The following is a 57,671-nucleotide window of genomic DNA, read 5'->3' as shown; positions in this document are numbered from 1 at the left end:
GTCGTCGTCGGTGAGTTCGGCCTTGCCGTTGACCGATCCCGGTACGCCCGCGATCATCCGCGGCCGGTCCGCGAGCGGCCACACCATGGTCGTCGCGACCGGCGCGTTCGCTGCCGCCTGCACCGGCGCGGCGCCCTGACCCGAGGACGGCAGCCCGAGCACCGGCAGCAGGAAACGGGCGTCGTCGAGTCGGGCCTGATTGCCGTAGGCGGGTTCGCCGTTCACATTGAGCAGCAGCGGATATACGCCGGGTTGGGTGATGTCGAGGGACGGGCCGCCCGAACCGTCGGGGCGCAGCGGGATGGTGACGGTGAACTGTTTGCGCTGGCCGGGGCTGAGTCGTTCGGCGACGTCCTCGAAGGGGCCGGTGAGGTCGTAGTTCACCTGGTCCAGGCGCAGCGCGTAGCGCAGGTCGCCCGGTTCAACGACGGCCGCGGCGCGCTGGATGCGGATGCTGACGTCGTCGACGACGCGGTCGCCGATATTGGTGACCGTGCCGGCCACCGTCAGCCGGTTGTCGCCGGTCGTGGTCACGGTCGACGGGTTCACCGAGTCCAGCGAGAGTTTGAGGAATTTCGGGGTCGTCGAATTGCTCGAGCCGGTCGGTTGCGCCGTGGCGGCGCCGTCGAGCAGTCCGGGCAGCATTGTCACCGAGCCGAGCAGGATCAGGACCGCCACGATGATCCGGAACAGTCCACGCGTCATCGCTTGCCGGTCTCCATCCGGTCGATCAATCGATTCGCCATCTCGGCCAGCCGTCGCTCGTCGGCGTATGCCAGACGGGAATCCAATTCGCTCAACGGAACCCACGCGACCTGTGTGACCTCGACATCGGCGTCCGACAACTCGCCGCCGACCGAACGCATGAGGTAATGATGCACGGTCTTGTGTACCCGGCGACCCTCGGTGACGAACCAGTAATCGATGCTGCCCAGTTCGGCCACAACGACGCCGTTGATCCCGGTCTCCTCGGCGACCTCGCGGATCGCCGTCTGCTCCGCCGTCTCGCCCTCTTCGATATGGCCCTTCGGCAGCGACCACAGCAGCCTGCCGCGCCGGTCGGTGCGACCGATCAGTGCCGCGCTGCGCTGCTCGCCGGGACCGTCGAGTCCGGCGACGACCAGACCGCCCGCCGAGGTTTCCCGCACGGTGCGCATGCGCGGCTTGGCCGCGTTGGCCGCCGAACCGCGGCGCCGGGGCTGGCGGCGTCGACTGTTCGCGCGATCGGCCGGAGACACCTAGCAATCCTACTGTGCTCGTCGCGCACCCTTTCGGCGCGGCGTGTTCGCGCCCGTGACCGCTCGGTAAGCTGCCTTTTCGTGGTTTCGCCCAAGTCCAACGATGACCCCGAGTCCGCTGCCGCCGTGTCGGATCGACGCACCCGCTTGCTTGCCGCCGCCGCGGTAACCCTCGGCGGGTTGTCGGAGGTGCTGACACCGCTCGGGGCGTTGTTCGCGGCCCGAGGATACGAGTTGTACCTCGTCGGCGGCAGTGTTCGCGACGCCGTGCTCGGGCGGCTCGGCACCGATCTCGACTTCACCACCGACGCCCGCCCCGACGCGGTGCAGGACATGATGCGCGGCTGGGCCGACCACATCTGGGATACCGGTGGCCTGGCCTTCGGCACGGTCAGCGCGTCGAAGTCGGATCAGCAGCTCGAGATCACCACCTTCCGCAGCGACACTTACGACCGTGTCTCCCGCAATCCGGAGGTGACCTTCGGCGACACTCTCGCCGGTGACCTGGTCCGCCGCGATTTCACGGTCAACGCGATGGCGGTGCGGGTCGGCGCGGACGGCGCGCTGGAGTTCATCGACCCGCTCGGCGGTATGGACGCGCTGCTCGCGGGCGTCCTCGACACACCGGCCGCGCCGCGCGACTCCTTCGACGACGATCCGCTGCGGATGTTGCGCGCCGCGCGCTTCGTCTCCCAGCTCGGATTCGATCTCGCCCCCCGCGTGCGCGTGGCGATCGCGGAGATGGCCGAACAGATCGACCGGATCACCGCCGAACGGGTCAGGGTCGAACTGGACAAGTTGATCGGCGGCGCGCATCCGCTCGACGGAATCAATGTCATGTGCGAGACCGGGTTGGCGCAACAAGTGCTGCCCGAGGTTCCCGCGATGAAACTGGAGATCGATGAACACCATCAGCACAAGGACGTCTACTGGCATTCGCTGACGGTCTTGCGGCAGGCCGTCGAGTTGGAGGACGGTGACCCCGACCTGGTGTTGCGGTGGGCCGCGCTGCTGCACGACATCGGCAAGCCCGACACCAAACGCAACGAGGCGGGCGGCGGGGTCAGTTTCCACCACCACGAGGTGGTCGGCGCGAAGATGGTGCGCAAGCGGATGCGCGCGCTGAAATATCCCAAACAGTTCACCGAGGAGGTCGCACGGCTGGTCTTCCTGCACCTGCGGTTCCACGGGTACGGCAAGGGCCAGTGGACGGATTCCGCGGTGCGTCGCTATGTCACCGACGCCGACGACCTGCTGCCGCGCCTGCACAAACTGGTGCGCGCCGACTGCACCACCCGCAACAAGCGTCGCGCGGCCGCCCTGCGCGCCACCTACGACGAACTCGAGGAGCGGATCGAACGCCTGAAGGAGCAGGAGGACCTGGCCAAGGTCCGCCCCGATCTGGATGGCAACGCGATCATGGAGCTGCTGGATCTGCCGCCGGGGCCCGAGGTCGGCAAGGCGTGGAACCATTTGAAGGAGCTGCGCCTGGACCGGGGTCCGATGTCGCGGGAGGAGGCCGAGGCGGCGTTGATGGACTGGTGGAAGTCGCGGACGTGAGGCTTCGTCCGGTCGGTTGGACGGATCGGCGGCGGTGCCGATCGTGCGGCGGCGGTGCCGATGGATCGCGGAACCGGATCGAGTTCGGCCTCGCGAACGGCCCGCGTCGTGGCACAGTTGACTGAGGCGCCGAGCCGCGCCACACCCCCGGAGGAATGCGTATGCCGCTGGATCTGAACAGTGATCTCGGCGAGGGATTCGGCGCGTGGACGATGGGCGACGACGCCGCCATGCTCGACATCGTCACCAGCGCCAACATCGCCTGCGGGTTCCACGCGGGCGACCCGTCGATCATGCGGCGCACCTGCGAGGTCGCGGTGGCGAAGGGGGTGCGCATCGGCGCGCACATCGGCTACCGCGATCAGGCGGGCTTCGGCAGGCGCGCGATCGCCATGGACCCCGCCGACCTGCGCGACGAGATCCTCTACCAGATCGGCGGCCTCGACACCTTCGCGCGGATCGCGGGCGACCGCGTCCGGTACGTGAAACCGCATGGCGCGCTCTACCATTCGGCCGCCGCCGACCGCTCCGCCGCCGATGCCGTCGTGGGCGCGTTGGTCGAATTCGGCGCCGAACTGGCCCTGCTCGGGCCTGCGGACAGCCAACTCGAGCAGTCCGCGGCGGCCGCGGGCCTGCGCTTCGTCGGCGAGGGCTTCGCCGATCGCGCCTACACGCCACGCGGCACACTCGCGCCGCGCGGCACGGAAGGCGCGGTCCTGCACGCGAACGACGCGGTGGCGCAAGCGGTATCGATCGCGACATCGGGGCGGGCGCGCGGGGTCGATGGTCGAGAGGTGAAGGTGACGGCCAAGAGCATCTGCGTCCACGGCGACACCCCCGCCGCCGTGGAGATGGCACGACGGATCAGGGAATCCCTGCACGATGTCGGCGTGCCGCTCGAATCGTTCGCCTGAGCGAGGTCGCGGAATGCGAAGTCGGGCCATAGGCGGATCGGAACGGTGCGTATCCACGCGGCGGGGATTCGAGCGGCCGAGATCGGGTGCGACGCGATGACCGGCGCGGATGCCACCGATCGGAGTCCGGAGCGGGGAATTCGCCGTGCTGGTGATCGGGCGTTATTGGTCACCGCCCCGGTCGCGGAATTCGTCGCCGCTTTGCGCGAACATCGTCCGCCAGGTGTGCGGGATGTGCTGCCCGCGGCGGAAACGGTACTGGTAACGCTGGATTCGGTACGGGCGGGTGAGACGGTGCGTCGCGAACTGGAAGCGCTGCTCGGTGATCTCGACGCGGTCGCCGTCGCGGATGTGTGGTCGGGGATGGGCGAGCCGGTGCGTATCCCCGTGCGTTACGACGGCGCGGACCTGGTCGAGGTCGCGGGACTGCTCGGGATGGAGGTCGCCGAAGTGGTCGCCGCGCATACCGGCGTCGTATGGCGTTGCGCGTTCGTGGGATTCGCGCCCGGATTCGGCTATCTGGAATCTCCCGACGGGCGGTTGGCCGTGCCGCGTCGAGCGCAGGCGCGCACGGCGATCCCGGCGGGTGCGGTGGCGCTCGCGGGCGGATATTCGGCGGTGTACCCGCGCTCCTCCCCCGGCGGCTGGCAGCTGATCGGGCACACCGACGCGCCGATGTGGGATGCGGGCCGCGAGCAACCCGCGCTGGTCAGGGCGGGTGCGGCGGTGCGGTTCGAGGCGGTGGACCGATGATCGACGTGCGTGCGGTCGGTCCGCTCGCGACCATCCAGGATCTCGGGAGGCCGGGCTGGTTCGATTCCGGCGTCGGCCCGGCGGGCGCGGCCGATCGCGGTTCGTGCGCGCTGGCCAATCGGCTCGTCGGCAATCCGGAGAGCGCGGCCGTCATCGAGGTGCTGCTCGGCGGACTCGAACTGCGCGTGTCCCGGCACCACACGATGGCGGTGACCGGCGCCGCGGCGCAGGCCACTGTCGACGGCGTGCCGGTGGGCGCGGCGAGCGTGCTGGAACTCGAGGCAGGTCAGGTGCTGCGATTGGCCATGGCGCGCAGCGGTTTACGCAGCTATGTCGCGGTACGCGGCGGATTCGACGTCGAACCGGTGCTCGGCTCGCGCAGCCGCGACACCCTGTCCGGGATCGGCCCGCAACCGTTGCATCCCGGCGACCGGTTGCCGATCGGTCCGCCGCCGCGGACGATTCCGATCATCGACCTCGCCCCCGTCGCCGCTTTCGGGGCCGATCCGCTGGTGGTGCGTGCGCTGCCGGGTCCGCGCGCGGACTGGTTCAGCGAACCGGACGCGCTTTTCGCGGGCGACTGGACGGTGTCGGCCGATACCGATCGGATCGGCGCGCGGCTCGACCGCCGGACCGGGCCCGCGCTGCGCCGCCGGATCACCCGCGAATTACGCACCGAGGGTATGGCTTTGGGGTCGGTTCAGGTGCCGCCGAGCGGTCAGCCCGTTGTGTTCCTCGCTGACCACCCGATCACCGGCGGCTACCCGGTGATCGCCGTGGTCGTCGACGCCGACGTGGACGCGATCGCCCAAGCCAGGCCGGGCACCCGGCTACGGTTCACCAACGCCCCCGCGTGAATGTGACCTTCGCACCTATGTATTCGGCCCCGGACCGCAGTCGCCGCGCGTGAACTCGTTGTGGCCGCGCGGATCCGGTGGCGCCACGGCCCGGACTCACCCACGTGCGCGAACGGCGACAGTCGACATCCGCGAGCGGTCATGCGCCACAGGTTCACTTACGCGCGTGAACATTCTCTAGACATCGGCCTCGGTCCGTCCGTGGGCCAGGTGCACCCCGGTGCGGGTGAAGTTCAGCGCGGCTCACGCAGTTTCGCGCGCATCAGGTAGACGTTGTAGGTGTCCCATGCCGACACCGTGAAGTACAGATCCTTCGAGGTCGACCACGGGTGGATGAAGCCGCCGTACGCCTTCGGGTAGTCGGCGGTCTCCACCAGCGGCACCGCGTCGGTCCACAACCCTTGCGGCGTAGGCGCTTCCCGCAGCATGATCGCGCCGCGGACGGGGTCGAGGTAGACCATCTGCCAGCGATCCGATCCGGCGTCGTGGCGGACCGACAGTTCGCTGGCGATCCCGAAGAACAGTGGCGTCGCCCGACTTTCGGCGGCGGGCGCCCACCGCCCGTCCACCCAGTACTGGTACGCGGACTTGTTCAGCACGTCTTTGCCCGGCACCCGCGCCAACGCCGTGACGCCGACCCGGCCGTTGGGCGTGCCGAACATGTAGACGTGGTCGCCGTGCGGCACCATCGCGGTGACCTGGAAGCGTCCGGTCCCGAAGAAGTTGTCCCACTTGGCGTGCTGATCCTTGACCCAGGTATTGCCGCCGTCGTCCGACCAGGCGATGCCGCCGTAGTTGGTGGACCAGGTGCCCGGCACCCGCCCCCAGTGGTTGACCGACATGTAGCTCAGGTACTGGCGCTTGCCGATCGCGAACCCCGAGGTCGGGATCACGGTGGTCTCCCAGTTCTTGATCTTGCGGCTGGCCAGGAATTCCGCGGCGTGACAACGGCTGTCCTGGACCATGGTGTCGATGGTCAGCCCGTCCGACAGGTCGGCGTCGGAGCTGAACGCCAGCACATTGCTGCGCCAGTCGGGCCCGTCCGCTCCGCCGTATTCCCAGCCCGCGCCGAACGTGTCGCCGAACACCACCGCGACCTTGCCCGGTTCGGTCTCCCACATGAGTCCGAGGTCGGTTCCGTCCACCTGCCAACGCATATCGGTGCGGTTCTCCGAGCCGTGCCCGGTGATCTGCTTCACCAGCTCCACCGATTCGACATGCGGCCGCGTCACCGCCTCGGCCACGGGACCGGGTTCGGACGCGGGCGTCACGCGCGGCGGTGCGGGCTGCGGAGGATCGCCCGCCTCCCCCGGTATCGGTATCGGGATCGGCTCGATGTCGGGCCGGACGGTGATTTTCGGCAATGCGAACGTGCCCGATCCCGAATTCGACCCCGAGCCCGACCCGGAACTCGAGCCCGACCCCGAGCCCGACCCGGAACTCGAGCCCGACCCGGAACCCGATCCAGAACTCGAACCCGACCCTGATCCGGTATCCGGTGCGACCGCGGATTCGGTCTTGTCGGGCTTGTCGGGCTTCTGACTGTCCCGCACGTCCGGACACGGATTGTGACAGGGATCAATGGGCAGCGGCTCGGGCACGATCCGGGTGTTGTCCTGCGCCGGATCCGGCGGCACCGGCGTGATCTCCGGCCACGGAATGGGTATGTCGATCTGCGGCGGAATCTGGATCGGCGGCGGCAATGGAGCATTCGGATCGGGCTTGCGCACCAGCGGGTCGAACCCCACTTCTCCGCACACGTTCACCGGTGGAGGCGCCCACGGCGCGGGCCCCGCATGCGCGCTCGGCGCAGGCAGCGACAACGCCCCCAACAGGGCCACACCAACGAGCGCAGGCGATTCCAGGTTCCGCAGCAGCAGACCCATGTCCGTTGACCCCCTGTCGATTCGGACCACAGGAAGATCAACCTACCCCACTGTGTCTATTTTGCGTCGCCTGCGGCGCCGCGGGTTCGCGGCCCTTTATGTCTCGCGTCCGAGCGGTCGAGACTTGCGACTTCGTCGCGTGCGCTTCGACCGCTCGGACGCGAGACGGCCGCGAACCGGGCACCTTCGGTGCCCCCTCGGGCTCAGCCAGGGGAGCGCTGTGGTGGTTTCGGTTGTGGTCCGGCGTTTGGGAACCCCGGGCCGGGGGCGACGCCAAGAAACACAACACGGAACCGGTAGGCGGGTGGTTGCGTCCAAGTTCGTATGAGCGAGATCGAGTATGTGTTCGGCACCGGGGACGGCGAGATCACGGTGTGGTCGTCGGAAGCGGATCTGGATCTGGCCCGGACCGGCACATCCGACGCGGTACGGCTGGATTTCGACGGTGACGGTCTGGCCGATGACGCGCTGTGGGATCCCGACGGCTCGGGTGTCGCCGATATCGCCGCGCTCGATCTCGACGACGACGGCTTGCTGGACCATTTCTATACCGACCCTTCCGGGCTCGGCACTTGGGAGCACCGCATCACGGGTTCGCCGGAGGACGCCGAGCGGGAGCCGCTGGCGTGGATCGTGCGCACCGATCCTGTACCGGATGCAGGTCCGGAATCGAACAAACTGTTCATAAACGGGCTGACTGACGTGTTATCGGAGTATCCGGTCACTCGTCCCGAATCCGCGGTCCGTCCGTGGGATGCCGATGAGCTGATGGAACACACCGGCCCGCTCCCCGATCAGCGCGGTCGCCTGCTGGAGGGTTCCTTCGAGGCGGACGACCGCACCGGCTGAACCGGGTCGGCCTAGGGGCAGCCTGCGCGCGGCGGCGCCGACCGCCCGCGCCGCAATGTGGCCAGCACCGCCGCGATGCCACCGCCATAGACGGCGGCGCCGGTGAGGACGAGCGGCAGGGAGCGGCCGTCCGAGGGGATGACGCTCGCGGCAGCGGCGATGGCGAGTACGAACGCGATGTTGAAGACGGTGTCCTGGAGTGCGAAGACCTGTCCGCGTCTGGCGTCGTCGATCTCGATCTGCATGGTGGCGTCGCCTGCGAGTTTGATGGTCTGGCCCGCGAGGCCGAACAGGAACGCACCGACGAGCAGCAGTTCATGGGCGCGGTGGGCGGCGGGGCCAGGGTCGGCGACGGCGATGGGGGTGACTAGGGTCAGTTGGACGACGAGCGCGACGCCGAGTCCGGTGAGTACCGCTCCCGGTCTGCCGATGCGCGGGATCAGCAGCGGCGCGACGACGGCGGCGACGAGCATGCCCGCGGCGGTGGCGCCGATGGCGACGCCGAATCCGATCAGTCCGCCGTCGCCGCCGGAGCTCTGTCGCAGCACGAGCACCATGACGAGGGTGTTGGCGCCGAACACGACACGGTGCGCGCCGATGCCGATCATCGCGGTGGTGACCTGGGCGGATTGCCATACCGCTGTGGCGCCGGTGCGCAGTCCGGTGGCGATCGCCTTGACCGCGCTGTACGCGACCGCCGTTCCGGGTTCGGGTCCGAGGACGCGCGCGCCGAAGCGGGTGGCGACGGCGATGCTCACGAGTGACCCGCAGGCGCTGACGGCGACGGCGACGGCCGAGCCGCGGTCGCCCGCGCCGATCACACCGATGATCGCGACACCGGCGGCGGCTCCGACGCCCGCGCAGCCGGAGGCCACGGTCGCGAGCAGCGAGTTCATCGGCACCAGCCAGTTCGGCGCGAGCACCCGGGGTAGCGCCGCCGATACCCCGGACAGCACGAATCGGCTGACTCCGACGACGGCGAGAGCGAGCAGCAGCAGCGGTGTCTCGCCGATGCCCGCGAGCAGTCCGATGGCGGCGAGCGCGATCAGCGCGGCGCGCAGCGCGTTGGCGACGAGCAGCACGTTGCGGCGGTCCCACCGGTCGAGCAGTGCGCCCGCGTACGGTCCGATCAGCGAGTACGGCAGGAGCAGTACGGCGAATCCGGCGGCGATGGCCAGCGGGTCGGTTTCGCGTTCGGGGTTGAACAGAATGGCGCCGGACAGGGCGGCTTGGAACATGCCGTCGCCGAATTGTCCGGCGAAGCGCACTGCGGACAGGCGGGCGGCGGCCGGATGTTCGCGCAGTGCGGTCAGCCAGGCGGTCGCGCGCTCGCCTGCCGGTAGCGGGCTTGGTGGGTGACCGGTGGACACGTCGCCGATTCTGCCCGCTCGGGTGGCCTGTTCGCTCATCCGGGGCGGGTCGGATCGAGCGATTCGATCAGCGCGCCGATGATTTGCCGGGTGTCGGGCGCCATGGGCAGCCGGTCGAGGTCGTCGGCGCCGATCCAGGCGTGTGCGTCGTGTTCGCCCGGCGCGAGTTCGACCTGTCCGGCGTCGGCGTCGACGACGAAGCTGAATTTGCGCACCCTGGCCTTGCTCCTGGTGGCGTAGTCGATGGCGCCGAGGAATTCGGTGATTTCGCGCACACGCAGTCCGGTTTCCTCGAACAGTTCACGTGTCACGCATTCGGCGAAACTCTCCCCGGATTCGACGCCGCCGCCCGGCAGTTCGTACATGCCGCCGTAATAGTCGTCCGGAACTCGCCGGACCACCAGGAGTTTGCCGTCGCGGAATACGGCGACGCCGACCACGAAATCACCGATACCGTCGGTGTGCGCGGCGGCGCGGAGTTCGCGCTCGATGCCGCGGAGTTGCTCGGACCGCATCTGGCTGTCACCTCCGGTTACGTTGTGCCGCATCACGTTACGCATCTATGTTGGAGTATTCGGAATCGCTGTCGCGGTACCTTACGTCGCCGCGCTTCGATTCGACATACCGGTTGGTACTGCTCGCCTGCCGTTCACCCGCTGGTCGCTCGCGTAAAATGCCGAGTGCAGCACAATTTACTAGGAATTCGGAGTACCGCCCCGTACGTACTCCTACCCTGAAAGGTGATCGGTGCACGGTCCCGAGAGGAGGACCACGATGTCCACACTCACGACACCACACATCGATGTCCATCGCGGCGGCGACCGCATGAAGACCCGCGTCTCCTGGCTGGATTCGAAGCATTCGTTCTCCTTCGGGGAGCACTACGATCCCGACAACACCCATCACGGCCTGCTGCTGGTGAACAACGAGGACGTGGTGTCGCCCGGCAAGGGCTTCGACACCCACCCACACCGGGACATGGAGATCGTGACCTGGGTGCTCGACGGCAGTCTGGTCCATCAGGATTCGCTCGGGCACAGTGGTGTCATCTATCCGGGTCTCGCGCAGCGGATGAGCGCGGGCACCGGCATCATGCACTCGGAGAAGAACGACGCGTGGCGGGTCGACGGCTCGCCCGTCCACGCCGACCCGGTGCACTTCGTCCAGATGTGGGTGGTGCCCGACGAACCCGGCGTCGACCCCGGCTACCAGCAGCTCGAGATCGACGACGAGTTGGCGAGCGGCAAACTGGTGACGGTGGCCTCGGGGCTGCCGCGCTACCGCGATCGCACCGCCATCACGATCAACAGCAGTCATTCGGCGCTGCACGTCGCGCGGATGCCAGGCGATCCCGAACACGGCGTGGATCTGCCCGACGCGCCGTACACCCACGTGTTCGTGGCGTCGGGCGAGGTGGAGATGGAGAGTGTCGGCACCCTCTACGAAGGCGACGCGGTCCGGCTGACCAGGACCGGCGGTCAGCGCGTCATCGCGCGCGGACCCGCCGAGGTGCTGGTGTGGGAGATGCACGCCCGACTCGGCGGTTCCTGAGGCCGCGACCCGACCCGGCACGGCACTCGTACGCCGCGCGCGTCCGGGCGGCCGCATTAACATCGCGGCGAAGGGAATGCGATCAGTAGGCAGTATCCCGCGTGAGTGATTTCGCCCGCGGCACCGACTGAGAGGACGTCCATGTCGCAATATCCGCCGCCGGGCCAGTACCCACCGGGCCAGTACCCGCCGCCTCCGCCCGGCCAGTACCCGCCTCCGGGCGGCGGCCAGTACTGGCAGGAGTCGCCGAAGGGCAAGGGCATGGCGATCACCGCCCTGGTTCTCGGCATACTCGCCATCCTCGGCCTGCTCGTGGTGTTCGGCGGGTTCGTCTTCGGGCTCTTCGCGGTGATCTTCGGCATCATCGCCCTGGTCAAGTCCCGGCGCGGCACCGGAGCGGGCGCAGGCATGGCGGTCGCGGGCCTGATCCTCGGCATCATCGGGATCGTCGCCGCCTCCGTGATCGCCGTCCTCGGCTTCCGCTTCTTCGAGGAAATCGGCGGCACGGACTATGTCGACTGCCTCAGCAACGCGGGCGGCGATCAAGCGAAGATCGAGCAGTGCGAGCGGGATTTCCAGCAGAACATCGAGGACAAGTACAGCATCACGCTCACCCCGCGGCCGACCCCTTAGCCGCGGGCGTCGCGCAAGACCTGGTGGCGGCTATCACCTCGGCGAGGTCGGGGCGGTAGTCGCCCAGCGGCGGCGCGATCCAGTCGCGGTAGCCGGTGAGTTCGTCGGCGGGCGATGGCAACACGATCCGGCTGCCGGGCAGCGCGAGCGCGGCGCAGACCCGGAACAGGTCGGCGAACAGAGTCATATCCAGGTAGGAGTTGTCGGTCGGGCCGGTGAGGAAGGTCCATCGGTCCGAGCGCGGGTGGGTGATGATCGGTCCCGGTGACGGCCTGCCGTCGGCGCGCAGCGTCTCCCTGACCCGTGCGCCGAGCGCGGCGGGCACCACGACCGCGCCGACCGCGCCGATTTCGAGCATGATGCGCCCGAGCGCGGGTTCTACGACCGCGAAGAGTCCGTGGTCCTTGCGGTAGGCGCGACAACGGACGAAGGCGTCCTGGATCGCGGTGTATTCGCCCGCGGTGGGTGGTGCGGCGGAGGTCGGTCGGTCGGGTGTTGCGGTGCCGGATAGTCGTTCACTGCGTTCGATCATGACTGACCTCGTCTCGATTCGACGTGACGGGTGAATCTGCGGCTTCTCCGGAGCAGTGACCTTCAGCTACTCCGGAGCAGTGACTTCTCAGCTACTGCGGAGCGTAGCCCCGCGCAACTCGATTGACAATAGTCACACGCGGGTGAGTCGGCAGCGCGTAGCATCCTCCGCATGGCACCCGTCTCACCGACCGTCGCCCGTTGGGAACTGGTGCTCCGACTACGTGAGCTGCGTGAACAGTGCGGATTCGACTCCGCGACCTTCGCCAAACGGGTCGGGTTCACGCCCGCGAACTGGTCGCACGTGGAGAAGGGCCGTCGTGTTCTCACCGCGAACACCATCGGTCCCGTGCTCGAAATCCTCGAGGTCGACGCCGAGGATCGCGCCGAATTGCTGGCCCTGCTCAATTTCAGCAAACAGCGCGGCTGGTGGACGAAGTCCTCGGCGCTGATCGGTCCCGAACTCCAGCGGCTCTACGGCATGGAATACGGCGCGCAGAGCATCCGCAGCTACGACAGTCTCGTGGTGCCGGGTCTGTTGCAGACCGAACCCTACGCGCGGGCGCTGATCAGCGCCGATGTGATGATCCGGCCGGTGCAGGTGGAACAGCTGGTTTCGATCCGGCTGCGGCGGCAGGCGCGGCTGCGCGGCGCCCAGCGGGTCGAGCTGACCGCGGTGATCGGCGAGGGCACCCTGCTACAGCAGACCGGCGGCCCCGATATTCTGCGCGGACAACTCGAACATCTCGCCCGGCTGCTGGAAGAACTCGACAATATCGAGGTCAGGATCATTCCGTTCAGCGCGACCGCGGGTTCGATTCTGGGTGGTTCGAGTTTTCATCTCATCGATTTCTCCGGGGAGCGGTTGCCGACCTTCGGCTGGGTGGAGAGCGCGGTGTTCGGCGGCGCCGTCGATGATCCGGATCTGGTGCGTGACCTGGGCTTCGCTTATGTGCGCGCGCGTGATCAGTCGCTCAGTCGCGCCGATTCACTGGCCCTCATAAGAAATTATGCCGGGGTGTAAAATCCGGCCATGACCACCACCGCAACCCTCCGGTCGGTTTGTACCGGCTGGTTCACATCGACAAAGTCAAACAACGGCAATCAATGTGTCGAGGTTCGTTTCGTCGGTGACGCGGTGTTGATCCGTGACAGCAAATACCGCCGCGATCCGGCCAACCGCCCCGGCGACGAGCCGATCATCACCGTGACCGCGAACGAGTGGACCTTGTTCCTCGGCCTGCTCACGACCGGCCGACCGGCCGATCGCCTGATCGCCCGCACCGGCGCCGACGGTACGACCACCCTTCGTCACGGCCACACCACCCTCACCTACACCCCCGAAGAATGGGACGCCTTCGTCGCCGGCGTGCATGACGGCGAATTCGACCGGGCAACCCTGTCCGTCTGACCACCCTCCTTCCCCCGGCCGCGCTCGCGGCCGGGGCCAACCACCGACCCCGAATCCGCGGTTCTCGGCATACTGGAGATCGTGACTTCCGAGCTGATCAGTCCCTCCGGTATCGATCTGTCCCACCTCGACGACGCAATCCGGGTCCAGGACGACCTGTTCGCGCATGTCAACGGCAAATGGTTGACCGAACACGCGATCCCGGCCGACCGTGCCGTCGACGGCGCCTTCCGCATCCTGCACGACCAGGCCGAACTCGACGTGCAGCGGATCATCCTCGCCGCCGCCGATGCGCAGGCCGCACCGGGCAGTGACGCCCGCAAGATCGGTGACCTGTACGCCGCCTTCATGGACACCGACGCGATCGCCGCCGCCGGTCTCGGCCCGATCGCGGGAGAGCTGGCCGATATCGCCGCCGTCACCGATCGCGGCGCGTTCGCGGCACTGCTCGGACGGCTGCAGCGCACCGGCGTCGGCGGCGCGATCGCCTGCTACGTCGACACCGACGACAAGAACTCCAGCCGCTACCTGCTGCACGCCAGTCAGTCCGGCATCGGCCTGCCCGACGAGTCCTACTACCGCCAGGACGAGTTCGCCGAGATCCGCGCCAAGTACACCGCGCACATCGCTCGCGTCTTCGCCCTCGCCGCCGCCGACGCGCGGGTCGCCGACCTGTTGCCCGCCGATCCCGAGTCCGTCGCTGCCCGCGTGGTCGAACTCGAGCGCAAGCTCGCCGAAGGGCACTGGGATGTGGTGCGCCGCCGCGACGCCGAGCTGAGCTACAACCTCGTCACGTTCGAGTCGCTGGTCGCCGACCATCCCGAATTCGACTGGGTGGCCTGGTCGGACGCGCTGGCCGAGGGGATCGGCGCCTCGGGTCGTGAGATCCTGGCCGAACTCGTGGTCCGCCAGCCCGACTACCTGCGCGCGTTCGCGCGGATCTGGTCGGAGGCCTCGCTCGAGGACTGGCGGGCGTGGGCGGCGTGGCGGGTGCTGCGTGCGCGCGCCGCGCATCTCACCGACGCGATGGTCGAGGAGAGCTTCGACTTCTACGGTCGCACCCTCACCGGCGCGCAGGAGAACCGGGAGCGCTGGAAGCGCGGCGTCTCGCTGGTGCAGGAACTGCTCGGCGAAGCGGTCGGCAAACTCTATGTGGCCGAACACTTCCCGCCGCAGGCCAAGACGCGGATGATCGAGTTGGTCGCCAATCTCCAGGAGGCGTACCGGCGCAATATCGCCGACCTCGAATGGATGGGGCCCGAAACCCGCAAGGCGGCGCTGGCGAAGCTCGAGAAGTTCACGCCGAAGATCGGGTATCCGGACCGCTGGCGCGACTATTCCGCGGTCACCGTCGACCCGGCGGATCTGCTCGCCAGCTACCGCAGCGGGTACGCGGCCGAACACGATCGCGACCTGGCCAAGCTCGGCGGCCCGGTGGACCGCGACGAATGGTTCATGACCCCGCAGACTGTCAACGCCTACTACAACCCTGGCATGAACGAGATCGTCTTCCCCGCCGCGATCCTGCAGCCGCCGTTCTTCGACATGAACGCCGACGACGCCGCGAACTACGGCGGCATCGGCGCGGTCATCGGTCACGAGATCGGCCACGGATTCGACGATCAGGGCGCCAAGTACGACGGCGACGGCAATATGGTCGACTGGTGGACCGACGCGGACCGCACCGAATTCGGCAAGCGCACAAAGGCGCTCATCGCACAGTACGACGTGCTGTCCCCGCAGGACCTGCCCGACGAGCACACCGTCAACGGCGAGTTCACCATCGGGGAGAACATCGGTGACCTCGGCGGGCTCTCCATCGCCCTTGCCGCGTACCGGATTTCGCTCGGCGGCGCGGAGCCGCCGGTCATCGACGGGCTCACCGGTCTGCAGCGCGTGTTCTTCGGTTGGGCGCAGGTGTGGCGCACCAAGGCGCGCGCCGAGGAGGCCATTCGCAGGCTCACGGTCGATCCGCATTCCCCGCCGGAGTTCCGCTGCAACGCCGTGGTTCGCAATATCGACAGCTTCCACGAGGCGTTCGAGGTGCGACCGGGCGACGCGCTCTACCTGGAACCCGCTGAGCGCGTGAAGATCTGGTGATCCGGACGCGACGACGGCCGTAGCGCCGCTGAATAGCCGAAAAACCCGTAGGCCGTTCTGGCTTACGGGTTCTCGGTATCGACTATCGGTGTGGCGGAGTCGGTCTCAGTTCCAGTCGCCCTGGCCGTCGCCGGCGTTGAGCGTGCCGCCCGAGGTGTTCACCACGATGACCGGATCGCCCTTGCGGGTGTTCTCCATGAACCAGCGCGCGTTGTCGGTGCTCACGTTGAGGCAGCCGTGGCTGGCGTTCGACACGCCTTGCTGGGCCACCGACCACGGGGCGGCGTGCACGAAGATGCCGCTGTTGGACAGGCGGGTCGCGTACTCGACGTCGATCTTGTAGCCCTCGGGCGCGGTGACCGGCACGCCGTAGGTCGAGGAGTCCATCACCATCTTGCGCAGCTGTTCGCCCACGTAGTAGATGCCGTTGGGGGTCTCGTGCTTGGTCTTGCCCATCGAGGTGGGCATTTCCTTCACCACCTCGCCGTTGCGGGTGATGGTGATGGTGTGGGTGCTGTCGTCGGCGGTGGCGACCAGCGCGTCACCGATGTGGAAGGCGCTGGTCGTGCCGCCCGCCTCGACCTTCACGTCGGTGTTGTCCGGCCAGAAGTCGTTGGGCCGCCAGCGCACCTGCTTGTCGCCGCGCCAGGTGAAGTGTCCCGGGACCGACTTGGATGAGGTGATCTTGATGGCGCGCTCGGCGGCGGCCTGATCGGCGATCGGCTCCTTGAAGTTGATGATGATCGGCTGCGCGACGCCGACCGTCTCGCCGTCGGCGATATTGATGTTCGGCGGGGCGAAGTTGGCCTGCGGCGTCGGTTCGGTGGCCGCGCCCGCACCCGCGCCGGAGGCGGAGCCCGTGCCGAAGCCGGGCAGGATCGGTTCGGCATGGGCGGGAGCGACGATCATGGCGCCTGCCGCCGCGATCGCCGCCGACAATAGAACGGTCCGGCTGACCCGGCGACCGCGCCGCTTGGCGCGCGCGGGATTCGACGGCGTTCTGTTGGGGAAAGCGACATGCATAGGTTTCTCGTCCATTTCCTACCCCCGCGCACGCTCGTGACGCGCTCGGGATATCTCATTGGCGTGGAGCCTGCGAAAGCGCTCGTGGGTGCAGCGCGAGGTCCGCGCGCGGCGGCCTCGCGGGTTTATCGCCCCGACCCTCGTCTTTCCTACCGTCCGTCATGGCGGGAAGCCAGTGCCCCGCGAGATTGATGCGGTGTGACTATCGAGTGTGCTCTGTCACACATATCTCGTTGGAAGGGTGCGACTTTGGCGAAAAGCGCCGGTAGCGCAGGTGCGTCAGTGTCCGCCGAGCAACCTACGGTCCGTCCGGTTTCCGCCGCTCACAAACACTTTCGTGACTGAAATCACGCGACCACATCGAAGGGGATCGCGCGCAGCGGTCCCGTCGCGATGTTGTGCGGCACCGACAGCGGCATCGGCCCGCGCGCGTATCGCGGTGTCAACACGAGTCGGACCCGGTTCAGGATGGTGCCGAGCACGATCCGCAACTCGTAGTCGGCCAGCGTCGCGCCGACGCAGCGCCGGTGCCCGCCGCCGTACGGCGCGAACTCGAACGGGCCGTAGCGGCGCTCGAGGAACCGCTCGGGACGGAACAGGTGCGGGTCGGTCCATACCTCGGGATCGGAATGCAGCAACGGTACGGCGATCCCCACCGTGTCACCCGCGTCGAGTTCGACGCCACGCACCTCCAGCGGGCCGGTGAGCCCGCGCAGCACGATCGGCACCGGCGGATGCAGGCGCAAGGTCTCCTGACAGACCGCCTCCAGGTATGGCAGCGCCGCGAGGGTTGCCGGATCGTCGTCGCCCGCCGCGCGCACCTCGGCGCGCACCCGGTCCAGCACGGCGGGTTCGCGATGCAGGTGTAACAGCGCCCACACCAGACTCGTCGCCGTGGTCTCGTGACCCGCGACCACGAGCGTGCGGACCTGCTCGCACACCTCGTCATCCGATAGCGCACCGCCGTCCTCGTAGCGCGTCGCGAGCAGGGTGGCGAGGATGCCGTCCGCACCCGCAGCACCCGCCCTGTGGCGAGCGATATCAGCGCGGATGAGGTCGTCGAGGCGCTCCCGCGCGATACGGAACCGGTCCCACGGCGCGTGCCCGAAGGCTCCGACGCGCAGCGCGGGCACCAGCATCAGCGGGCCGGAGAAGGCGTCGAGGAATTCGGCGACAGCGGTCGCGTACCGGTCGCGGCGCACCGGATCGTCGTCGCCGAACAGCGCACCGAGAATGACGCGCAATGTGATGGCGCGCGCCGCCGTCCGCGAGTTCACCCTGGCGCCCGGGCGCCACGCCTGCTCGCGGCCGTCGAGCTCGGCCACCGCCGAATCCCGGATGATCCGCCCGTACCCGCGGATCCGCGTGCGATGGAACGCCGGGGCGAGCAGGGCGCGGTCGCGCCGATGCCGCGCACCCGAGGACAGGATCAGCGACGCGGTCCCGACCATCGGCTCGATCGGATTGGGTCGCGGCGGCTCCAACAGTTCGGTTGGCGCGCGGAAGACCTGCGCGACCCCTTCCGGAGTCCCGGTGAACAGCGCCGATCCGAGTCCGGGGAACCGGACGAAGAACGGATCGCCCTCCCGCGCGCGCCGCCACCGGAAGTACCGGGCGTAGTCGACGCCTGCCGCGAGTGCGTGCAGACCTGCCAGCCGCGGGGTCCGCGGCGCGGTGCGTAGAGCGCTGTCCATACCCATACCTACGGTCGAGCGGACGCCACGGTTCGAGTGTCCGACCGCGCACGTCCGACTCGGCGGTCGCTGTGGACTCGAACCGGGGGCAGGTGTCGGCGGTGCCCACGTCGAGACTCGGGCGGTGTCCGTTCAAAGGTCGCCACCATCGGTCCGGTGATCACGCGAGGTCAACCCGGCGTGGCGTCGGTGCACACCACGGTCACCGCGCGTTCGGCAGATCACCCCATGGCGAGTTCGACAGACCACCCCATCGCGAGTTCGACAGACCACCCCATCGCGAGTTCGACTCGACGCCCGCGTTAACGATGGTGTATGCATTGCTGGATATTGGAAGCAACAGTAGATCAACTTCGGATTCTTACGGGGGTGTATGAGTTCGGAGCGTTACAGCTCGGGAGGACTGTTTCGTGTCTCGTCACATGCTCATAGGTCGTATCACCCTCGGCGTCGGCGCCGTGGCGGCGGCGCTCGCCCTCGTGGTCGGATGTAGCTCCACCATCGATGGCACCGCGCAACCCGCCATCGACAACGGCACCATCGACGCGGTCAACACGAGCACTCCGAAGACCTCGTCGCCGCGCTCGTCGAGCAGGCCGACCTCGTCGAGCAGGCCGACCACCAGTTCGCGCGGCGGCAATACCGATTTCCAGGCGGGCGTCGGCGACTGCGTGACCCTCGGCGGCACCATGAGCAACGCCACCATTACCAAGGCGTCCTGCGGCAGCCGCGCTTCGAACTACAAGATCATCGGCAAGGCCACGACGAGTTCCGGCTGCGTCGGCGACCGCGACAACTACTACGCCGAAACCCTCAACGGCGTCGAACAGGGCGCGTACTGCCTCGACATCGACTGGGTGGTCGGCGGCTGCATGGATGTCGGCGGCGACGACCCCAAGCGCATCGACTGCTCCGAGCGCGGCTCCCAGCCGATCCGGGTGGTGAACATCCAGCAGGGCTCCTCCGATCCGGGCTCGTGCGGCAGCGGCACCGGATTCACCTACAAGGAACGCAAGTTCGTCGTCTGCGTCGAGGAACTCTGACCGCTTCCCGCGCCGGGGACTAGTTTGGAGCGGTGAGCAGCACCGCGCAGCTCCCCCGGCTCGGGTCCGCCTCGGGTCGCTGGATCCTGCTCGCCACGATCCTCGGATCCTCGGTCGCCGCGCTGGACGCGACCGTGGTCAATATCGCGCTGCCGCGGATCGGTGAATCCCTCGACACCGACGTGGCAGGTCTGCAATGGACCCTCAACGGCTACACCCTCACGCTGGCCTCGTTCATCCTGCTCGGCGGATCGCTCGGCGACCGGCTCGGCAGGCGCAAGGTCTTCGTGTACGGGGCGATCGGTTTCGCGCTGACCTCGGTGCTGTGCGGTGCGGCCGTGAACATCGAGATGCTCGTGGCGGCCCGCCTCCTGCAGGGTGTGGCGGGCGCCATGCTCACGCCGGGCAGTCTCGCGCTGATCTCCGCCTCGATCGATGATCGCGACCGCGGCGCGGCGATCGGGTTGTGGTCCGGCTTCGGCGGTGTCGCGGGCGCGCTCGGCCCGTTCGTCGGCGGCTGGTTGATCGGCGTCGCGGGCTGGCAGGCCGTGTTCTTCATCAATGTGCCGTTGGTCATGGTTGTGGTCGCGGTGGCGCTGCGGCACGTGCCGGAGAGCCGCGATCCCGACGCCGCGCCGCGCTCCGACATTCCCGGCGCGGTCGTGGTCGCGCTCGCGCTCGGCGCGCTCACCTTCGGGCTGATCGACGGGAATCCCGCGCTGGTCGCGCTCGGCGTGCTGCTGCTCGCGGCCTTCGTGGTGGTCGAGGTGCGCAGCGACCATCCCCTGGTGCCGCCCGCGCTGTTCGCGGGCCCGGGCGGTCGGGTGTTCACGGCCGCCAACCTGGTCACCCTCGCGGTGTACGCGGCGCTCGGCGGCGTGTTCTTCTTGCTGGTCCTGGAATTGCAGCTGGTCGCGGGCTATTCGCCATTGCTGTCCGGGGTGGCGACGCTGCCGATCACGTTCATCATGTTGGCCTTGTCGGCGCCCGCGGGTCGCTGGGCGCAGGCGCACGGCCCGCGACTGCCGATGACGGTCGGTCCGCTGGTGGCCGCGGCCGGACTGGTGCTGCTCACCCGCATCGGCGCCGACACCTCGTACTGGCGCGACGTGCTGCCCGGCGTGCTCGTCTTCGGCCTCGGACTGTCGGTGTTGGTCGCGCCGTTGACCGGTGCGGTGCTCGGCGCCGTGCCCGCGAGCGAGGCCGGTATCGCCTCGGGCGTCAACAACGCGGTGGCCAGGACGGCGCAACTGCTCGCGGTCGCCGCGCTTCCGGGCCTGGCCGGTTTGTCGGGCGCTTTGTCCGACCCGTCCGAGTTCGACGCCGGATTCGAGGTCGCTATGTGGATCTGCGTCGGCCTGCTCGCGGCGGGTGCCGCGCTGGCTGCGGGACTGCTGCGGCCGCCCCGGCGCGCACCGGAACCTGATCGCGTCGACTGCCTGCCGCAGTGCGCGGTCGTCGGCCCCGCGCTCGCACCCGCTCGCTCGCTCGGTTCCGATTCGTCGACATGAGACATGCGGTTCAGCGTGTGGCTCGAGCTGAGAATGTGATGTCGTTCATGCGGACATCCGGCCCTGTGCCCAGTACGGGCGTGGTCCTCGGTCCAGGCCCGATCGGCGGCTCTCGTGCCATGAACGCGAATGAGCGGGCGCGTTCGGCGCCCGCTCATTTCGGAGTGCTGTCGAGTGACTCGACGGATATCGCGTCTAGATGGGCCGGAACCCGGCGCCGACACCGCCGCGCGCGTTGATGTCACCGATGATCGTGCTCATGTTCGTGCCGACCTCGGGCCCGAAGCAGGCCACCGCCAGGTAGGCGTTCACCATGCCGACCAGCGTCGACCCGACGACAACCGGCGCGCCGGAGTCGCCCTCGACCACGCACATCTGGCTCCAGGTCTCGATATTGGTGCCGAAGACGTCGCCCCAGGCGATGCCGCAGGTGTTGCCCGTGGTGCGGCCTTCCTTGCAGACGATCATGGGGAACTGGGCGGGCCCGCCGAGGCCGGTGATGGTGACGTTGCCGACCCGGTTGACCGGCGCGATGGCGGCCGGGTCGAACTGGATGACCGCGTAGTCGAGATCGTGGTTGGAGTAGACGAATCGCCCGATCTGTCCGGCGTTGCGATCGGATTCCGCGTACACCTGGGATCCGGGGTCGCCGCAGTGTCCGGCGGTGAGTCCGACCAGCCTGCCCGCTCCGTCGTATCCGACCGTGGTAACCGTGCATTCGTAGAGGTTGTCGATGATGATGCCGGAACCACCGCCGATCACCGGCGGACCCGCGGCGTCCGCGGTGCCGGCACCGAGCAGTGCCGCGCCGAGGGCTACGGCGAAGACGGCGTTCGCCGCCTTGGCGAGTTTGCTGAACATGTCCCTCCAGGTGTTGGAAGTCCGCACGATATCAATCTGTCGCATACATCGTGTCAGTATTCGGTCTCGGGCGCGTCTCGGTCCGGTACGTTCGAACCTGTCAGCTGGTCATAGCGAGGCACTATCGACATGACATCGAGCGCGCCGCGCTTTGTGTTTCGGAACCAAGTTCGTATCCCGTAATTGTGGCCGGAAAACAGACGTTATTTTGGATGAATAAAGTCCGTGCAATTGTATTGGAAATGGCCGGTAAGGCATACTTCGCCCCCGGTCGGCTGTAACCCGCACTAGGATTCGACCCCCCGGATTTGGGGTTCGCCCCAAGGTCAGCGCACTATACGAGGGTGATTGCGACGGCGTGACAACTATCTATGACGGCAATCACACAGGGATGCTGTGTTCTGGCTTACTACGTAGTAAGGTGCCTCAAGCAAACAAGTCGTCGGGGCGGCCAACCGGCGTCGAGAGGGGTTAGCGAGTGCAATCGACCAAGAGTCCACCCGCGGGATCACGGTTAGGTGAAGCGGTCGATTGGACGCGGGCGTATTGGGCCGATCACCCCAAACGTTCGCTGGAGACCTTCGGCAGGCAGATCACCATGGGATTCGCTGCCGTCGCCGAGTTGTTCGTGGCCATCTTCCGCAGGCGTTTCCCATTCGACGAGTTCGTCCGGCAATGCGCGTTCATGGCCAGTGTCGCCGCCGCCCCGACGTTGCTGGTCGCCATTCCGATCGGCGTGATCGTCTCGATTCAGGTGGGCGCGGTCGCCGGTCAGGTCGGCGCGACCTCGTTCATCGGCGCGGCCAACGGACTCGGCATCATCCAGCAGGGGGCGCCGCTGGTCACCTCGCTCATGATCGCGGGCGCGGTCGGCTCCGCCATCTGCGCCGACCTCGGCTCGCGCACCATCCGCGAGGAGATCGACGCCATGAAGGTGATGGGCGTCGACCCCATGCGCAGGCTGGTCGCCCCGCGCCTGGGCGCGGCGATGCTGGTCAGCGTCCTGCTCTGCGGTTTCGTGGTCTTCGTCGGCTTCCTCACCGGCTACATCTTCAACATCTTCGCCCAGGGCGGCACGCCCGGTTCCTACGTCGGCACCTTCTCCTCGTTCGCCGTCACCCGCGACCTGCTCGTCGCACTCGTGAAGTCCCTGATCTTCGGTCTGCTCGCCGCCATCATCGCCTGCGACACCGGACTCAACACGCGCGGCGGACCGGGCGGCGTCGCCAACTCGGTGAACTCCGCGGTGGTCAGCTCGGCCATCATGTTGTTCGGCGTGAACCTGATCATCACCCAGATCTACAGCGCGATGTTCCCCCCGCAGGTGGTGTGAGCCGTGTCGTCGACTTACGTTCCGCCGCTGCTGCGGCCGATCAACATGCTCAAGCGCACCGTGAACGCGCCGGTGGACATGCTCACCAGGCTCGGCCACCAGGTCTTCTTCTTCCTGCGCTCGCTCGGCTCGATCCCGCTGGCGCTGCGGCAGTACCCGAAGGAAGTGTGGCGGCTGCTCTCCGACGTCACGTGGGGAAACGGCAACCTCATCGTCGGCGGTGGCACCATCGGCGTCGTCGTCATCCTGAGCGCGTTCGGCGGCATGACCGTCGGCATCCAGGGCCACACCTCGCTGAACCTGCTCGGCCTGAGTCCGATCACCGGCGCCATCTCCGCCTTCGCCACCACCCGCGAACTCGGCCCGCTGCTCGCGGCGCTGGCCTTCGCCGCGCAGGCGGGCTGTCGCTTCACCGCGCAACTGGGCGCCATGCGCATCTCCGAGGAGATCGACGCGCTCGAATCCATCGCCATCCGGCCGCTGCCGTACCTGGTCAGCACCAGGATCTTCGCGGCGGTCGTCGCCATCGTGCCGCTGTACTGCCTCGGCCTCGCGATGGCCTACATCTCCTGCTCGGTGACCGTGCAGTTGATCGGCGGCACCGCGTCGGGCACCTACCAGCACTACTTCTACCAATTCCTGGTGCCGACCGACGTGCTGTATTCGCTGCTCAAGGCGATCGTGTTCGTCGCGATCACCACGTTCATCCAGTGCTACTACGGCTTCTTCGCCTCGGGTGGCCCGGAGGGCGTCGGCGTCGCGGCCGGGCGGGCGATCAAGATGTGCATCATCCTGGTCGTTTTCGCCGATCTGTTCATGACGTTGGCGATCTGGGGCGTGAACCCCGGCATCAGGATCTCGGGGTGATGCGGCGATGACGGGGACGGCGACGAGGGGTGATGCGGCGATGACGGACCCGACGACGGAAACGCGGCGATGATTCTGGATCCGAGTGGGCGCGGACCCACCCAGCGGCAGTTGATGATCGCCGGTGTGAGCGGGCTCGTGGTGCTCGCGATCGTCTTCGGCTTCCTGTACGCGCGCTATCAGGGCTATTTCGTGCCGAAGGTCAGGGTGACCGCCAACCTCACCACCACCGGTGACGGACTGCCCTCCGATGCCGACGTCAAATTCCGCGGCGTGCTGGTCGGCACCGTCGACCAGGTCGAGGTCGCCGCGAAGGGTGAGCTCCAGAAGGTCGGCATCGAGCTGAAACCCGAGTTCGCGGGCGATATCCCGGCCAATGTCACCGCCCGGGTGGTGCCGAGCAACCTGTTCGCGGTCACCTCGGTGGAGTTGGTCTTCAACGGCGCCGCCGACCAGTATCTGCACGAGGGTTCGGTGATCGAGGAGGATCGCAGCCAGGGCACCATCGCGCTACAGGACACCTTGACCGCCGTGCAGAAGGTGTTCGACAAGATCGATCCGGTCCAGTTCGGCCGGGTGCTCGGCACCCTGTCGCAGGCGTTGGACGGCAGCGGCCGGATGCCGGGTTCGACCATCGAACGCCTGGACCGCTGGCTGCTCGCCGTCGACCAGTCCATTCCCGACCTCGGCGTACTGCTCGGCGATTTCTCGACCTCGCTGTACGCGCTCAACCGGTCGGCTCCCGAACTGATCGACGTGGTCGGCAGTTCGGTTGAGACCGCGAACACGATCGTCGACAAGCGCGCCCAGTTCGTGCAACTGCTGACCGGCGCGAGCAGCACGGTCGACACCGTCAACGACCTGTTCGCGCGCAATCCCGACGCGGGCAAGGAAGTCACCGCGGGGACGAACGCCACCATCGGCGCGATGGCCTCGGACCCGGCGTCGATCACGCAGTCGATCTTCAATCTCGGGGAGACCGCCGCCAAGCTGAACACAGTGTTCACCTGGGGTCCGAAAAGGCAGATGGTGTGGAACCTCGGCCTGACCCTCACCCCGTACAAGCCGAACACCGTCGCCGACTGCCCGCGCTACGGCGACCTGGCCGGTCCGAGTTGCTTCACCGCGCCCGCCGTCGCGGAGATCCCGCCGCTGCCGGAGAAGTTGCGCCCGCGCAAGCTCGATTCCGCGCAGGGGTTGCCGCCACTGGTTCCGATGGCGGGCCTGCCGATGCTGCCCGGTCTGACCACCACCGCGATCCCGGTGCCCGCCGAGTCCGACGCGCCGAAGCCGTTCGCGGGCACGCCGCTGGAAGGCATGTTCCCGCAGCTGCCGCCGCTCCTCGGCGGACCACAGCCCGCGGGCGGAACCCAACAACCCGCCGACGGAACCCAACCTGCGGGCGGACAGCAACCGGCGGGCGGACCGCAGCCCGCCGCGGGCGCGCAGACCAAACCCGCCGCCGCACCGATCTCCTACGCAGGTAAGGACGCGATGGCGCAACTGCTCGGCCGCAAACCGACCACCGCCGAATATCTGCTGCTGAGTTCGGTGCTGGCGAACGGCACCCTGCAAGTGACCGAAACCGGAGGCGGCCGATGAGCATTCGCAAACCGCTGATCGGTTTCAGCATCTTCGCGCTGGTCTCGGTCCTGGTCACCGTGCTGGTCTGGAATACATTGGCGCGCATCGTCGCCGGGGAGACCAAGACCTATTCGGCGACCTTCAGCGATGTGCTCGGCCTGCGTGAAGGCGACGACGTGCGCATGGCGGGCGTTCGCGTCGGCAAGGTCGAGAAGATCGAACTCGACACCCGCAACGACGCCAAGGTCACCTTCATCGTGCAGAGCGACCAGACCCTGTACGACGACACCAAGGCCCTGGTCCGCTATCAGAACCTGATCGGCCAGCGCTATGTCGCGTTGGCGCCGGGCAAGGCGGCCAGTTCCGCGCCGCTGAAGAACAACGCGTCGATCCCGCTCGAGCGCACCGAGCCGTCCTTCGACATCTCGGCACTGCTCAACGGATTCCAGCCGTTGTTCCAGGTGCTCCAGCCCGACCAGGTGAACCGCCTGTCGGAGACCTTCATCCAGGCATTGCAGGGTGACGGGGTCTCGTTGAGCGCGTTCATCACCCAGGCCGCGACGCTGGCGACGGACTTCCAGCGCCGCGACGCGATCCTGACCGATGTGATCACCAATCTGTCCGGCGTGATGGCCGGATTGGCGAAGCGAGGTGACGAGTTGGAGACGCTGATCACCCAGACCAGAGCGTTGATCGGCGGACTGTACGAGCAGGGCCAGTCCCTGCAGCAGTCGACCGAGCAGATCGCGACCGCGACCACGTCGCTGGTCGACATGGTCGGCAAGATCCAGCCCAAACTCAAGACCACCCAGGATTCGACGGCGGCGGCGCTCAGCCTGCTCATCGCCACCGGCCCGCAGCTCGATCAGGCCGCGGTCGACCTGCCCGCGATCCTGGCCGCGGCGGGCGAGTTCACCTCGCAGGGCAGTTGGGCCAACGCCTACGCGTGCAGCCTCGACATCTCGCTCTACGGCGTGCTCTTCCCGCGCGGCATCCTCACCCAGATCGGCGGCAACTCGCATTCGGCGGTGTGCCGCTGATGACGACACTCAAGCAGCGCTTCGAGAACAACAAGTACTTCTGGCTCGGCGTCGTCGGCGCGATCTTCATCGTGATCATGCTGGTGATCTCCAGCGTGTTCCGGATGCTCGGCATCGGCGACCAGACCGTGAAAGCGGAGTTCGTGCAGGCCGCGGGCATCAAGGTCGGCGACAAGGTCGATGTGTCTGGCGTGCCGGTCGGCACGGTGTCGGGCGCGAAGATCGAGGGCACGCACGTGCTGTTGACCCTCAATGTCGATCGGAACGTGAAGCTCGGCTCCGATGCCCGCGCGTCGATCAAGATGGCCACCCTGCTCGGCGCCCGCTACGTCGATCTGGAGCCGGGCGACGGGTCGGGGTTGAAGGACAACCGGATTCCGTTGGCCAACACCGCCGTTCCATACAACCTGGCCGACGTGGTGCAGATCGGCACCCCGAAGTTCGAGCAACTCGACACCGGCAAGCTGGCCGAATCGCTCAACCTGGTCAACCAGCAGCTCGGCGATTCCCCGCAGCTGGTCGCCCAGGCCCTCGACAGTGTCGGCGCGCTGGCCAAGGTCATCGACGCGCGCAAGGCCGACGTGGACTCGCTGCTCAAGGACATGAACAAGGTCACCCAGTTGCTCGCCGACAATCGCAACAGCGTGCTGCTGGTGATCACCCAGGGTGAAGCGATCGCCAACCGGGTGATGCAGCGGCAGGAGTTGCTGCGGCAACTGCTCGACGGCGTCGCCACCTTGACCAGGCAGTTGCAGGAGATCGGCGCCCAGAACGACGGCCAACTCGGCCCGACGCTCACCCAGCTCAACACGATCGGCGAGGGACTCCAGAAGAACAAGGAGAACCTCGACCGGCTGTACTCGATCCTGCCGCCGTCGGTCCGTTACCTGGCCAACACCTGGGGCAACGGCAACTACGCCGAGGCGGGTCTGCCGTGGCTTTTCCCGGACAACTGGTTGTGCTTCGCCGACGTCGCGCAGGGGTGCCAGAAATGAGCAGGAACATGAAGGCGTCATCGCTGCGCACACTGAGCACACTGCGCGTGCCGCGCACACTGCGCCGGGCGGTCATGGTCGGCGCGACCGCGCTCGCGGTGGCGAGCTGTTCGCTGCTGCCCGGTTCGGTGAACGACGCGCTGGGCAACACCACGCGCATCACCGCCGACTTCGAGAACATCGCGGGCATGTACGAGGGCAACCCGATCACCGTCCTCGGGCTCGAGGTCGGCAAGGTCGACAAGATCGTGCCCAAAGGCACCTTCATCGAGGTGCACATGTCGATCGACGGCGATGTGAAGATCCCCGCCGACGCCGTCGCCGCGATCGTCTCCCCCTCCATCGTGACCGACCGCCATATCGAGCTCACCCCCGTCTACAGCGAGGGCCCGACCCTCGCGGACGGCGAACACCTGCCGCTGCGGCGCACCAGGACCCCGGTCGAGCTCGACACCATGATCAAGACCATCGACCAGTTCGCGGCCGCCCTCAAACCCGAACCGGGACAGGAAGGTCTCGGGCCGCTGTCGGGCCGGGTGCTGTATCCGATGCTCGACGGCCAGGGCGCGAAGATGCGCGACACCCTCAACGCGCTCTCGGGTGCGTTGAAGGTCGGCATCGACAACAAGGACGCCATCTCCAACATCATCATCAAACTGAACGAGCTCACCACGATGCTGGCCGAGAACGACCAGTCCGTGCGCGATTTCAGCAACCGGGTGACCCAGATGACCGGTCTGCTCGCCGAGCAGGCGCCCGGTTTGCAGGCCACGCTGCAGCAGCTCAACGACTTCCTGAACAACACCAGTTCGGCGTTCGTCGAATACCAGGACCAACTGTCTGGCACCCTCACCGGCTTGACGAATGTGACGAACCAGTTGCGCGCCAATGCCTTCGGCCTCACCGAGGTCGTCGACGTCGCGCCGATGCTGTTGCAGAACATCGACCGCTCGATGAACTACGAGGGCGGGTTCCTGCGTCTGCACGCGGTCATCGGCACCGTGCTCAGCGGCGAACTGATCAGCCTGTTCTGCGAACGCATCCAGATGCGGTCCGACGGCTGCCGCACCGGCAACATGCAGGACTTCGGTCCCGACTACGGTCTGACCGCCGCACTGCTCGGACTGACGAAATGAGCCAACGGATGACGAAGGCGCGCAGGGCGTTACTCGCGGCGACCGCAGTCGCGACGGTCGCCGTCACTTCCGGATGCGGGTTGACCGTCGAATCGCTGCCGCTGCCCGCGCCGGGGCAGTCCGGCGAAACCTATACGCTGCACGCGGTTTTCGAGAACGCGCTGAACCTGCCCGACCAGGCCAAGGTCAAGATCGGCGGTTCCGATGTCGGCGTCGTCACCGGCATCACCACCAAGAACTTCCAGGCCGTCGTCGACATGTCCATCAGCCGCGACATCGAATTGCCCAAGGGCAGCACGGCGGAACTGCGGCAGGCGACCCCGCTCGGCGACGTCTTCGTGGCCATCTCCAAACCGAAGGCCGAATCCGGCACGGCCATGCTGACCGACGGCGACACCCTCACCCTCGACCAGACCTCGGCGGGCGCCACCGTCGAGGAACTGCTGGTCTCGGTGTCCATGCTGTTCAACGGCGGCGGTATCGCCAGCCTCAGCAGACTCGCCGCGGAACTGGATTCGATCGTCGGCGGCCGCGGCCCGCAACTCGCGCACCTCATCACCGAGATGACCGGCGTGGTCGGCAGCCTCAACGAGAACTCCGCCCGCATCGACAGCGTGCTCGGCAATTTCAGCACGCTGGCCAACACCATCGAAGCCAGGCGCGACGAACTCGGCCAGGTCGCCGACACGCTGCCGCAGATGATCGGCGTCATCGCGGAGAACAATCGCGCCATCGGCGACCTGCTGGCCAAGGTGTCGGTCACCAGCGCGGCGCTCGGCGACTACGCGAACACGTCCTCGGATCAGCTCGCGAGCCTGATGGACAACCTGCGCAAGCTCATGGACGCGCTGGCCGCGACCGGGGACGGATTCGCGCGGGCACTGGAGAACGTGCACCAGGTCAAACCGAGGGTGGACGAGACCTTCAAAGGCGGCAACCTCGCGATCGCGGTGATCCTGACCAATCTGGATGTGGGGCTGGTCACCGATCCGGCGAACAGCAAGTTCTTCGACACCAACGACCTGAACGACTTCGTCGGCAGCTTCCTCCAGGTGCTTCAGGTCATCCAGGGTCGCGTGCAGGGAGGCCACCGATGAGCCGGGCCGGGAAGTTGTTGCGCAGCAAGATCTTCTGGTCCAACGCGGGCCTGGTGCTGGTCCTCGTGGTCGGCGCGAGCTACCTGCTGGTCAATGTGATGCGGGTGAATCCGCTGCAGGACAACTACACGGTCACCGTGAACTTGGACCGCTCCGGCGGCCTGCAACCCGGCAACGACGTCACCTTGCGCGGCTTCCGGGTCGGCAAGGTCACCTCGATCACGCTCACCAACCGCGGCCAGTCCATCTCGGTCGCCGCGCGGATCGACTCCAAGTATTCGATTCCGGTCGACACCGCGATCTCGGTGCAGGCACTGTCCGGCGCGGGCGAGCAGTACATCGATTTCCGGCCCGCGAGCCAGGACGGCCCGTTCCTGAAGGACGGGGCGGTGATCGATTTCGACCCGGCCAAGATCAAGACCCCGACCCCGATCTGGTCGGTGCTCGACAACTCCAGCGCGCTGATCGCCCAGATCGATCCGGACAAGTTCCAGGTCATCCTGTCCGAACTCGATATCGCGCTGAGCGCGGGACCGGATCAGCTGCGCGGCCTCGTCAACGGCATCAGCCTGGCCGCGGCCGGACTCGACTCGCTGCTGCCGCAGACCACCAACCTGATCTCCAACCTGCGGGTCATCGCCGAGACCACCTCGCACGCGCAACCCGACCTTGCCACCCTCACCCGCAACTCGGGCGTGCTGTTCGACCAGTTCAACCAGGCCAACGCCGAATTGCAGGCGGTACTCGACAAAGCGCCCGGCCAGCTCGCCGACCTCGGCGCCGTGGTCGACCGCACCGCCGACCCGATCACCAGCCTGGTCACCAACTTCGTCGCCATCACCAAGGCCGCGCAACTGCGCACGCCCGCGCTGAGCGCGCTGTTCCCGTCGCTGGCGATCGGGTTGAAGGCGGTCGGCGTGCCCGCGCACGACAACGAGTTCCACACGATCGCCGATATCTGGCCGCGTCCGGTCTGCATCTACCAGACGCCGCCCGACCGCCCGGAGACCGTCAAGGACGGCAGCATGCCGAGGTGGAACTACTGCGTGAATCCGCCGCCCGGTCAGCAGATCCGCGGCGCCGCCAACGCGCCGCGCCCGGATGTGCCGAACAACGGCGCGCAGATGCCGCCGGGGGTGGATCCGAAGGAACGGACCCTGCCCCCGGTGCGGTGAGCATCACCCCGGTTCGACGGAGCTCCCGTCGGCCGGGGCATACTCGCTGGTAGTCCGCAGACGATCGGCCCGTGCAGGTCGGTCGGCCGAATATCGGCGCGTCCGCGCGCCGGGAAAGCGCAGGATTGTATAGATGTCCACCGACGACGCCGGTACCGCCAAGGACGCCGAGAACACCGAGGCCGGAGACGTTGCCGCGAACACGGGGGAATCGATAGCCGACGAGCAGGCCGCGCCGAGCCTGGAGAAGAAGGAAGGTTCGGGGGAATCCGCGCAGAAGGACGAAGCGGAGGCGACGGCGGTCGGGGCGGGGAAGCCCGATGCCGTGAAGTCCGAGAGCACGAAGTCCGAGGACGGAAAGTCCGAGCCTGCGAAGTCCGAGGCCGGAAAGGCCGAGGCGGAGCGGGCGGACGGTTCACGGCGGGCGGGGCTCACTCCGATTGTGGCCGCGTTCGTGGCGGGCGTCCTGTTGGTCGCCGCCGTCACGGCCGTCGTCGTCTTCTACCTCCAAGCCGACAAGCGCGGTGACGAACTCGCCGCGATCGAGGACTCCACCCACGCGGCATGCACGTTCAGCCGCAACGTCTCCTCCTACGACTACTCCCAGAACCTCGACGAATTCTTCACGACCGTGAAGGCGGGCTCGACCGGCGAATTCCTGAAGCAGTTCGCCGACGCCGCCGACACCTTGAAGGAAGTCATGGTGAAGTCGCAGGTCAAGTCGAGGGCCGAGGACGCGCAGTGCGGATACCAGTCCGGTGACACCGAGAGCGCCAAGGTGCTGGTGTCGCTCACGCTGGTACGCGGCAACTTCACCCAGGCGGCTCCGCAGCCGGAGTACGTCTCGTTGATCGCCGATATGAAGAACGAGGGCGGCACCTGGAAGGTGAGCAAACTGGACTCGCCGATCCTGGCCGGGAACGGCGGCGGACTGCCCGGCGGCGCCTCGGTGCCGAGCGGCCAAGCGCCCGCACCCGGCAACTGATTCCCGAAGCGCCTCCGGCGGTGGCGGAGTCGTCCGCCACCGCCGGAGGTCTCCGGGCGGTTCATGCCTCGCGATCGCGCGGACTTCTCAGAACAGCGTCATCGCCTGAGGAGCCTGGGGCGCGGCCGCCTTCCCCGAGGCCCGCGGCCCGGTGGTCTTCTCCTGTGCGCGTGGCACCTCTTGCAATGTGACAGCTTGCGGTGTGACAGCTTGCGGTGTGACAGCGGCCATCTCGACCGTGTCCACCTCGCCGAGCGCCGCCGCCGCGGCCGCCTCGCGCGCGGCCTGCCCGGCCAGCGCGTCGGCCTTCTCGTTGAAGTAGTTGCCGACATGTCCGCGGACCCAGCGGAATCGGACCGGACCCGGCCGCCCCGCGATGGCTCGATCGATCTGCTTGATGATCTCGACGTTCTTGACCGGCGCGCCGGTGGAGGTGCGCCAGCCGTTCATGCGCCAGCCGAAGATCCACTCGGACGCGCATTTGATCGCGTAGAGCGAATCGCTCTCGATCAGCAAGGGATCGGGGCCGGGGTGGGCGAGGATCGCCTCGAGGACGGCGCGTAGTTCGGCGATCTGGTTCGTGCCGGACGCGGCGCCGCCGCACGCCGATGAGCCGTTGTGGCCGACCCACGCCCAGCCGATGGCGCCACCGGGGTTGCGCAGGCAGGATCCGTCGGTGCTCACGATGATCATGCTTGGCACCCTACGCAATCCGTCCGACAAGGTCGGTCCCGTGGAATTCCTCGATCTCCCTGCGCAAGCGCGACTCCGTTCGCCGTAGTGCCCGTCGGACCGCCGAATCGAGCAGACCGGCGCACAGTTTGCCGAGGATTCCGCTCGGCGCGGTGTAGTCGGCCTCCGAGGTCAGTACCGAACGCCCGTAGCCGAGTGGGTCGAAGCGCAGGGTGAGCGTGCCCGAGAGCCGCCCGCGCAGCGTATATCCGATGACGACGTTGCGGCGGTACTCGGTGATCTCGCAGGTGATTCTCGGGTGCCAGAGCGCGAGGCGGACCGCGGTGCCGTACACCGCGCCCAGGCCGTGCTCGAGTTCGCCCTCGGGTTCGAAAGTCGCGACGCCGTAGGCCCAGTCGGGGACGAACAGGTGGTTGTCGGTGTAGTTGAAGGCCACTTCGACCGGTGCTCCGACGTCACTCGCGTATTTGATGTGGCCCATCGGCCCTCCCTGCTGCTTCGGGCCCGTCGCTGGGTTCCACGGCTGGGATTAAAAGTACTACAGCCATCCTCTTTATTCGAGGTCTCGGTGAGAATTCGGCGGAACGGATTTCCACATTTGGACCGGTCGGTCGCTTGGTCGACCGGGGGCGATCAGAGCTGGTCCACGATGTGCTCCGCGATCGGAATCGCCGAGGTCGCCGCCGGTGACGGAGCGTTGAGCACGTGGATCGAACGCGCCGTGCGCTCCAACAGGAAATCGTGCACGAGGGTGCCGTCGCGCAAGACGGCCTGCGCGCGGATGCCCGCCTCGCGCGGCAGCAGGTCGGCCATCGTCAACTCCGGGCAGTAGCGGCGGCATTCGGCCAGATAGCCGCGCTTGAACAGGGAATTACGCAGTTCCCTCACTCCGGTGCGCAGATGGGTGCGCGCCACCCGGTGAGTGCCAGGGAAGCCGAGGATCTCACGCGCGTCGCGCAGGTCGACGCTGCCCTTGCGATAGCCCTCCCTGGACAGCCCGAGCACCGCGTTCGGGCCGACCGTCAGCGAACCGTCGATCATCGGACTCAAATGCACGCCGAGGAAGGGCAGACTCGGATCGGGCACCGGATAGATCAGGGTGCGCACCAGATCCGCGCGCTCGGGCGGCAACCGGTAGTACTCGCCGCGGAACGGCACGATCCGGAAATCGACGCGCAGCCCCGCCGCGGCGGCCATCCGATCCGCCTGCAACCCCGCGCACACAACCAGCCTGCGCGCCGTCCAACTACCCGACGGACCCGCCGCCGTCACCGACTCCGCCGACTCGCGCAACTCGGTGACCTCGGCGCCGAGCACGATCCGGCCGCCCTCCTCGCGCACCTGCGCCGCCAGCGCCGCGGTGACCCGCCCGTAGTCGATGATCCCGGTACCCGGCACGAACAACGCGCCGACTCCGGTCACCCTCGGCTCCCGGCGCCGCAGCTCCGCCGCGTCGAGCAGTTCCACCTCGACCCCGTTGGTGATCGAACGCTCGTACAGGTCGAGCATCCGCCGGTGTTCGGCGGCATCCGTGGCGACCAGCAGTTTTCCGCACACCTCGAACGGAATGCCCTGCGCTGCCGCGAATTCCTTCGTCCAGCGCGCACCCTGGGCGCACAGCCGCGCCTTCAGCGAACCCGGCGCGTAGTAGATCCCCGAATGGATCACCCCGCTGTTGTGCCCGGTCTGATGGGTGGCGAGCGCTCGCGCCTTCTCCACCAGCACCAGACTCGCGCCGGGGTGGCGGCGCAGCAGCGTCCGCGCCGTCGCGACGCCGACGATCCCGCCGCCGATCACACAGAAGTCGTACACGCGGCATCACATTAGACGGCGCGGGCCGCCGTGCGGGCGGATCAGATCCGCGCCGTCGGTGCGGTGCGGCCGGGTGCGGGTGTGCGGTCCACGTGCAGGTCGTGCTCGCCGAGGGTCGGATCGGAGACCGCGAGGGTCATCGCGCCGCGCTTGGTGTCGATCTCGGTGGTGACCCGCGAGACCTCGCCGCCACTCCCCTGCCCGTTCGGCTCGGCCTTCGGGGCCGGACCGGAGAACAGGTCGGTGTCGACGGTGACCGTCACCGTGTCGCCGCCGGTCGGTTCGATCCGCGCGCCGACGTAGCCGTCGCCTACATCGAATCGGCCGTCGACCCCTTCCCGTGCTCGGGGTCTCGGCTCGGGGGCCGGTTGCGGGGCCGCCACGCGGACCGCGGGTGCGGCGGGGGCGGGAGGTTCGCTCGGGCCAGGCAGGATCGGCGCGGCGGGACGGCCGACGCGGTATCCGTGGAAGACGGCCTCGACGAACGAGTCGGGGCCTGCGGGCTCGGCGCGCGGTGGCGCGACCGCGGCTGGTTTCTCCGGTCCACCCGGTGTGGCCGCCTGCCGCTGGGTGCCCGCCATCTGGTCGGCGATATAGGCGCCCGCGGCGACCGTGAGGGTCAGGCTGGCCGCGCCTGCCAGCACCACGGTGACGTGGCGTGCGATCTGGGCGGGTCTGTATTCGGTCACGATGCGTATTCCCTTCCCCGGCGCCTCTCCCCTGGCGGCCCGCATCATCGGAAGCCGTACACATGTCCAGGCTACGTGCGGGGCTCGGGCGCCGCACATCGGGTAGGAGATGGATCACAAGGGCGGGATGCGGTCGATGTTTCCTCGATCCGATCAACGGGTAATGGTTGGGTAGCTGGCGAGCGTCATACTCGACTGCCACTCGAAGACCCCCGGCCAATGACGTCCGGCCGTCAGAACGTACGGCGCACCCAGTGTGGCGCTCGCCCGCTCCCGAGGCGGATGCTCCGGCCGGGGGTTCCCGGCCGGAGGTCCGTCAGGTGAATTGGCCTGCCGCCCTTCCCGTTCCCGTTGGTCCCGCGAAGGCTTGGGCGATTTCCAGCCAGGTGGTCGCGTCTTCGCCCTTCGTCTCGAGGGCGAGGTCGGCGCGGTGCCTGCGTTGGGTTACCAGTAGGCAGAAATCGAGGGCCGGTCCGGTCACGCGCTGGGCTGCGTCTTCGGGGCCCCAGCTCCAGGTCTCGCCGTCGGGGGCTTCGAGTTCTACCCGGAACTCCGCGGTGGGTGCTTCGAGTCCGCGGACCGAATAGGCGAAATTTCTGGTGCGTACGCCGATGTGGGCGATGGGGCGCAGGCGTGCGGTCGGGGTTCGGTGTACGCCGAGAGTGTCGGCTATGTCTTGGCCGTGTGCCCAGGTTTCCATGATGCGCGCGGTGATCATCGAAGGTGGGCTCATCGGGGGGCCGAACCAGGGGAGTTTGGTGCCTGCCGGTGCTGTGCGTAGGGCCGCGACCAATGCTGTGCGGCCTCGGCGCCAGCGTTGTAGTAGGTCGGGAACGGGGGTGCGTGCGCCTTCGGCGGCAGCCTCGTCTACGAAGGTCAGGGCCTTGGGGGCGGCTTCGGTGAGTAGGGTGGTGAAGCGGGTTGCGTCGGTGGCGGCGAGGGTGGCTACCTCGTCGGTCCAGGTGAGGTGGGCGATTTGGTGGGCGATGGTCCAGCCTTTGGCTGGGGTGTCGCGGGTCCAGGCTTGGGGTGGGAGGGGGGCGACGAGGGCCTCCAGGTCCGCGCATTCGGTTGTGAAATCGTTGAGTAGCGCTTCGAGGTCGGCCATTTGCGTCCTATGCCTGTGTCTGTTTGGGGTGTTTTCGGTGCTTGTGGGCTTATCGGGTGTCGCTGCTGTGAGGTGGGGGTCGGCGGGGGTGGTGGTGAGACTCGGAGGTTTGGCTACCCAAGAGGGGTGTGTTGGGCTGAGTTTGTCGGGCATGGCGCGCGCCGGGGGCAGCTACCCGATAGGCGTGATGGGGGTGAGATTGTCTGACACGACGTGACCCGGAGGTGCAGCTACTCAATGGATGGGTTGGGCTGAGTCAGTCGGGGGCGACGCGGACCGGAGGTATAGCTACCCAATGGTTTGACGCGGCTGTGTTTATTGGCGTCGCCTTCGGCGCCGCGGGTTCGCGGCCCCTCGGTCTCGCGTCCCAGCGTTCGATACTTGCTCCTGCGTCGCATTGTCTCGAACGCTGGGACGCGAGACGGCCGCGAACCGTCGCTCGTCGGGCTCGCTCCCGAGTGGGCTGGGGTGGGGCTTGGAAGGAGACGCTTGGGGGGTACCGCCAGTGGTGGTGGTTGGCGGTATCGGGGGCGAGCGGTGGTGGTCGGGGGGGTATCGGGCGAGCGGTATCGGGCGAGCGGTATCGGGCGAGTGGTGGTGGTTGGGTTGAGGTGGGGCGTGAACGGTGGTTGGCGGGCTGGCTCCTGGTGGGGTTGGGGGTTGCGGGTTTGGGGTTTTCAGCATGCATCGGGGGTAGGAAAGATGCAAGCATGATCGCTTGTTTTTGGGGTTACCAGCCGAAGAGGAGTAGGTGGGTCAGGCCGACGCCTAGGCCTAGTAGGGCTCCGTGTAGGTAGAGGAGCCAGGCGTCTTGTTCTACCGAGGCGTAGAACATCTCCATGAACTCGCCTGGGCTCAGTAATTGCAGCTTGCGTGCCGCGAATTCATCGATCTTTTGTGCCTGCTCCAGGGCGAATTCCTCGTCTTGCATCACGCTCGGCGCCAGGCCGACCGCTGCGCCTGCCGCGCCGACTTTCAGATTGTCGAACTGTCGTTTGCCGAATGCCGCGCGCACCATCGGGGTGGTTGGGCCGAGTTGGCGGTGGATCTCGTCGGAGACCAGGCGCTCGATCAGCTGCCGTGTCTTGTCGCCGTTCGGGCCGTCGAGGAGTTCGTGTGACAGGTTCGGGAGCGTCAACACCTGGTAGGCGAGGATATGTGCGAGGTCGGTTGCCGCTTGTGGCTGGCGTTTGGCCAGTAGGGCCTGCTTCCACAGGTATTTGTAGCGGGGCTGTGGATCGCCGGGTTCGAAGACCATCTTCACGGCGATCACGTTCACGATCACGCCGATGGCGGCGGCGCCTGCGAGCACGATCACCCACGTGGGCAGCCAGCCGATTACCGGAATGTTGTGGTGGACGTGCAGGTACAACGCCATGAGCAGGCCGAACGGTGCGCCGAGCAGACCGATCCTGACCATGAATCGCAATTCCGGTGCGGCGATCGTGGTGGTCAGGTCCTTGAGGATGGTCGGATTTCCCTGTAGGTAGCGGATCACGAAACTCTTGATATCGATCAGATGGTCGATATTGTCGCCGAGCGATTCGAACGCGCGTCTGGTCAAACGCGGCAGCTCCCGGTCGACTCGCTGGTAGACGACCTGTTTCATCTGCTTGGGGACCGTGCGCCACAGGTCCGGATTCTCCCGGTACATGATGTCGTCGACGATCGATCTGACCTGCGAGCGGGCGTTTTCGGCGATGTAGTCGGCGATGCCCTCGAGGTCTAGCTCGTGAATGAAATCGCGTGGACTTCCGATGCGGAGCAGCGCCTTGTCGACGCAGATGCTCGCCATCTTCTCGGCCCGCGCCGGAATGAATCCCTGGAATCCGAAACGGCGGCCGTCACCGGAGAAGGTGGGCAGCACCTGGACTCGTCTCGGGAAATACGGGTAGAGCACGGCCAAACCGGGGACGCGCACGCCGCGGAATCGGTCCGGCCAGAACAACATCAGCACGCCGGTCCAGTTCGTCAGCCAGCCCGCGAGCGCGCTGAAGATCGGGAAGGTGATCAGATCGACCACGAATTTCGACTGTCCGGTCAATTCCTCCCAATCGATGAACACGCCCGAGGCGAGTGTCGTCATCGTGGAAGCCCCCTGATCCGGCCTTGTCCGAGTTGGTGGGACTCACCGTCTCATCAGCTCGTCCCGGGTGTCAACGCGGCCTGCGCGCTCGCGGCTATACCGAGTCGCGGTCGATGAGTATCGCGAATTCGCCGTGCTCCTCGGCGGGCTCGTGGGGGAGGCCGAGTGCGCTCATCATCGAATCGACCGCGGTGTCGACGATGGCGGCGGCGCGGAAGCCGACCGTGGTCAGCGGCGGGTCGCTGACGATGCCGAGACCGATGGCGTCGACTCCCATGACCGCCAGGTCCTGGGGGCAGCGCAGCCCGGCCCGGCGGATGCCGTGCAGGACGACGAAGGCGGTCTCGTCGCTCTGCGCGCAGACGGCGGTCACGCCGCGTTCGGTCCAGGACCTCACGATCTCGGCGGCGTTCGCGCCGTCGGCGCCGACTTCACCGACGACGGGGTCGGGCAGTTCGTGGTCGCGGGCGGCGACGCGCAGGCCCTCCAGCCAGTAGTCGCCGAACAGTCGGAGTTTGGGGTCGTCGGAGTAGGCGAATCCGAGTCTGCGGTGTCCGTGGGCGAGCAGGTGGCGCACCCGCAGCCGCCCGACTTCGAGGTGCAGTGCCGCCAGGGTGTGCAGATTGGCGCTGCCCAAATGGATCTGGGGTAGGCCCGCGGCGCCTGCCAGGTCGAGTGCCGCGCCGGTGAGCGGGAAGACGCCCGCGACGGCGATGGGATCGAGTCCGGCGATGGCCTCGGCGATGTTCGCGCCGTCCTCGGTTTCGAATTGCAGCGACATCACGATGCCGTGGCGGGCCAATGCCGTGGTCAGGCGGCTGCCGACCTCCATGGCGAGTGCGCCGAGCGCCATCTGCGGCACGATGTAGAGCACCAGGCCGCTGCCGCCGATCACCAGGTTCCGGGCGGCGAGGTTCGGCCGGTAGCCGAGCGCGGCCGCCGCCTCCCGCACGGCTCGCTGGGTCTGCGGCGAGATCCGTTGTCCGGCGACGTTGTTGAGCACGTAGCTAACCGTCGCCGTCGATACCTTCGCCAGTCTGGCGACATCGGCCCGCGTCGGTCTTGCCGACCGTTTCACGCCAACTCACCGCCTCCGAACCGGCCCCTGCTACGTCCCGACCAGCATCATCGCACGGCCGACCGCGCGCGCCGCCACGGCTGTGTCGCACTCTGGACGGCGACCACTTACGCGAGTAAGTTGAGAATCTGCTTCTCAAATCTGGAGAAGCCGAATTCGAACGAAGGAATCGCGGTGGCTGTCGAACATTCGCCGATCCCAGCGGACTGGGACCAGATCACTCCGGAATGGATGACCACCGTCCTCGGAGACCGTCATCCCGGCGTCCGAGTGACGTCGATCGAGGTCGCGTTGCGTGACGACGGCACCAACCGCCGCGCCCGTCTCGCCCTCACCTACGACGGGACGCCGGGTCCGGAGTCGGTCTTCGTCAAGGCCGCCGACCCCGCGCACAAGGAACTGATCAAACTCACCAGCGGCATGTTCCACGAACCGCGACTCTTCGGCAGCGGCGTGCCACTGCCCGTCGAACACCCGGCCGTGTTCGCCGCGCTCATCGACGAAGACGCCGAGGACTTCCTCCTGGTCATGGAAGACCTCACGCTGCGCGACGCCGACCCGCGCGACGCCACCCGGCCGCTCACCGTCGACCAGGCCGCGAACGGCGTGCGCGCGCTGGCGCGACTGCACAGCCGATTCTGGGGATCGCGCCTGCGCGAGCGGCCTGATCTCGAATGGCTCGAACCGTTCCGGCCATGGGACGGGATGGAGATCGCCCCCTTACCCGCGGCGATCGCGGCTCTCGGCCCGGACGCGCCACCCGCCGTGACCGCGCTCACCATCGGCGAACTGATCGAGGACATCTGGAAGCCCTACATTCGCAGCCTCACCGCGGGTCCGCAGACCCTACTGCACGGCGACGCTCATATCGGCAACACCTACCTCATCGACGACACCCACGTCGGATTCCTGGACTGGCAGGTGGTTCGGCGCGGACACTGGTCGCTCGATCTCGGCTACTTCCTCCAGGGCGCGCTCACGATCGAGGACCGTCGCGCCGCCGAAGACCGCATCCTCGACGACTATCGCGACGCCCTCGAACTCCCCGCCGGGGAGAAACCGACGCGGGCGGAGATCCGCCAGGGTTACCGGGCTTCCGTCGCGCACGGCCTCACGCTGTGGCTGTGCACCGCGAGTGCGGGCGAACTCTGGCAGCGTCCCGATATCGCTATCGCCCTCGCACGCCGCTACTCGGCCGCCTACGCCGACCTCGAAACCGCCGCGGCGCTGCACGACCTCGCCCGCTAGATTTTCCGCGGCCGAGCGGGAGACAGCCGTTGTCCCGGAGCATCGCCACGCCGAAGGGGCGATGCTCCGGGAGCGGCGAGGCTTCGGAGAAGGTCGTCCCGGATACGACGATGGCGGGCCGACACCTTTCGGTGCGGCCCGCCACGCGTGTGCGTCGATCAGTCGATGGTGCAGCCGGTGAGGGGCTTGTCACCGAGGCGATCGAGCAAGTAGGTGACGGCGTTGTCGGGACCGAACCCGTCGATCAGTTCCGGCCCGAAGTGGCCGGGAAGCACGCTGCCCGGCAGGATCGGTGGCAGTTCGTTGGTACGGAAGGTGACCGTCGCGCCCTTCGCGCACCAGTCGGAGGCGAGCTGACGGGCTTGGCCGTACGGCACCGCGTCGTCGTTGCGACCGCTGGTGATGAGCACCGGCGACGCGGGGGTCAGATTGCCGATCTTCATCTCGTCCAGCGCGGCCACGGCCTCGGGCAGTTCCGCGATGTGCTCGCTCAGCGAACGGCCGTCTATGGTCATCGAATTCGTGCGCATGAACGGGTGTTTCATGATCACGTCGGCGATGCACGAAGTGCTCAACTCGTTCAGCAGCCCGATACCGGACGGGCTCGAGATCTTCCTGATGGAGTCGTTGATCGCGGGGTAGCGAGCGGCCAGCGCGTTGATGGCGAAGCCGATGGCGCCGCTGATGAGGGAGCCGTCGATGCGCGGCGTGATCGCGCCGAGATCGGCGGTCGGCCCACCGGCCCAGGTGCCCTTGAGGTTGAGTTCGGGCGCGTAGTCGGGGGCCATCTCCACGGCCGCCGCGGTCGCGCCGCCGCCCTGTGAGTAGCCCCACAGCACCGTCGGGGTGTCCGATCCGACCCCGGCGAGCGCGTTGGCGGCGCGTACGCCGTCGAGCACGGCTTGGCCGGATTCGATCCGGTTGCCGTAGGTGTGGATACCGGGGGTGCCGAGGCCGATGTAGTCGGTGACGAGGACCCGCGCGCCGAGCGCGCTCCACACCGCCGACGCGGGCAGTTCCTGGTTCGCCGAAATTCCGAGCGACGGGTCGGTGAGCAGCGCGAGGCCCGTGGAGAACGCCACCGACATCGCGCACTGGTCACCCTGGCCCGAGGTACCGGGGGCGATCACGACGGTCGGCCGAGGACCGGGACCGGACCACGGCACCGCCGCGTCGATGAACGTGCCGCTGACCGCGACCGGCGACCCGTCCTGTAGTCGACTCGTGTACATGACCAGCTGCGCCTTGCCCGGCCAACCCGCCGATGTCGGCGCCGTGATGTACAGCGGCATCGGCTGGGTCTTGACGATCGAGCCCGGCGCCGATGGGATCTGCGCGGGCGGCGTGTAGAAGCTGCTGACCGGCGCGGCCGCCGCCTCCGGCACGCCGACGCCGACCCCGCCCGCCGCGGTGAAGCACGCCGCCGCCACCGCGACCGCGAATGAAGCGGCACAACGTCCCCATAGCGATCGGCCCCGACCGCGCTGTCCGTACATCTGCAACTCCCATGAGATCCCCGGCGCCATCGCCGGTGTGTCCAACGCCGCACCGCGACCCGAGACATGACACGGGTCACCAAACGACTACCAGACAGTAACTTAGTTACCGAAATTTTGCGAGAACCCCCCGACTCACATCGTTCGAAATCCGCTGTGAGCGAAGTATCCGTGCAGGTCTGTGCGGTGAGCGACACTCTCGTAGTCGAATGGCCGTCCTACGGGTGTGTGGCGGTCCGCAGGTTTTCCATCGCGGACCGTACTTCCTGGCGAAGGTGGGTCACGAACAGGTCCACGGAGGATGAGGGGTTGTCGTCCGGGAACTCTGTGCCATCCCTACGGTGTTTCTCCCGGAGAGACTGCGCGTGGCGGACAGCGTCGTCCGCGAGTTTCATGTAGAGGGGACCGTCGAGATGTTTGCCATCTGATCCGTCGAGTTCACGTCGGAGCTGTATTGCCCCATCGGTCGAGATATGACCTGCGTGGCGACAGTGGTGAAGGATCAGCCAGATCTCGAAGCACGGGTTGCTGATCGCCAAACGGACGCCATTGTCCGTCGCCATTTGCCTTGCCCGATCGAGGTGGGGATGATTTTGTGGGAATTCCACATCGAATACACACCAATAGAAATCGATGTCGAGGTCGGCGCGGCGCTTGTCGGCGCAGGCGCTTTCCACGAGGCGCATCGGTGTGGCCCCGGCTTCCTCGATCGACACATCCACGGACACAGCTTCGGTGAACTCGGGTAGCCGTTTCAGTGCGTCGATGTACTCGGGTTCGGTCGACTTTCCTTCCGCGTAGACCGGAAAGGTGGTTCGCACCGGTTTGGTTTCGGTTCTGCGCTTCAGGGGCTTCCCCTTCTTGCCCCGGTCCTTCGCGCTCATCCGATCAGTCCCAGATCTTGCAGGACATCAAGGCGGGACACGTCAGGCAGCGCACCGAAGCGCCCGCTCAGATAGCCACTCTCCAGGTTCGCCGATCGGCGAACTCGCTCGCCCGCGAAATCGGAGAGAGCGGCGAAGCGTGTCGAGCCGTTCGACTCCTTCTGAGTCAGCCATACCTCGTCGCGGTTGAGGTGATTCAAGAGGTTGGTGTCGTGCGAGGTGAACACGAGTTGAGCGCCGTGCGGGTTGGACTTGTGGCCTTTGAATAGTTCGACGAGGCGAGCCGTAAGTGTCGGGTGCAAACTGGCATCGAGTTCATCGAAGAGTATGACCGCGCCGCTTCGCAGTGCCATGAGCACCGGTCCGATCAGTTCGAACCAAGCTTGAGTTCCGGCCGACTCGTGCTGATACTCGAACGGCAATCGTTCTTTGTCGGCGACGTGGACAAGTTGCGGTACTCGTCGCGTGACGGTACCGCTTCGCTCGGATTCGATTCGGGTTTCCTCGATTTCGACATCTGCCACGCCGAGATCGGCGAGCTGGAGCAATGCGATCGCGTGTCGGCGAGTCGATTGCCATTCTTGCTCGTCGAACTCTGTTTCACCCGGCAGCGCGTCGTCGAAATCTCCCTCTCGTGGTGGATCGAACAGGCGCAGCGTCGAGTGCATTGTCCGGGCGGGACTGCGTCGCAGGCCGCTGAGAGGTTGCCCCATCGCGGTGATGCGAAGGAGGGTTCGAGCGAAAGCCGAGGTGGTCGGCTCGTCGAAGCGTCGCATGATGGACAGCGCGAGTGACCGGTCGGTGAGGAGCGTTCGGGTGCCCGCGAGCTCACCGAGGCCGCGCTGGAGCACGAGCTCGTTCGCCTCGCGCTCGAAAACCCTTCGCTTGCGTCCTTCCGGATAGTGGAAGAGTGCCTCGTAGCTGACTCGATGCCTTCCGACATCCAGGAGATACTCGAAGCGGATCCCGCCGATCTCCAGCTCCAATGCGAACGAAGAGTCTTGGCTTTTCCGGTCGCCGAAGGCGAATGGTTCGACCGGGATCTCGTCGTCCCATCCACGCAACGAATGTCGCACCGCTGACCGCAGCCAGGCCAGTGCCGCCAGCACATTCGATTTCCCGGAGGCGTTGGGACCGAAGATGCCTGCGACCGGTACCAGGGAAGCGCCGAACTTCGGATGGATCCGTACCTCCGGTCTGTCGTCCACCGCGACCATCGACAACTCCGCCGGCTCGACGATCGAGCGGAAGTTCTCCACTTCGAACCGGATGAGCATCGCGCCACCTCACTACATTCAAATGGGTGTTTTCGTCCAAAAGATACCAAAATCCGACTCTGTCAGCGCTCGATCGGGGATTGGATCAACAGCGCTTCTGTCCTTGATCTCCGCGCGAGACTGCCGTCCGGTAGCAGGTTCGCGCTGTTGCGGACCTTGTTGGTTCCGCTGTGAGCGAAGTGGGGTTGGTGGGGGAACAACGGGGGTGGGGTGGGGGTTGAGTGGGTATCGCTCAAGTTTTGGAAGGGTCGAAACGTGACTACAGCTCAGAATCTGCCGGTGCTGTTCCTGACCGATCCGATCGTGCTGCCGGGCATGGTCGTGCCCATCGAACTGGATGAATCCGCGCAGGCGGCGATCGACGCCGCGCGGGCCGCGAAGACCGAGGCGGTGCTGCTCGCGCCGCGGCTGTCGGAAGGGTATGCCGCCTACGGCGTCGTCGCCACCATCGAACAAGTCGGTCGGATGCGCGGTGGCGCGCCCGCGGCCGTGTTGAAAGCCGAGCGGCGGGCGCGGATCGGGCACGGGGTCACCGGGCCCGGCGCCGCGCTGTGGGTTGAGGCCGAGGTGGTGGCGACGCCCGAACCCGACGGCCGGACCAGGGAACTCGCCGCCGAATACAAGAAACTCGTCGTCTCGGTGCTGCAACGGCGCGAGGCGTGGCAGGTCATCGATGCGGTCAACCAGCTCACCGATCCGTCGGCCATCGCCGACACGGCGGGCTACGCGCCGTACCTGACCGCCGACCAGAAACGTGAACTGCTCGAAACCCCGGATGTCACACAGCGTTTGACCACGCTCATCGAGTGGACGAAGGCGCATATCGCCGAAGCCGAGATCACCGAGAAGATCAGTGACGACGTGCGCGAAGGACTCGAGAAGAGTCAGCGCGAATACCTGCTGCGCCAGCAGCTCAACGCGATTCGCAAGGAACTCGGCGAGGACGAGCCCGACGGCGCCGACGACTACCGGACCCGCGTGACCGACGCTGACCTGCCCGACACCGTGCGCGAGGCCGCGTTGCGCGAGGTCGGCAGGTTGGAGCGCGCCAGCGATCAGAGCCCGGAATCGGGGTGGATCCGCACCTGGCTCGACACCGTCCTCGAACTGCCGTGGACGGTGAAAACCGCTGACAGCACCGATATCTCGGCGGCGCGCGCGGTACTCGACGCGGATCATCACGGTCTGGACGAGGTCAAGGACCGCATGGTCGAGTACCTGGCCGTGCGTGCCCGTCGCGCGCGGCGCGGGTTGGAGGTGGTCGGCGGACGCGGTTCCGGCGCGGTGCTTGTGTTGGTCGGCCCGCCCGGTGTCGGCAAGACCTCGCTCGGTGAATCCGTGGCGCGTGCGCTCGGCCGGAAGTTCGTGCGCGTCGCCCTCGGCGGTGTGCGCGACGAGGCCGAGATCCGAGGGCACCGCCGCACGTATGTCGGCGCGTTGCCGGGTCGGATCGTGCGCGCGATGAAGGAGGCGGGTTCGATGAATCCGGTCGTCCTGCTCGACGAGATCGACAAGGTCGGCTCCGATTTCCGCGGCGACCCGGCGGCGGCCCTGCTCGAGGTGCTGGATCCCGCGCAGAACCACACCTTCCGCGACCACTACCTCGACCTGGATCTCGACCTGTCCGACGTGCTCTTCATCGCGACCGCCAATGTGATGGAAACCATCCCCGGCCCGCTGCTCGACCGGATGGAACTCATCACCGTCGACGGCTACACCGAGGCCGACAAGGTGGCCATCGCACGCGACTTCCTGGTGCCACGGCAGCTGGACCGCAACGCGTTGACCGCCGACGAGGTGTCGATCACCGAGGAGGCGCTGCGCGAGATCGCCGCGAACTACACCCGCGAGGCGGGCGTGCGGCAGATGGAACGGCTGATCGCGAAGGCGCTGCGCAAGGCCGCGACGAAACTGTCCGAACCCGACTCGCTCGGCTACGACACCGAACTCGGCTACAACGGCGGCGTCGAGGAGATCGGCACGTCGACCGCACTGACGATCGGACTCGGCGACCTGACCGACTACCTCGGCCGACCCCGCTTCACCCCCGATTCGATGGAACGCACCTCGGTGCCCGGCGTCGCGACCGGACTCGCGGTGACGGGCGCAGGCGGCGACGTCCTCTACATCGAGGCCAACGCCGCCGAGGGCGAACGCTCGTTGACCCTCACCGGCCAACTCGGCGACGTCATGAAGGAGTCCGCGCAGATCGCGCTGACCTACGTGCGCTCGCACCTGGAAGAGATCGGCATCGAACCGTCGGTGCTCGACCGAGGCATCCACATCCATTTCCCGGCGGGCGCGGTCCCGAAGGACGGCCCTTCCGCGGGTGTGACGATGGTTACGGCGCTGGTGTCGCTGGCGTTGGGCAGGCAGGTGCGCGGCGATGTCGGCATGACCGGTGAGGTCACGCTGAACGGCCGGGTGCTGCCGATCGGCGGCGTGAAGCAGAAGCTGCTCGCCGCGCAGCGGGCCGGGTTGAAGACCGTGTTCATTCCGGCGCGCAACGAACCGGATCTGGACGAGGTCCCCGCCGAGGTGCTGGCCGCCCTCGATGTCCGTCCCGTCGCCGACGTGGCCGACATCCTCGCCTACGCCATCGAGCCGATGACGGAGGCGTCGCTGGATCGTCGGGCTTTCGCGGCCTCGGCGTAATCGGCCTGAGCGAGCTTCGGTCTGATCGGCCGAAACCAGAGGCCGGCACGGATTCTTTCGTGCCCGGCCTCTCGGGTCCTGTCACTCGGGCGCACAACAAGATGCCGGTCGACAACAGGTGTTCCGCCGACCACGCTCGCGGTATCGCCGTCGGCGTCCGTGACCGCTCTCGACGGTGTTCGGCGTCCGGGTACGAAGCGCGGGCCTCGTGCGTGCACGGTTCGGCTACAGCGCCCGCTCCACGACGCGCGTGGTCCCTTGGGCGACCGCGCACAGCACCGGCTCCGCATCCGAACTCTCCGCGTAGATCTCGCAGTTCACCACCGCCTGCCTGCGGGTCGACCCGGCGACGACGGCTTCGGCGCGCAGCCGATCGCCCGCCGCGGGCCGCAGATAGGTGACGGTGAACCCTCCGGTCAGCACATTGGGCCCGAGTACGGTGCCCGCCGCGAAGGTGAGGGCGTTGTCGGCGGCGTAGGACAGCACACCCCCGTGCACGAAACCGAATTGCTGCCGCAGTTCGTCGCGCACCGGGATCACCAGAGTAGCTCGGCCGCCGCCGAATTCGGTGATCTCGGTGCCGACCAGACGCGCGAACGGCTGGGCGGCGAGCACTTGCCGCGCGGAGTCGATGTCCATGGTCGTGGTCGTCATCACGTGCCTTTCGTGCCTGGTGTTCCGGTGGCGACGCCGAGGGTGAGCCAGGCGGCTTCGGCGAGTTCTCCGGCGACGGAGGTCGGGGCGGCGCGCATGTCGCCCGCGAGCCATTGCCTGCTGTATTCCTGGGCCGGTCCGAGCCACAGCGCGTAGACCAGGTCGAAGGGCAGCTCGCGCACCGCGCCGTAGTTCGCGTGGGTGCGCCACCAGCGCCAGACGTCGGCGAGGAAGGCCCGGTTGCTTTCGCTGTCGCGGACTCCGGGCGGACGCGCCGAGAGCAGTATCCGCGCCCGGTACTGGTTCTCCCCCACCCAGCGCAGATGTTCGCGCACCCCCGCGGTGACGCCTTCGCGCGCGCAGGCGCTGTGCCCGACCACCACCCAGAAATGCTGTTGATAGTCGGTGAGCGCATGCGCCCACACCTGCCGATACAGATCGGATTTGTCGGGAAAGTGGTGATAGAGCGCACCGACGCTGGCCCCCGCCGCCGCCCTGATCTGGGTCAATGTCGCGTCGAGAGCGCCGTGCTCGGCGAACTGCCGTTCCGCCGCGAGCAGCAACCGATCTCGAATCTTCACAAACAGAATCTAGTTCTGTTCTGGTGTCGCACGCAAGACTTCCCCGTATCCCTACGATGGGGCGCGAGGGTGTGGGCAACACGACACGTGGCGCGCGGAGGTGCCCCGATGGCCGAGATTTCGCCCGAACCGGACGGCGCCGCCGCCCGCTGGCTGCTGCATATCGATCTCGACCAGTTCCAGGCCGCCGTCGAGTACCGCCGCCACCCCGAACTGCGCGGCCTCCCCGTGATCGTCGGCGGCAACGGCGACCCCACCGAGCCCCGCAAGGTCGTCACCTGCGCGTCCTACCCCGCACGCGCCTTCGGCGTGCGCGCCGGAATGGCACTGCGTTCAGCACACCGCAAATGCCCCGAAGGCATATTCCTCCCGCTGGACATGACCACCTACGAGGAGGCATCCGAGGAAGTCATGGCCCTGTTGCGCACCTTCCCCGGCCGAGTCGAAGTCTGGGGTTGGGACGAGGCCTTCCTGGCCGCCGACACCGCGGCCCCCGAACAACTCGCCACCGAAATCCGCACCGCCATCGCCGAATTGAACCTGACCTGCGCCATCGGCATAGGCGACAACAAACTCACCGCCAAACTGGCCACCGGCTTCGCCAAATCCGCGAGCAAATCCGCCGCACCGCCCGCCGACCCCGTCGCGGCCACTGCGGGCATGTTCCGACTGACGGCCGCCAACTGGACCGAAGTAATGGCCCACCGCCCCACCAGCGCTCTCTGGGGAATCGGCCCCCGCATCGCCGCCAGACTGGCAACACTCGGCATCGACACCGTAGCCGACCTCATGACCGCCGACCGCGGGCGTCTGGCCACCGAATTCGGCCCGAATACCGGCCCCTACCTGCGGGTCCTCGGCCACGGCAAAGGTGACACCGAAGTAACCACCGAACCGAGAACCCCCGTGGGCCGCAGCAAATCCGAAACTTTCCCGAAAGACCTGACCGACCGCACCGAGATAGACGCGCAGGTAGCACGCCTGGCCCGCGAGGTCGCCGAAGAGATGGCCGCCGAAGGCCGCATCAGCACCAGAGTCTCGGTAACCGTCCGCACCAACACCTTCTTCACCCGCACCAAACAACGCAAACTCCCCACCCCGACCACCGACGTAGACCAAATCGCCGACACCGCCCTCGCGGTAACAGCCCGCTTCCCCCTGGACCGCCCAGTACGCCTACTAGGCGTACGCCTCGAACTACTACCCGAATAACCCGCCGATGAATACAACTTGCCCTGGACCTAGGTTGAGGTTTTAGTGTCGGTGTCCGGGGGTTGAATGACGGGGAGCGAGAGGACCAGGACGTGAGTATCGAATCCGTGGCGTGGAACCAGATGTATCGCCAAGCGAACGCACCGCGCGAACAGCGCCCGTTCCGCCTGGCCATCGCACGCCGAATCCTGAGCTTCGCAGGCCCACACCGACGGAGGATCGGTTCGTTCCTCCTGTTCAGCGTCCTGTCGGCACTGCTGGCGGTGGCCACACCGGTCCTCGCGGGCCGAGTAGTCAACGACATCGTCGACGGCTCCGCCCCGCGCGTCGTCGTCACCCTCGCCGCCCTTATCGGCGCCCTGGCCGTGGTAGACGCCGGACTCGGCCTGGCAATCCGGTGGATGTCAACCCGTATCGGTGAAGGACTGATCCTCGACCTGCGCACCGCGGTCTTCGACCACGTGCAGCGCATGCCGGTCGCCTTCTTCACCCGCACCCGAACCGGCGCGCTCGTCAGCCGCCTCAACAACGATGTGATCGGCGCGCAACGAGCCTTCAGCGACACCTTGTCCGGAGTGGTCGCCAATCTCGTCACCCTCGCGCTGACGCTCGCGGTGATGGTCACCATCTCCTGGCAGATCACCTTGCTCGCCCTGATCCTGTTGCCGGTCTTCGTGATTCCCGCGCGACGGATGGGGCGCCGACTGGCCGATATCCAGCGCGAAGCCGCCGGTCTGAACGCCGCCATGGGAAACCAGATGACCGAACGGTTCTCCGCGCCCGGGGCCACTTTGGTCAAACTGTTCGGCAGGCCCGCGCAGGAGTCCGACGAATTCGCCACGCGGGCGCGACGAGTGCGCGATATCGGGGTGCGCACCGCCATGTTGCAGACCGTGTTCGTCACCTCGCTCACCCTGGTCTCGGCGCTCGCGGTGGCGCTGGTCTACGGGCTCGGCGGCTGGTACGCGCTGCGCGGACAGTTGGACGCGGGTGCGGTTGTCGCGCTGTCACTACTGCTGACCAGGCTCTACGCTCCGCTGACGGCGTTGGCGAGCGCGCGCATGGAAATCATGTCGGCGCTGGTGAGTTTCGAGCGGGTCTTCGAAATCCTCGACCTGAAACCGCTGATCGAGGACGCGCCCGACGCGGTGGCGGTGCCCGAAGGCCCGGTCTCGGTGGAATTGGACGCGGTGAGTTTCGGGTATCCGTCCGCGGACAAGGTGTCGCTGGCCTCGCTCGAGGATGTGTCGACACTGGATACGCGCGGCGGGGTCGAGGTGCTGCACGGGGTGTCGTTGCGGGCCGAGCCGGGTCAGCTGATCGCGCTCGTCGGTTCCTCCGGTGCCGGTAAATCCACCGTGGCCCAATTGGTTTCGCGACTCTACGATGTCGACTCCGGCGCGGTCCGCCTCAGCGGCGTCGACGTGCGCGAACTGAGCACGCCTTCGCTGCGCGCCGCGGTGGGCCTGGTCACCCAGGACGGGCACCTGTTCCACGACACCATCCGCGCCAACCTGCTGCTCGCCCGCCCCGAAGCCACCGAGCCGGAACTGTGGGACGCGTTGCTGCGCGCCCGTTTACGCGATCTCGTCGAATCCCTGCAGGACGGGCTCGACACCGTGGTCGGCGAACGCGGTTATCGGCTGTCCGGCGGTGAACGTCAACGCCTCACCATCGCCCGCCTCCTGCTGAAACAGCCGAGAGTGGTCATCCTCGACGAAGCGACCGCGTCCCTCGACTCCACCTCCGAAGCCGCCGTGCAGGAAGCGCTCACCGAGGCGCTGTCCGGCCGCACCGCACTCGTCATCGCCCACCGCCTCTCCACCGTCCGCGCCGCCGACCAGATCCTGGTCATGGAAGAGGGCCGAATAATAGAACGCGGCACCCACCCGGACCTGCTCGCCGCCAACGGCCGCTACGCCGAGCTCTACCGCACCCAATTCGCCGACGCTTCGGAACCCGCCGCCGCGTGACATCCGGGAAAGCGCGGCCGGATCGAGGCCGCGCTTTTCGGGTCAGAATTCGCCGGCCACGCCGAAGATGGTTCGGCCGGAATGGGTTCCGTTCTGGAGGCTGCGGAGGACCGGTTCGGCCTCGGTGATGGGGGCGAAGTTCTCGAGGGTCGACAGGTGGCTCGGGCGGAATTCGTTCGCGAGGCGGGTCCAGAGAGCGCGGCGCTTCTCGATGGGGAGGGCCACCGAATCGATGCCGATCAGGGCGACGCCGCGCAGGATGAAGGGCATGACCGTGGTCGGCAAGGCCGTGCCGCCGGTCAAGCCGCCGGCCGCCACGGTTCCGCCGTAGCCGATCACGCTCAGGACGTGGGCCAGGGAGGCGCCGCCGACGCTGTCCACCGCGCCCGCCCACCTGGTGCGGCCCAGCGGGCGCGGCTTGGCGTCCGGATCCTCCGGTAGGCGGCCGATGACCTCGTTCGCGCCGATATCGGCGAGACGGTCGGCGGCGTCGGACTTGCCGGTGGAGGCCACCACCTCGAAACCGAGACCGGACAGGATATCGATGGCCACGCTGCCGACGCCGCCGGTCGCTCCCGTCACCAGGATCGCGCCGGTCTCCGGGGTCAGTTCCCGGTCGAGCAAGGTCTGCACGCTCAGGGCGGCCGTGAAACCGGCGGTGCCGATGATCGCGGCGTCGCGGGTGCTGAGGCCGTCGAGTTTCACCACCCACTCGGCGGGGACCCGCGCGTACTCGGCGAAACCGCCGTGCTGGGCGACGCCGATGTCGTAGCCGTGCGCTACGACCAGGTCGCCGGGGGTGAAATCGTCGTCCTCGGAGGTGACCACCTCGCCGGTTATGTCGATACCGGGAACTATCGGGTACTTGCGGACCACACCGCCGCCCGGGGTGATCGCCAGGGCGTCCTTGTAGTTCGCGCTCGAGTAGTGCACTTTGATCGTCACCGCGGCGGGAGGGAGGAAATCCTCCGACACCCGTTCCTTGGTCAAGACGATCCCGCTGTCCGATTCGTGTGCCACCATCGCCCAGAAATCCATGGGTTGAGTCTATTGGCGTCGCCTTCAGCTCCGCGGGACGTGCCTGCTGGGCCTGGTGCTGCGGGATCGCGTTTACGCTGGCAGGGTGATCGACGACCGGTTGGTATCGGCGTTGCGCGGGCGGCTCGACGGTGAGGTCGACCTGTCCGTGCGGCGGCTTGCGGAGTATTCCTCGGATGCCTCGAATTACCGGGTGCTTCCGGCTGCCGTCGTCTTTCCGCGTGCCGATGCCGATGTCGCGGCGGTCCTCGACTTCGCGCGCGAACACGGACTCGGCGTTACCGCGCGTGGTGCGGGCACTTCGGTGGCGGGTAATGCCATCGGTTCCGGCATCGTGCTCGATTTCAGTAGGTATCTGCGTCGTGTGCTCGATATCGATCCGGAGCGTCGGATCGCGCGGGTGCAGCCGGGGGTGGTGTTGTCGCGCCTGCAAGGTGTCGCGGCTGCGCACGGGCTGCGGTTCGGCCCCGATCCGTCGACCCAGAATCGCTGCACTCTGGGCGGGATGATCGGCAACAATGCCTGCGGACCGCATGCGGTGGCGTGGGGGCGGACCTCCGACAACACGGTGTCGCTGCGCGTACTCGACGGCACCGGCGCCGAACGGATCCTCGCCGACGATCTCGGCTCGGTGCCTGGCCTGGCCGATTTCACCGGGGCCAACCTCGCTGTACTGCGTACGGAACTGGGGAGATTCGACCGGCAGGCCAGCGGCTACGGATTGGAACATCTGCTGCCCGAGCGTGGTTCGGCGGTGGCGAAATCCTTCGTCGGCAGCGAGGGAACTTGCGGTGTGCTGCTGGAGGCGACGGTGCGGCTGGCGGAGTTGCCCGCGGCGACGGTGCTCACGGTGCTCGGCTATCCGGGCATGGCGGAGGCCGCCGACGATGTCGCCGCGGCACTCGGCTGCGCGCCGATCGCGGTGGAAGGGATCGACGCGCGGCTGGTCGATGTGGTGCGTGACCGGCGCGGCGCCGTGCCCGACCTACCGCGCGGCGCGGGGTGGTTGTTCGTGGAGACGGCGGGGGAGAGTGCGGCCGAGGCGGAGGCGTCGGCGCGTGCGCTCTGCCGTGCTGCCGGTGCGCTGGACTCGCGTATCGTGACCGACCCCGCGCAGGCAGCCGCGCTGTGGCGGATCAGGGCCGACGGCGCGGGGCTCGCGGGGCGCACCCCCGATGGCAGCCCGGCTTGGCCAGGGTGGGAGGACGCGGCGGTGCCGCCGGAGAATCTCGGCGACTACCTGCGTGACTTCGGCGACCTCACCGCCGAGCACGGGGTGGATGGGCTGCTGTACGGCCACATCGGTGACGGCTGCATCCACGTGCGACTCGACCTCCCGATCCTCGACGCGCCGCGCCGGTTTCGCGCCTTTCTGTTCGATGCCGCCGAACTCGTTGTGCGCCATGGTGGTTCGCTCTCGGGTGAACACGGTGACGGGCGCGCGCGGTCGGAACTGCTCGCGGTCATGTATTCCGCCCGAGCGCGTGCCGCGTTCGCGGGTTACAAGGCGCTGTTCGATCCCGGCAATGTTCTGAACCCCGGCGTGCTGGTCGATCCGCGTCCGATCGACGCGGATCTGCGTGTGGCCGGTTTGCCGCGGATCCCCCTCGCGGGCTTCGCTTTTCCGCACGACGACGGCGATGTCGCGACCGCGGTGCACCGTTGCGTCGGTGTGGGGAAATGTCGTGCCACGGGCGGTTTCATGTGCCCGTCCTATCTCGCGACCGCCGACGAGAAGGACAGCACCCGAGGTCGGGCGCGGGTGCTGCAGGAGGTGGTGCGCGGGGCCGTCGACTGGTCGTCGCCCGCGGTGGCGGAATCGCTCGACCTGTGTCTTTCCTGTAAGGCGTGTCGCTCGGACTGTCCGGCGGGCGTGGATATGGCGACCTACAAGTCGGAGACGCTCTACCGCCGCTACCTCGGCAAGCTCCGGCCGATCGACCACTACACCCTCGGATGGCTGCCGCGTTGGCTGGCGGTCGCGACCAGGATGCCGCGCCTGGTCAACGCGCTGGCCCGCGTCGAGGTGCTGCGCCGATTCGGACTGCGTGCCGCGGGCATGGATACGCGCCGCGCGGTTCCGGTTCTCGCCGAGCGTTCGTTCCGCCGTCGCGCGCGGACGGGCGGGCGATCCTCCGGTAAGTCGGTGATGTTGTGGGTCGACACCTTCACCGACGCCTTCGATCCCGATATCGCCGCGGCCGCCGTGGATCTCCTCGAATCGCTCGGCTACCGCGTGGTGTTCGCGCCGGATCGGGTGTGCTGCGGTCTGACCTGGATCAGCACCGGTCAACTCGACGGCGCGCGCGCCCGCCTGCGCGCGACCCTCGACGCGCTCGACGCGCATGTCGGCGCGGGCGGCACGGTGATCGGACTCGAACCATCGTGTACGGCGGCGCTGCGCGCGGATCTGCCCGAACTGCTTCCGGAGGATCCCCGGTCCGCGCCGGTCGCGGCGGCGGTGCGGACCCTCGCGGAGTTCCTGCTCGCCGAACCCGACTGGCGGCCGCCGGTGCGTCCCGGGGTATCGGTGGTGTGGCAGCCGCACTGTCACCAGCACGCGGTTCTCGACTCGAAAGCCGATCGCCATATATTAGCCAGAATGCAAGTAAAAGTTATTGAAGTCACTGGGTGTTGCGGATTGGCAGGTAACTTCGGAATGCAGGCCGGACACTTCGATATTTCTGTCGCCATCGCTGAAAACGGAATTCTGGCCCGTATTCGCGATACGGACCCGACGGCTTTGGTGCTGGCCGACGGATTCTCGTGCCGCACTCAGGTGCGACAACTCGCGCACAGAGACGCTTACCATCTGGCTCAGTTCCTCAGGGAATGACCATGATTCGTCCGGAAATCGCGAGCGCGACATACCTGCCGCGTTCGCCGCGGCGGTGGTGAGAGTATCTCAGCTGCCGGAAGGGAGGGTGCCGGGCGGAATCTGATACCCAGAGCTGCCCGCGAATACGCCGCCCCAGACACTGAGCAGAAGATTCAGCAGATTGGTGATCATATAGTGCCTCCGTCGTGGAGATTGCCAATAATTTACTGATTCAAGGAATAGTCGATCTGATATCGCTACGAGAATTTCACGTGTTACACCGGCTGAGAACACGATGCGGTACCGCTCTGTATCGGGACGTTCCGTCGGTGTCCGAGGAACCCGTTTCCGCACAGGAAAACTCCTGGTCAGCGGTTTCGTGAGACGGGTTCGAGCCCTGACGCCTCGCCACCGCGACCGTCGCGCACAATGGTCGGGTGCGCGACTCGACGATCCAGGACGCGGGACTGTCCCGCACGGTCACCTCGGACCGCCCGATCGATCTCGCCCCCACCCTCGCCCCACTGCGTAGAGGCGCCGCCGACCCCTGCTATCGGGTGACCCCGGACGGCGCGCATTGGCGAGCCTCGCGACTCGCGACGGGCCCGGTCACCTACCGCCTCACCCAAGCGGGTGCGCACGCGGTCGACGCGCGCGCCTGGGGACCCGGCGCGGCCGAATTCCTCGACGGCCTCCCGCATATGCTCTGCCTCGACGAGGATCTGACGGGATTCATGCCCGGCCACCCCAAAGTCATCGATGCCCATCGCCGTTTCCCCGGCCTGCGGATGCTGCGCACCGGCCTAGTATTCGAATCGCTCGTTCCAGCGGTGCTCGAGCAGAAGGTGCACACCGTATCGGCCCGGGCTTCCTGGCGTGCGCTGGTGCGGAAATTCGGGACTCCCGCGCCGGGGCCCGCGCCGTCGGGTCTGCTGCTCGCGCCGGATGCGGACGCCTGGCGGCGCATTCCATCGTGGACCTATCACCGCGCCAATGTCGGCCCCGAGCGCGCGCGGACCATCGTGCACGCCGCCCGCGTCGCGGAGTCGCTGGAGCGGACCGCGGTGATCGATGCGGCCGAGGCGGCGCGACGTTTGCGCACGGTTCCCGGAATTGGGGTGTGGACTGCCGCGGAGATCGCGCAGCGCGTCCACGGTGACGCCGACGCGCTCTCGGTGGGTGATTACCATCTCGCGGCGATCATCGGATGGACGCTGCTCGGCCGTCCCATCGATGACGACGCCATGGTCGAATATCTCGAACCGCTACGTCCGCATCGGTATCGGGCGGTCCGGCTGTTGGAGATCAGCGGTCACGCGCACAAACCGAAATTCGGCCCTCGGACCCCGCTGACCGATCACACCTGGCACTGAACGGTTTTCGGACTGGTCGGTCGTTCTAGGTCTATTGACTACCACTCAGGGAGGTGTGGCGCTCGCAGACGACCCGTGGGCCGCGCAACCTGCACGGCCCTCGCGAGCGGGTCGGGGGCTCATCCCCGCGGACACGGAAAGTGATCGGAGCACTACTCGCGGATCACGGTTGCAGTGCCCGACCGTCGAGGACGCATTTGCCCGCTTCGACCAGTGTCGTGCGGGCCCGGCGGCGCACCAGGCAGCGGTCGACGGTGCAGTCGAGGTGCAATTGCATTGCGGTGTGGGCCTGTTCGTCGGTGAGGACGCCGGGATCGCAGGCGCAGTTCAGCAGGGAGGCGACGCGCATGTTCGGATAGGGGAGTTGCATCAGGCCACCTCCGCGTCGGCGGAAAATACAGCTTCAGCGGAAAATACAGCTTCGGCGGTGAACCCTGCCTCGGTGGTGAACCTGTTCGACCGGTGTGTGGTGTGTCTGCGTAGCCGGTCGTCCCAGGGAGCGTGGTGAATCGCCATGCCGACCGCCTCGCGCGCGGTGAGTCCGACCTCCTCCGCGAATTCACCCACGGTGTCGAGCAGGCCGGGTACGACTTCGGCGACCTTGAGGGCGGCGACTGCCTGTGCGCACGTGAGTGTGCGCCCGGGTAGAAAAGAGACCACCCAGTTCTCGTGTCCGACGCTGCGCGCGCGGTGCGGGGTCAGATCGCTGGTCATCAACGACGACGCTATGACATGTACAGCCATGACTCCTCGTTCCTGCGTGCGATTCCCGAGGGTGTGCGTGACGCCCCGCGGGGAGTCGCCATCGAATACTGTGTGTGCCCGGAGTTTTCGCAGGGGGGAGGGGGACCGCTCTGCTCGGCTCCGGGCACACTTCCAGCACACCACTGCGGGATGGGCACGGCAACGCTGTTGGTGAATCTCACAACATTTTCGAGCGAATCCCCAGCACAACATCCACAAGGGAGGGCAGGATTCCCCATAATGGATGAAGGATCC

Annotated in this window: 51 protein-coding genes (1 of these 51 running past the window's edge); 27 read left to right on the top strand and 24 right to left on the bottom strand. The window is 67.3% G+C overall.

Features of this window, described 5'->3' with window-relative positions; genetic code table 11:
• Both IT779_RS33680 and IT779_RS33675 read right to left on the bottom strand, forming a co-directional pair.
• A protein-coding gene (locus IT779_RS33680; RefSeq protein WP_196153526.1) for a DUF6049 family protein crosses the window boundary here: on the bottom strand, nt 1-705 show its 5' portion. It extends 1,833 nt beyond the left edge of the window; only the first 705 of its 2,538 coding nucleotides appear in the window; it begins with the start codon at nt 703-705; its stop codon lies beyond the left edge, outside the window.
• A complete protein-coding gene (locus IT779_RS33675; protein WP_196153525.1) occupies nt 702-1,238 on the bottom strand; it encodes an NUDIX hydrolase in 537 nt (178 codons plus the stop codon). Before IT779_RS33675 ends, IT779_RS33680 begins: the two co-directional genes overlap by 4 nt.
• A gap of 81 nt (nt 1,239-1,319) precedes the next feature.
• On the opposite strand from IT779_RS33675, the gene IT779_RS33670 reads away from it, so the two are divergent.
• From IT779_RS33670 to IT779_RS33655, 4 genes are all read left to right on the top strand, one after another.
• Nucleotides 1,320-2,798 carry a CCA tRNA nucleotidyltransferase gene (locus IT779_RS33670; protein ID WP_408637817.1) on the top strand — a complete coding sequence of 493 codons (1,479 nt, stop codon included), beginning with the start codon at nt 1,320-1,322 and terminating at the stop codon, nt 2,796-2,798.
• Nucleotides 2,799-2,959: 161 nt separating this feature from the next.
• Entirely contained in the window at nt 2,960-3,712 is a 753-nt protein-coding gene (locus IT779_RS33665; RefSeq protein ID WP_196153524.1) for a LamB/YcsF family protein, read from the top strand.
• A 96-nt stretch (nt 3,713-3,808) separates the two neighbouring features.
• Nucleotides 3,809-4,465, top strand: a complete 657-nt coding sequence (locus IT779_RS33660; RefSeq protein ID WP_196153523.1) for a 5-oxoprolinase subunit B family protein — start codon at nt 3,809-3,811, stop codon at nt 4,463-4,465.
• Complete coding sequence (locus tag IT779_RS33655; protein ID WP_196153522.1) at nt 4,462-5,322, top strand: 5-oxoprolinase subunit C family protein; 861 nt, start codon at nt 4,462-4,464, stop codon at nt 5,320-5,322. The genes IT779_RS33660 and IT779_RS33655 overlap by 4 nt, the downstream gene beginning before the upstream one ends.
• Nucleotides 5,323-5,555: 233 nt before the next feature.
• Here the strand turns inward: IT779_RS33655 and IT779_RS33650 are convergent, their stop codons facing one another.
• Nucleotides 5,556-7,208 (bottom strand): DUF4185 domain-containing protein, encoded by a 1,653-nt coding sequence (locus tag IT779_RS33650; RefSeq protein WP_196153521.1) that lies wholly within the window; start codon nt 7,206-7,208, stop codon nt 5,556-5,558.
• Between the two features lie 324 nt (nt 7,209-7,532).
• On the opposite strand from IT779_RS33650, the gene IT779_RS33645 reads away from it, so the two are divergent.
• Entirely contained in the window at nt 7,533-8,057 is a 525-nt protein-coding gene (locus IT779_RS33645) for a hypothetical protein (RefSeq protein WP_196153520.1), read from the top strand.
• An 11-nt stretch (nt 8,058-8,068) separates the two neighbouring features.
• Here the strand turns inward: IT779_RS33645 and IT779_RS33640 are convergent, their stop codons facing one another.
• Together IT779_RS33640 and IT779_RS33635 are read right to left on the bottom strand one after the other, a co-directional pair.
• Nucleotides 8,069-9,466, bottom strand: a complete 1,398-nt coding sequence (locus IT779_RS33640) for an MFS transporter (RefSeq protein ID WP_232542352.1) — start codon at nt 9,464-9,466, stop codon at nt 8,069-8,071.
• Nucleotides 9,463-9,942 (bottom strand): NUDIX hydrolase, encoded by a 480-nt coding sequence (locus tag IT779_RS33635; protein ID WP_196153519.1) that lies wholly within the window; start codon nt 9,940-9,942, stop codon nt 9,463-9,465. Before IT779_RS33635 ends, IT779_RS33640 begins: the two co-directional genes overlap by 4 nt.
• 259 nt (nt 9,943-10,201) lie before the next feature.
• Here IT779_RS33635 and IT779_RS33630 point away from each other — a divergent pair, with 259 nt between their 5' ends.
• Together IT779_RS33630 and IT779_RS33625 are read left to right on the top strand one after the other, a co-directional pair.
• Nucleotides 10,202-10,978: a pirin family protein gene (locus IT779_RS33630; RefSeq protein WP_196153518.1), complete on the top strand. Its 777-nt coding sequence runs from the start codon at nt 10,202-10,204 to the stop codon at nt 10,976-10,978.
• A 141-nt stretch (nt 10,979-11,119) separates the two neighbouring features.
• Nucleotides 11,120-11,611 carry a DUF4190 domain-containing protein gene (locus IT779_RS33625; RefSeq protein ID WP_196153517.1) on the top strand — a complete coding sequence of 164 codons (492 nt, stop codon included), beginning with the start codon at nt 11,120-11,122 and terminating at the stop codon, nt 11,609-11,611.
• Here the strand turns inward: IT779_RS33625 and IT779_RS33620 are convergent.
• Entirely contained in the window at nt 11,589-12,143 is a 555-nt protein-coding gene (locus tag IT779_RS33620) for a hypothetical protein (protein WP_232542351.1), read from the bottom strand. The two genes, IT779_RS33625 and IT779_RS33620, sit on opposite strands and share 23 nt — an antisense overlap.
• A 171-nt stretch (nt 12,144-12,314) precedes the next feature.
• Between IT779_RS33620 and IT779_RS33615 the strand changes: the two genes are divergently transcribed.
• From IT779_RS33615 to IT779_RS33605, 3 genes are all read left to right on the top strand, one after another.
• Nucleotides 12,315-13,166 carry a Scr1 family TA system antitoxin-like transcriptional regulator gene (locus IT779_RS33615; RefSeq protein WP_196153516.1) on the top strand — a complete coding sequence of 284 codons (852 nt, stop codon included), beginning with the start codon at nt 12,315-12,317 and terminating at the stop codon, nt 13,164-13,166.
• Nucleotides 13,167-13,175: 9 nt separating this feature from the next.
• Entirely contained in the window at nt 13,176-13,553 is a 378-nt protein-coding gene (locus IT779_RS33610; protein ID WP_196153515.1) for a DUF397 domain-containing protein, read from the top strand.
• Nucleotides 13,554-13,625: 72 nt separating this feature from the next.
• Complete coding sequence (locus IT779_RS33605) at nt 13,626-15,653, top strand: M13 family metallopeptidase (protein WP_232542357.1); 2,028 nt, start codon at nt 13,626-13,628, stop codon at nt 15,651-15,653.
• A gap of 105 nt (nt 15,654-15,758) precedes the next feature.
• Here IT779_RS33605 and IT779_RS33600 read toward each other — a convergent pair whose 3' ends face one another.
• Together IT779_RS33600 and IT779_RS33595 are read right to left on the bottom strand one after the other, a co-directional pair.
• Complete coding sequence (locus IT779_RS33600; protein WP_196153513.1) at nt 15,759-16,691, bottom strand: L,D-transpeptidase; 933 nt, start codon at nt 16,689-16,691, stop codon at nt 15,759-15,761.
• 332 nt (nt 16,692-17,023) lie between these two features.
• Nucleotides 17,024-18,370, bottom strand: a complete 1,347-nt coding sequence (locus IT779_RS33595) for a cytochrome P450 (RefSeq protein ID WP_232542350.1) — start codon at nt 18,368-18,370, stop codon at nt 17,024-17,026.
• Between the two features lie 422 nt (nt 18,371-18,792).
• On the opposite strand from IT779_RS33595, the gene lppU reads away from it, so the two are divergent.
• Entirely contained in the window at nt 18,793-19,413 is a 621-nt protein-coding gene (gene lppU, locus IT779_RS33590; RefSeq protein WP_198429229.1) for an LppU family putative lipoprotein, read from the top strand.
• A 32-nt stretch (nt 19,414-19,445) separates the two neighbouring features.
• Nucleotides 19,446-20,924: an MFS transporter gene (locus IT779_RS33585; protein WP_196153510.1), complete on the top strand. Its 1,479-nt coding sequence runs from the start codon at nt 19,446-19,448 to the stop codon at nt 20,922-20,924.
• Nucleotides 20,925-21,119: 195 nt separating this feature from the next.
• On the opposite strand, the gene IT779_RS33580 is transcribed toward IT779_RS33585, so the two are convergent.
• Entirely contained in the window at nt 21,120-21,785 is a 666-nt protein-coding gene (locus IT779_RS33580) for a chymotrypsin family serine protease (protein ID WP_196153555.1), read from the bottom strand.
• Between the two features lie 478 nt (nt 21,786-22,263).
• Between IT779_RS33580 and IT779_RS33575 the strand changes: the two genes are divergently transcribed.
• The 9 genes from IT779_RS33575 (at nt 22,264) to IT779_RS33535 (ending at nt 31,997) form a co-directional block, all read left to right on the top strand.
• A complete protein-coding gene (locus IT779_RS33575) occupies nt 22,264-23,118 on the top strand; it encodes an MlaE family ABC transporter permease (RefSeq protein ID WP_196153509.1) in 855 nt (284 codons plus the stop codon).
• Between the two features lie 3 nt (nt 23,119-23,121).
• Nucleotides 23,122-23,985 carry an ABC transporter permease gene (locus tag IT779_RS33570; RefSeq protein ID WP_408637816.1) on the top strand — a complete coding sequence of 288 codons (864 nt, stop codon included), beginning with the start codon at nt 23,122-23,124 and terminating at the stop codon, nt 23,983-23,985.
• 69 nt (nt 23,986-24,054) lie between these two features.
• Nucleotides 24,055-25,587: an MlaD family protein gene (locus tag IT779_RS33565; protein ID WP_196153508.1), complete on the top strand. Its 1,533-nt coding sequence runs from the start codon at nt 24,055-24,057 to the stop codon at nt 25,585-25,587.
• On the top strand, nt 25,584-26,609 hold the full coding sequence (locus tag IT779_RS33560) for an MCE family protein (protein WP_196153507.1): 1,026 nt from the start codon (nt 25,584-25,586) through the stop codon (nt 26,607-26,609). Before IT779_RS33565 ends, IT779_RS33560 begins: the two co-directional genes overlap by 4 nt.
• Nucleotides 26,609-27,604: an MCE family protein gene (locus IT779_RS33555; RefSeq protein WP_196153506.1), complete on the top strand. Its 996-nt coding sequence runs from the start codon at nt 26,609-26,611 to the stop codon at nt 27,602-27,604. The genes IT779_RS33560 and IT779_RS33555 overlap by 1 nt, the downstream gene beginning before the upstream one ends.
• Nucleotides 27,605-27,678: 74 nt before the next feature.
• Complete coding sequence (locus IT779_RS33550; protein ID WP_408637819.1) at nt 27,679-28,740, top strand: MCE family protein; 1,062 nt, start codon at nt 27,679-27,681, stop codon at nt 28,738-28,740.
• Nucleotides 28,741-28,748: 8 nt separating this feature from the next.
• Entirely contained in the window at nt 28,749-29,837 is a 1,089-nt protein-coding gene (locus IT779_RS33545) for an MCE family protein (protein ID WP_196153505.1), read from the top strand.
• Nucleotides 29,834-31,012 carry an MlaD family protein gene (locus tag IT779_RS33540; protein WP_196153504.1) on the top strand — a complete coding sequence of 393 codons (1,179 nt, stop codon included), beginning with the start codon at nt 29,834-29,836 and terminating at the stop codon, nt 31,010-31,012. The genes IT779_RS33545 and IT779_RS33540 overlap by 4 nt, the downstream gene beginning before the upstream one ends.
• Before the next feature lie 133 nt (nt 31,013-31,145).
• Entirely contained in the window at nt 31,146-31,997 is an 852-nt protein-coding gene (locus tag IT779_RS33535) for a prolipoprotein diacylglyceryl transferase (protein WP_196153503.1), read from the top strand.
• Nucleotides 31,998-32,084: 87 nt separating this feature from the next.
• On the opposite strand, the gene IT779_RS33530 is transcribed toward IT779_RS33535, so the two are convergent.
• From IT779_RS33530 to IT779_RS33500, 7 genes are all read right to left on the bottom strand, one after another.
• Entirely contained in the window at nt 32,085-32,690 is a 606-nt protein-coding gene (locus tag IT779_RS33530) for a ribonuclease H family protein (RefSeq protein WP_196153502.1), read from the bottom strand.
• Nucleotides 32,691-32,700: 10 nt separating this feature from the next.
• The gene (locus IT779_RS33525; protein ID WP_196153501.1) at nt 32,701-33,171 is read right to left on the bottom strand and encodes an SRPBCC family protein; all 471 of its coding nucleotides are present in this window, start codon (nt 33,169-33,171) and stop codon (nt 32,701-32,703) included.
• Nucleotides 33,172-33,323: 152 nt separating this feature from the next.
• On the bottom strand, nt 33,324-34,502 hold the full coding sequence (lhgO, locus tag IT779_RS33520; RefSeq protein ID WP_196153500.1) for an L-2-hydroxyglutarate oxidase: 1,179 nt from the start codon (nt 34,500-34,502) through the stop codon (nt 33,324-33,326).
• Between the two features lie 41 nt (nt 34,503-34,543).
• Complete coding sequence (locus IT779_RS33515) at nt 34,544-35,191, bottom strand: hypothetical protein (protein ID WP_196153499.1); 648 nt, start codon at nt 35,189-35,191, stop codon at nt 34,544-34,546.
• Nucleotides 35,192-35,507: 316 nt separating this feature from the next.
• Nucleotides 35,508-36,299: a TIGR03084 family metal-binding protein gene (locus tag IT779_RS33510; protein ID WP_196153498.1), complete on the bottom strand. Its 792-nt coding sequence runs from the start codon at nt 36,297-36,299 to the stop codon at nt 35,508-35,510.
• Between the two features lie 730 nt (nt 36,300-37,029).
• Nucleotides 37,030-38,385 carry a hypothetical protein gene (locus IT779_RS33505; RefSeq protein ID WP_196149122.1) on the bottom strand — a complete coding sequence of 452 codons (1,356 nt, stop codon included), beginning with the start codon at nt 38,383-38,385 and terminating at the stop codon, nt 37,030-37,032.
• A 94-nt stretch (nt 38,386-38,479) separates the two neighbouring features.
• Entirely contained in the window at nt 38,480-39,463 is a 984-nt protein-coding gene (locus tag IT779_RS33500) for a LacI family DNA-binding transcriptional regulator (protein WP_196149123.1), read from the bottom strand.
• A 231-nt stretch (nt 39,464-39,694) separates the two neighbouring features.
• Here IT779_RS33500 and IT779_RS33495 point away from each other — a divergent pair, with 231 nt between their 5' ends.
• Nucleotides 39,695-40,711: a phosphotransferase gene (locus IT779_RS33495; RefSeq protein WP_196149186.1), complete on the top strand. Its 1,017-nt coding sequence runs from the start codon at nt 39,695-39,697 to the stop codon at nt 40,709-40,711.
• Nucleotides 40,712-40,869: 158 nt separating this feature from the next.
• Here IT779_RS33495 and IT779_RS33490 read toward each other — a convergent pair whose 3' ends face one another.
• From IT779_RS33490 to IT779_RS33480, 3 genes are all read right to left on the bottom strand, one after another.
• Nucleotides 40,870-42,207 (bottom strand): lipase family protein, encoded by a 1,338-nt coding sequence (locus IT779_RS33490; RefSeq protein ID WP_196149187.1) that lies wholly within the window; start codon nt 42,205-42,207, stop codon nt 40,870-40,872.
• Nucleotides 42,208-42,425: 218 nt separating this feature from the next.
• Complete coding sequence (locus tag IT779_RS33485) at nt 42,426-43,091, bottom strand: RloB family protein (protein WP_196149124.1); 666 nt, start codon at nt 43,089-43,091, stop codon at nt 42,426-42,428.
• Entirely contained in the window at nt 43,088-44,368 is a 1,281-nt protein-coding gene (locus IT779_RS33480) for an AAA family ATPase (protein ID WP_196149125.1), read from the bottom strand. The genes IT779_RS33485 and IT779_RS33480 overlap by 4 nt, the downstream gene beginning before the upstream one ends.
• A gap of 315 nt (nt 44,369-44,683) precedes the next feature.
• Between IT779_RS33480 and lon the strand changes: the two genes are divergently transcribed.
• Nucleotides 44,684-47,023, top strand: coding sequence for an endopeptidase La (gene lon, locus IT779_RS33475; protein ID WP_232541654.1), 2,340 nt, complete (start codon nt 44,684-44,686; stop codon nt 47,021-47,023).
• A gap of 225 nt (nt 47,024-47,248) precedes the next feature.
• Here the strand turns inward: lon and IT779_RS33470 are convergent, their stop codons facing one another.
• Both IT779_RS33470 and IT779_RS33465 read right to left on the bottom strand, forming a co-directional pair.
• Entirely contained in the window at nt 47,249-47,677 is a 429-nt protein-coding gene (locus IT779_RS33470; protein WP_196149126.1) for a PaaI family thioesterase, read from the bottom strand.
• Nucleotides 47,677-48,258 (bottom strand): TetR/AcrR family transcriptional regulator, encoded by a 582-nt coding sequence (locus IT779_RS33465; protein WP_196149127.1) that lies wholly within the window; start codon nt 48,256-48,258, stop codon nt 47,677-47,679. Before IT779_RS33465 ends, IT779_RS33470 begins: the two co-directional genes overlap by 1 nt.
• A gap of 108 nt (nt 48,259-48,366) precedes the next feature.
• Between IT779_RS33465 and IT779_RS33460 the strand changes: the two genes are divergently transcribed.
• Nucleotides 48,367-49,470, top strand: a complete 1,104-nt coding sequence (locus IT779_RS33460; protein WP_196149128.1) for a DNA polymerase IV — start codon at nt 48,367-48,369, stop codon at nt 49,468-49,470.
• A gap of 92 nt (nt 49,471-49,562) precedes the next feature.
• The gene (locus IT779_RS33455; protein ID WP_196149129.1) at nt 49,563-51,443 is read left to right on the top strand and encodes an ABC transporter ATP-binding protein; all 1,881 of its coding nucleotides are present in this window, start codon (nt 49,563-49,565) and stop codon (nt 51,441-51,443) included.
• 42 nt (nt 51,444-51,485) lie between these two features.
• Here the strand turns inward: IT779_RS33455 and IT779_RS33450 are convergent, their stop codons facing one another.
• On the bottom strand, nt 51,486-52,481 hold the full coding sequence (locus IT779_RS33450) for an acrylyl-CoA reductase family protein (protein ID WP_196149130.1): 996 nt from the start codon (nt 52,479-52,481) through the stop codon (nt 51,486-51,488).
• A gap of 85 nt (nt 52,482-52,566) precedes the next feature.
• Between IT779_RS33450 and IT779_RS33445 the strand changes: the two genes are divergently transcribed.
• Both IT779_RS33445 and IT779_RS33440 read left to right on the top strand, forming a co-directional pair.
• On the top strand, nt 52,567-55,317 hold the full coding sequence (locus tag IT779_RS33445) for an FAD-binding and (Fe-S)-binding domain-containing protein (RefSeq protein ID WP_196149131.1): 2,751 nt from the start codon (nt 52,567-52,569) through the stop codon (nt 55,315-55,317).
• 419 nt (nt 55,318-55,736) lie between these two features.
• A complete protein-coding gene (locus IT779_RS33440; protein ID WP_332838746.1) occupies nt 55,737-56,672 on the top strand; it encodes a DNA-3-methyladenine glycosylase family protein in 936 nt (311 codons plus the stop codon).
• Nucleotides 56,673-56,835: 163 nt separating this feature from the next.
• On the opposite strand, the gene IT779_RS33435 is transcribed toward IT779_RS33440, so the two are convergent.
• Both IT779_RS33435 and IT779_RS38320 read right to left on the bottom strand, forming a co-directional pair.
• Nucleotides 56,836-57,042, bottom strand: coding sequence for a hypothetical protein (locus tag IT779_RS33435; protein ID WP_196149132.1), 207 nt, complete (start codon nt 57,040-57,042; stop codon nt 56,836-56,838).
• Nucleotides 57,042-57,416 (bottom strand): hypothetical protein, encoded by a 375-nt coding sequence (locus IT779_RS38320; RefSeq protein WP_232541596.1) that lies wholly within the window; start codon nt 57,414-57,416, stop codon nt 57,042-57,044. The genes IT779_RS33435 and IT779_RS38320 overlap by 1 nt, the downstream gene beginning before the upstream one ends.
• Nucleotides 57,417-57,671 lie beyond the last annotated feature (255 nt).

The organism is Nocardia bovistercoris, assembly GCF_015674855.1.
GTDB classification, from domain to species: Bacteria; Actinomycetota; Actinomycetes; order Mycobacteriales; family Mycobacteriaceae; genus Nocardia; species Nocardia bovistercoris.
This window is presented reverse-complemented; position numbering and strand designations above follow the sequence as displayed.

What these genes read in the sequence shown, in the direction of transcription:
- IT779_RS33525 (WP_196153501.1), bottom strand. Translation starts at nt 33,171, where the DNA reads ATGGGCCACATCAAATACGCGAGTGACGTCGGAGCACCGGTCGAAGTG.
- IT779_RS33460 (WP_196149128.1), top strand. Translation starts at nt 48,367, where the DNA reads ATGGCCGAGATTTCGCCCGAACCGGACGGCGCCGCCGCCCGCTGGCTG.
- IT779_RS33600 (WP_196153513.1), bottom strand. Translation starts at nt 16,691, where the DNA reads ATGGACGAGAAACCTATGCATGTCGCTTTCCCCAACAGAACGCCGTCG.
- IT779_RS38320 (WP_232541596.1), bottom strand. Translation starts at nt 57,416, where the DNA reads ATGGCTGTACATGTCATAGCGTCGTCGTTGATGACCAGCGATCTGACC.
- IT779_RS33480 (WP_196149125.1), bottom strand. Translation starts at nt 44,368, where the DNA reads ATGCTCATCCGGTTCGAAGTGGAGAACTTCCGCTCGATCGTCGAGCCG.
- IT779_RS33655 (WP_196153522.1), top strand. Translation starts at nt 4,462, where the DNA reads ATGATCGACGTGCGTGCGGTCGGTCCGCTCGCGACCATCCAGGATCTC.
- IT779_RS33485 (WP_196149124.1), bottom strand. Translation starts at nt 43,091, where the DNA reads ATGAGCGCGAAGGACCGGGGCAAGAAGGGGAAGCCCCTGAAGCGCAGA.
- IT779_RS33535 (WP_196153503.1), top strand. Translation starts at nt 31,146, where the DNA reads ATGTCCACCGACGACGCCGGTACCGCCAAGGACGCCGAGAACACCGAG.
- IT779_RS33620 (WP_232542351.1), bottom strand. Translation starts at nt 12,143, where the DNA reads ATGATCGAACGCAGTGAACGACTATCCGGCACCGCAACACCCGACCGA.
- IT779_RS33545 (WP_196153505.1), top strand. Translation starts at nt 28,749, where the DNA reads ATGACGAAGGCGCGCAGGGCGTTACTCGCGGCGACCGCAGTCGCGACG.
- IT779_RS33630 (WP_196153518.1), top strand. Translation starts at nt 10,202, where the DNA reads ATGTCCACACTCACGACACCACACATCGATGTCCATCGCGGCGGCGAC.
- IT779_RS33565 (WP_196153508.1), top strand. Translation starts at nt 24,055, where the DNA reads ATGATTCTGGATCCGAGTGGGCGCGGACCCACCCAGCGGCAGTTGATG.
- IT779_RS33560 (WP_196153507.1), top strand. Translation starts at nt 25,584, where the DNA reads ATGAGCATTCGCAAACCGCTGATCGGTTTCAGCATCTTCGCGCTGGTC.
- IT779_RS33490 (WP_196149187.1), bottom strand. Translation starts at nt 42,207, where the DNA reads ATGTACGGACAGCGCGGTCGGGGCCGATCGCTATGGGGACGTTGTGCC.
- IT779_RS33435 (WP_196149132.1), bottom strand. Translation starts at nt 57,042, where the DNA reads ATGCAACTCCCCTATCCGAACATGCGCGTCGCCTCCCTGCTGAACTGC.
- IT779_RS33640 (WP_232542352.1), bottom strand. Translation starts at nt 9,466, where the DNA reads ATGAGCGAACAGGCCACCCGAGCGGGCAGAATCGGCGACGTGTCCACC.
- IT779_RS33635 (WP_196153519.1), bottom strand. Translation starts at nt 9,942, where the DNA reads ATGCGGTCCGAGCAACTCCGCGGCATCGAGCGCGAACTCCGCGCCGCC.
- IT779_RS33470 (WP_196149126.1), bottom strand. Translation starts at nt 47,677, where the DNA reads ATGACGACCACGACCATGGACATCGACTCCGCGCGGCAAGTGCTCGCC.
- IT779_RS33450 (WP_196149130.1), bottom strand. Translation starts at nt 52,481, where the DNA reads ATGGATTTCTGGGCGATGGTGGCACACGAATCGGACAGCGGGATCGTC.
- IT779_RS33505 (WP_196149122.1), bottom strand. Translation starts at nt 38,385, where the DNA reads ATGACGACACTCGCCTCGGGCGTGTTCATCGATTGGGAGGAATTGACC.
- IT779_RS33650 (WP_196153521.1), bottom strand. Translation starts at nt 7,208, where the DNA reads ATGGGTCTGCTGCTGCGGAACCTGGAATCGCCTGCGCTCGTTGGTGTG.
- IT779_RS33625 (WP_196153517.1), top strand. Translation starts at nt 11,120, where the DNA reads ATGTCGCAATATCCGCCGCCGGGCCAGTACCCACCGGGCCAGTACCCG.
- IT779_RS33530 (WP_196153502.1), bottom strand. Translation starts at nt 32,690, where the DNA reads ATGATCATCGTGAGCACCGACGGATCCTGCCTGCGCAACCCCGGTGGC.
- lppU (WP_198429229.1), top strand. Translation starts at nt 18,793, where the DNA reads ATGCTCATAGGTCGTATCACCCTCGGCGTCGGCGCCGTGGCGGCGGCG.
- IT779_RS33645 (WP_196153520.1), top strand. Translation starts at nt 7,533, where the DNA reads ATGAGCGAGATCGAGTATGTGTTCGGCACCGGGGACGGCGAGATCACG.
- IT779_RS33550 (WP_408637819.1), top strand. Translation starts at nt 27,679, where the DNA reads ATGGTCGGCGCGACCGCGCTCGCGGTGGCGAGCTGTTCGCTGCTGCCC.
- IT779_RS33610 (WP_196153515.1), top strand. Translation starts at nt 13,176, where the DNA reads ATGACCACCACCGCAACCCTCCGGTCGGTTTGTACCGGCTGGTTCACA.
- IT779_RS33495 (WP_196149186.1), top strand. Translation starts at nt 39,695, where the DNA reads ATGACCACCGTCCTCGGAGACCGTCATCCCGGCGTCCGAGTGACGTCG.
- lon (WP_232541654.1), top strand. Translation starts at nt 44,684, where the DNA reads ATGGTCGTGCCCATCGAACTGGATGAATCCGCGCAGGCGGCGATCGAC.
- IT779_RS33555 (WP_196153506.1), top strand. Translation starts at nt 26,609, where the DNA reads ATGACGACACTCAAGCAGCGCTTCGAGAACAACAAGTACTTCTGGCTC.
- IT779_RS33665 (WP_196153524.1), top strand. Translation starts at nt 2,960, where the DNA reads ATGCCGCTGGATCTGAACAGTGATCTCGGCGAGGGATTCGGCGCGTGG.
- IT779_RS33660 (WP_196153523.1), top strand. Translation starts at nt 3,809, where the DNA reads ATGACCGGCGCGGATGCCACCGATCGGAGTCCGGAGCGGGGAATTCGC.
- IT779_RS33540 (WP_196153504.1), top strand. Translation starts at nt 29,834, where the DNA reads ATGAGCCGGGCCGGGAAGTTGTTGCGCAGCAAGATCTTCTGGTCCAAC.
- IT779_RS33510 (WP_196153498.1), bottom strand. Translation starts at nt 36,299, where the DNA reads ATGGCCGACCTCGAAGCGCTACTCAACGATTTCACAACCGAATGCGCG.
- IT779_RS33580 (WP_196153555.1), bottom strand. Translation starts at nt 21,785, where the DNA reads ATGTTCAGCAAACTCGCCAAGGCGGCGAACGCCGTCTTCGCCGTAGCC.
- IT779_RS33595 (WP_232542350.1), bottom strand. Translation starts at nt 18,370, where the DNA reads ATGGACAGCGCTCTACGCACCGCGCCGCGGACCCCGCGGCTGGCAGGT.
- IT779_RS33615 (WP_196153516.1), top strand. Translation starts at nt 12,315, where the DNA reads ATGGCACCCGTCTCACCGACCGTCGCCCGTTGGGAACTGGTGCTCCGA.